This is a genomic window from Nitrospirota bacterium (genome assembly GCA_035873375.1).
Lineage (GTDB): Bacteria > Nitrospirota > Thermodesulfovibrionia > Thermodesulfovibrionales > JdFR-85 > BMS3Bbin07.
The window spans coordinates 1-57,671 of sequence record JAYWMQ010000012.1 but is presented as its reverse complement, the minus strand read 5'-3'; the positions used below and the strand labels follow the sequence as shown (position 1 = coordinate 57,671).

Here is a 57,671-nt window from a genome sequence, read left to right as displayed (position 1 = left end):
TTGCCCTTAATGTCAAGACAGATGACGGAATCCTGAATATGGATGGAATTAGTCAAGAACTGCAGAAAAGCCTTCTTTTCCAGCCGGAAGCTCGATAATAAAGGTCGCCCCTTCACCTAACGTCCCTTCAGCCCATATATTCCCATTATGCTCTTTCACTATACCGTGAGATATTGAAAGCCCCAGACCTGATCCCTTATTTACCGGCTTTGTGGTAAAAAAGGGATCAAATATCCTCATGAGTGTATCCTCTGATATCCCCATGCCATTGTCGGATATTTTTATTACAATCATCCCTCTGTCCCTGTCGTAATGAGTATGCAAAGAGATAAGCTTTTCCTCCTTGCCGGAGTTAAGCACAGCATACTCTGCATTTACAAGAATATTCATTATTACCTGCTGTATCTGTTGTGGATCAATGGACACAATCGGCAGATCATGATAATCCCTTACAATCTGGAAACCATTTGACCGAAGCCAGTAAGACCTGAGCTCAATTGCACTGTCAATGAGTTCATCCATCCGGATATATGACCTCTCAGGGGGACTCTGCCTTGAAAATGTAAGTAAATTCTCCACTATCTTCTTACACCGCTCTGCAGCAGAGTATATCTTGCCGAGCTCTTTCTTTAACCCCTCATCTTCTGTCTTCATAGTTAAAAGTTCAGAATAGCCAAGTATACCTGTAAGGGGATTATTCAACTCATGAGCCACGCCTGAAACCAGAAGCCCAAGGGATGTAAGTTTATCTGCATGGTAAAGTTGCTCTTTCAATCTCCGCATCTCTGTTATGTCTTTAAGGATATGAACAGTTGCATTCTTTCCATCAGGTAGTGTTACATGAAAACCACTGACAAGGAAAACCTTGCCATCACAGGTAATCTCCTCAGTGTAGGCCTTTCTGTTTTTGTACAGAGCCTCTATGCAGAATTTGGGAGAAAGCTTGGCCTGTAAATCAAAACAGCTCCTGCCGATAATCTTTCGCGGATGCAGACCACAGCTCTCTGCAAAGGCAATGTTACACTTTATTATCCTGAAATCATCGTCTACAACAAAGACATAATCAGAGATTGCATCAAAAGTCTCCTGCCAGAGTTTCTGACTCTTTGAGATCAGGTCGAAAAGAAAGCTGTTTTTTATGGTAGATACGCCGGCATCCAGAAAAATCTCGAGGGAGTTTATATCAGGCTCTGCAAACTCTCTCTCTGTAAAGGAGGCGAGGAAGAGCACCCCCTTTTTGTCAGTCATAATATTCACCGGCGTACAGATGAGGCTCTTCACTTCATATCGCTGTAACTTTTCACACAGGTCAGGATGTTTTTTAATGTCTCTTATAACTGTTGTCTTTTCAACCTGAAGACCAAAATCGGAGCATAACATTTCTCCATCAAATTCAATATTGCTCTGACTCATGCATCTAAGCTTATCACCGTCAATAAGTGCAAAAACTCCGGCATCTACGGAAAGAAGCTTCATCCCCCCCTTAACCAGGATATTGATGGCATGGTCAACACTGAGGTCCCGGTTTATCTCTTTAATAAGAGAATTTATCAGTAAAAGCCTTTCGTTGAACTCCATCATCTGCCTCTATATTTTTTGGATTTTATTGTCAAATCTGAATTTCTCTATACACAGCGTCACAAATTATTGCTCATGTTGTTTCATTCCCGCTCCTGTTCTCCGTAGTATTACGAAGGGTGAAAGTCGGGAATTTTTCTCCCGGAAAGGATACCCCGAATGCTTTAGGGGAGGGTTATTCTGCTTTAGTTATTCCCCACACAATTTTCTGAAGAGTTTTGATTTTATCTTATTATAACATCTTTGCTTCCCGATCTGTCAGAATTACTATATCAACACGTCTGTTTTTTGCCCTGCCCTCAGGAGTGGTATTTTCCCTGAGTGGCTTATATTTGCCATAACCGGCAACAATGAATCTCTCGGGGGGCAGACCAAATTTTTCTATAAAGAGTCTCAATACCGAAACAGCACGCATGGTTGAGATTTCCCAGTTTGACCTGTAACGGGAAGTTCTGACCGGCAGATTATCCGTATGTCCTTCTATTAACACCTTGTTTGATATCCCTTTGAGAATTAAAGACAATTCTGCCAGCACTTTTAGTGACGACTCTTTTATCTCTACAGAACCAGGGGCGAAAATGGAGCCCTCACCAAGGGAGACAATTACACCCCTTTCATCCCTCCGGACATTCAGGTCCCTGCTGAAAGAACCAACAACCCCCCTCAGCTCATACTCAATCCTTTCGGAAATCTGCGAAGGCTTGCCCAACTCGGGAATTACGGTACCGCTCTGACCCAAGGTTTCTGTTCCCAAAGCAGAATTCAGAGAATTTACGAATTTGCCAAGCTTCTGCGTATCTACAACACTTATAGCATAAAGGGTGGTAAACAGGGCAAAAAGGAGGGTTATAAAATCAGCATATGATACAACCCATCTGTCCGGACTGTCATTATCCTCAATCCTTTTTCTTCTCATAACAGGCCCTCCTCTCTTCACTTCTCAACAAAGGCAAGTAGTTTCTCCCTGAGATAATGCGGATTAATACCTGACTGGATGCCGATAACCGCTTCCACTATCATGGTCCTGAATTTAATCTCCCTCATCAGGCTGTTTTTCAGTTTTTTTGATATGGGTAAAAGCAGGAGATTAGCCACCCCCACACCATACACGGTTGCAACAAAGGCAACAGCAATCCCCTGTCCCAATTTTGCAGGCTCAGCGAGGTTCTGCATCACGTGAATCAGACCGATTACCGCACCTATAATCCCTATTGTCGGGGCAAAACCACCTGCAGTCTCAAAGACCCTTGATTGCCTCAGCCTGAAATCCTCAAAGGTTAAATTCTCTTCCTCCAGGGTTTCACGCAGTAGTCTTGGACTGATTCCATCAATTGCAAGGGAAATTGTTTTTCGGAAAAAAGGGTCATTTATATCCATAAGATGGGGTTCGATCGCAACAAGTCCCTTTTTTCTTGACAGGTGTGCAAGTGATATGATCTGATTTATACAGGCATCGTAAGCGGGGTCTTCATTTTTGAAAAAAACTTCTTTAAGTGATCCAAGTGCAAACAGAACATCCCGAAGTGTAAAACTCAGCAGAGTTGCCCCAAGTGTACCGCCAAAAACTATGAGTGCTGCTGCCGGCTGTAGAATAAATGTTATATTCCCGCCCTCCAGCAGAGTACCTCCCACAAGCGCTGAGACACCAAGTGCAATCCCTATTAAACTTGCTTTCTCCATACATTATCCGTCTTTCCTTTGTTTCCTGATAATCTCTCTCTGTCTTCTCAGGGTGTACCGGATTATCTCTTCCCTGACCTCATCTGTCATTTCTGCAAACTCGATTGCAGTATCATATGCCTTTCTTCCCTCCCTTTCAAGCACTTTCACTCTTGTAACCTCACCAAAAGCCTGGACTGCCATTGGTGGATAAGAAGGGAGGAGCATTTTGAGTTCCACAACATCTCCGAGCTCAAACTCCTCATCAATCTCAAATCTTATCCCTGATGCAGAGATATTTACAGCACTGGCCTCCTCGTTCAACGCCCCCGCCTCTTTAAGCACAAGGGTATTTAACAGAAAGTCGAGTTTATTGTTAATCTCCTGCAAGAGCGGGACAAGACCGCTATCCTGCAATCCTGTCCCGATTTCATCTACTTTCTTATCTGAAGGCGGAAAAAGAAATCCTGATGAACGCACGGATAAATTACCAACCCTTTTTATCTTTACGGGAAATGCATCATCGACCCTAAAAAAAGACCTCCTCTCCTCCTCATAAAGATCATCTGGAACTTCAAGGAAAAGCTCGTTCCCCTTTACATCCTTCACTATGGCCATTGTTTCGGTATTACCCTGACATATCAAGACTTTCTGCCCTTTCAAGCCACTTACCTCGCAATCAGAGCAAAGACGGTAGTTTACTCCATTTCCCTCTGTAACCCTGGCATTAAAACAATTGATACCATCCCTTGTCCTGATATGAACATCCCTGCCAGGCTCAATACTCATTAGCTGCCTCCCCGTCCTGTAGATGTTGACATAAAGGCCTTTACTACTACGGGGTCAAACTGGGAGCTGGAACAGCTCTTTATTTCACCTATCGCTGTCTTGTGATCCACCCCTTTTCTGTAAGGCCTCGTTGTAGTCATGGAATCATAGGTGTCGGCAACTGATAAAATTCTCGCAATGAGGGGAATCTCCTCTCCCTGAAGGCCGTCAGGATAACCATGACCATCAAATCGCTCATGATGGTGCCTTATCAACAGTCTCTCGAGAGGAAAGGAACCGAGTGGGGATACAATATTATCACCTATTACAGGGTGTTTCTTTATCTCTTCAAACTCTTCATCTGTCAGTCCTCCTGGTTTTAACAGGACGATATCTCTGACCCCAATCTTTCCAATGTCATGTAAATAGCCCGCAAATTTTATTGCATCCCTTTCCGCCTGAGTACAGTCTATCTCATCTGCAATCTCAAGAGACAGCTTCGTTACCCTTTCGGAATGCTGTTTTGTATAGGAATCCCTGGCCTCTACCGTCAAGATAAGGGTCTTCAATGTATTGATAAGATTATTGTATGTTATTTCATAAAGTGCATTGTTCTCAAGCCTGAGGCATGCCTTGTGTGTAAGAGTTAGAGCGAGATTAATTTCTTCATCGGCAAATTTATAACCATCGGTCTTATCAGTTATACTCAGGAATCCCAACACTTCATTGTTAAGTATAAGGGGAATGATAAGAAACTCCGAGTCAAGCGGATATCCACTGAAAGGATTTTTCTGGCCAACCTCAAGGACAATATGTGTCTTGTTCCTGATGGCATCCTCATATATTGACCCCTTCAAGAGAAGCTTCTCTATATGTGCTATACCTATCGTATAACGGCTTTCGATACTTCCATCTTCAAGCAGTCCGAGAGCAACCCTCTTTGCTTTCAGCAGCCTCGCAATCATGGAAACGATTCTGTTAAATATGCTCGAATTTTCCTTTATCTCATCAAGCTCTATACTGAGGGTAAAAAGCGTATTTATCTCCTGGAGTCTCTTGTAAAGTTCTGAATTAAGTGTTTCAACTACTGCATCCTTATTACCATTACCGGCAAAACTCTTAATCAGTTCTCTCTCGCGGATCACCTTGCTTAGAATATGCCTTATATCATCAAAAGTAAACGGTTTGGTAATAAAGTCAGCTGCCCCCTGCTTCATAGCCGATATTGCCGTTTCAAGATAGGAATAAGCAGTAATTACTACAACGGGTATCATTGGATTTTGCTTCCTTACTTCCTGCATGAATTCAAGGCCTCCCATCCGGGGCATTTTAATATCTGTAAAGATTATATCGTACTCATCATGCCTTACCTTCTCAATTCCCTCCAGGCCATCCATGGCAATATCCGTCTGGTAGGGACCAGCAGCCTTTACCATATCTGAAAGGACGCTCCTTATCGACTGGTCATCATCTACTATCAGAACTCGTGGCATTCACAGCTCCTAAAAGCAGTTTTTCCTTTAATATCTCAACATCACCTTCATTAATAATATCCATCTGTCTGAGTCGTGCAAGTCTCTCCAGAAAATTCATTGTTACATCAGGAGCGGCAAGCCTTTTTACAGTATTTATCATCTCCATATCCCTGTAAGTATTACGCAGATGAAGCCTGAGCTCCTCGTTCTCTTCTATCAGTTCAGCCCTCTTAAGGGCATTTTCCACTACAATAATTATCTCCTGGAGTTTAAATGGTTTCGTAATGTAGTCATATGCACCAAACTTTATAGCCTCAATCGCATTGTCAAGTGTCCCATATGCCGTCAGGATAACTACTGCCGCCTTTGGATTAAGGTTGCAGGCAGCCTTCAAGACCTCAAAACCGTCAGCACCGGGCATCCTCAGGTCGGTTATTATAAGACTATAAAGGTCCAACTTTAGTGCCCTGATTCCCTCAATGCCGTCGCAGGCTGAATGAACCGAGAAGCCTTCTCTGGAAAGAAGGCTGACAACTACATCCCTGGCTATTTCATCATCGTCAATGATTAGTATCTTAAACTCTCTCTTTTCCAACGAGGCCGGTCTCCTTAATTTTTTTCATTACCTCCATCTTTGTCTGGTCCTGAATCTCCCGCTTCTTTGCCTCTGTGGAGATGTCAACAATATCTTCTGGTTCATTTACAGGAGGGGATGTCTCATCAAGCAAAGAATCATCTGCACTCGAAAACTTTGAATAAAGCCTGAGCATATCGTTAATCTGCGATGGCAATATTGTCATCTTTACCTCCCTGCGTCCACAACTGAAAAAACTTCTCCCTAATTCTTTATATCGGCCATTTTGCAGAGAACTTTAATAGAACCTTATATCGGGAGTATCAGGCAGGCGTTGAAAGACATTTTAATTTACACAACAGATGGTTCGTAAAAGACAAATACAATATTGGAGTAATGGAGTTAAGGAGGAGGGAGGGAAGAAGTAACTTAAAAATATAGCAGTAAAAAATATAAAAAATCCATTCTCCCAAATCCAGAAAAAAAGGTACTCCATTACCCCAATTTATATTTTTCGTCTCATTCGTGGCTGATAGATATATATCGGACAATTTTCAAAAAACTTTAGAAAAAAATTCTGCGGGCTTAAATCTCCTGTAATCTCTCCCTTATTTCAGACAAACCTATTTTGCCCTCCTCAAAAAGAGGTGGCAGTTCGTATTGAATAAGGTCTGATAGAGTTACCCAGTCCCTGGTCTCAAAAGCTGAGAGCATTTCCCTGAAGATATCAAGGGAATTATCCCAGCACGCAAACGGCTCCATCGATATGTCATATCCTTTGAGCCTGAGATGCTCTACACCCTTCTTGACTTCCCGGATAAAGTCCATTAAGTGGTTAAGGTTCTTTATCCCTTCTGAAAGTGCCGTAAAAACCCTGTCGGACTGTTCGGTCCTGAGAAGATTGACACAATCCAGCAGCCTGTCCCCTATTTCAGTAACGATTTCATCGGCTTCTGTAATACCTTTCTGTATTGCATTCACCAGATCCACATCTTTTTTCATATCTTCGCTTCCCATTATCTTCTCCTTTTTATACTGAGTCAAGAATACCTCAGGTATTTTCTGATAATTCATATTCCATATCATTGATTCTAAACCCCAACTGCTTCATTTAACGCAAACGTGTTGCTTTGCAAAGTTTGAGATCAGCGATTGGAGAAATTGAATCAGCATCGATGTATGAAGACTAAGGTCATTATAGATTCTACAGGCATCTTCGGACAGAACAGCAATGTCTTCCTCCTCGAGTTCCTCTTTCTCGTATTTAAAGATAGTGGTTAAAGGTTTCAGGGCCGGACAGGTATATCCGATGGTTTCAATCTCCTGATCAAGGGGAGGAACTCCCCTCCATATTTTTTTAATTAACTCAACGTCCGGTGAAGATTTTTTTGCCTCTCTATCCATGATTGATATAATTGAAAAGGCACTATCCGAGAGTTCCTTCAGTCTTCTCAGGACATTAAGTTCGTCTTCGATCAGAGTAGAAATATTGACTGAATTCATATCATACCGGTCAGATAATTTATCCACAAAATGCCGGCAGATACTGTCGGAATTGCATGAATATTCCCGATCCAGTATTTTCAACCATGTTTGTCTGTATATATGTGCAAAAAGCAAAGCCTTTCTTAATGGCCGTCCCTTTATTAAAGGCATATAATCAATGAATCCGTCTTTCTCAAAATATGATTTATAGACCTGAACATTCTCCCATGCAGCAGAATCTTCAATTGAGGTCAAATCACCTTCTAATAACACTTCTTTTGAAAGTTCAAAGACATTGGCTGCATTTATCACCCTCTTGCAAACCATATCCTTACAGCTTGAGTTAAAACCGCATGGACTGCAAGGCAACTCAGCCCCCACCACGTAATGACCTTCACCATAAGGACCTGTTTCCCTGAAGTGTACGGATGCCAAGGAAATATTTATTGTCCTGGTTCCAACAGCCGTAGCTATATGCAAAGGGCCCGTGTCATTACTTATAAAAAGATTACATCTCTTTAATAAGGCAACAAGGTCCCCCAAGTCCGTCCTGCCGATCAAATTCAACGGCTTTGTCCCGGCAACGGCCTCAAATTCCTTCCCGTAATGCACCTCTTTAACAGAACCGGTAAGGAGGATTTTCAGACCAAAAACCTTAACCAATCTGTCTGCCAACTCCGCAAAACGGGCAACAGGCCATCTCTTGTCCTCTGCACTTGCCCCAAGCTGGAGGCCTACAAGTATATCTCCTCTATTAACTCCTCTCTCTGTCAGGATACTGTCTGCCCTTTGCTCTGCATCAGGAGGAATATCAAGATGCAGGCCCTGCCCTTTTGGAGTTACACCACCTGCCTTCAAATAGATATCACATAAATGAAACGGGTTGTAATCTCTCCCCGGCATTACATTAAAAAAATACCTTATCCATGGGTGCCTTTTAACAGTAAAGCCCTCATTGTCCATACTCAGACCTCTTACTTCTTTTGTCTTGAAAAGGGATGTTAAAACAGCGCTTGAAGGAGAATGGGTGAAGTTTATGACAAGGTCGTACCGGATATCATTAATTTTACAGAGAATATCCTCTACATAGCGGAACGTGCCGACCGGGTCTCTCCTCTTTAACCCTTGCAGAACCTTATTGATATCAAGGATAAAAACTCTATCTGCATGTGGTACATACCTGCATATTTCTAAAAAAGCAGAGTTTACAAGAAGGGTTATCCTTATTCCCGGATACCTGTCCTTAAGACCGGTCATCACAGGGGTGGTCTGAACAAGGTCTCCCATCCTGGTAAGATTAACTATAAGCACATCCTTCATAGCTCATGTCCTTTTTTTAACCGATTTTTCTGTAGATAATACAACCACAGAGACACAGAGTTACTACTTCTTAACTGCATACTGTTGTTGTATTGAATCCATCAGCAAAAAAATCTTTTCAACATCTGAAAGGGCCCCTTCGCCTGCTCTTATATCTTCCACAATGTCGTCAAGTCCTACTTTGCCCTTATCCGTGAATCGTGCCAAATATCTGCCAAGCTCTGTTTCCATTCCGGCAGCATCAATAAGTTCTTCAACAACCTCACCTTCTGAATGCCACGGCGGGAAGTCATATCCCATTGAGGAGATAAGGTCAAGCATCTCCTCCATCCTGAGTTCGTAAGTATGATCCTTCCTAACACGCTCCATAGCCTTCCTGGCTATTGCCTTCCTCTCATCGGGATTGTTGAGGTAATATCTGATTTTATACCTCAGGTCGCTCAGGTCTTCAAAACAGACTATCTCTTCTCCGACCTTGAAGAGTTCCTGTATTTCGGACCGGGCGTCAACAAGCTGAAATCCTTCACATGCTGCAATCTCAAAGGTTCTTGGATTTACAAAGTCACCATAAGGGTTAACTCCCTCATGGTATGCTGAGGAATGGAGGTTTACGTTAATCTTTGATGCACTGAATATTTTCACTATATCCTCTGTATCTATCCGTTCACCCGACCTCTGAATACATCTTCCAAGGGGGGAGTTCAGGTTCCATTCATTCCCCCATATCTTGAAGTCAAAATCGAGCAGCCCCTCAAAGAACTTTCTCCTGTTATAGTATCCTGCACCAACAAAAGAAACATCACTTCCGCATATCTTTAACTCATCTCCTGACGGCTCTGTTTTCTTATGAACATCCATAGAGGCGGCAAGGGGGAGACAGGAAAACTTCTTCACACCAATACCTTTCAAAGTCTCAAAAAACTGTCCCTTCTGAATGGTAAAAAAATAATCATAAAAAGGGGCAACCCTCTGCCAGTAATCCATCACCATAAAGTCTTCAACAAACCAGAAGGCGGTCGGGATTTTATTCTCCCTGAGTTTCTGAAGTGAAGCTTCGGTTAAAGGGGCTTGGGCAAGGGCGAAGACAAGATCGGGTTTAATCTCTAAACACCTTGCAATTACAGCCTCTGACACAAAGCTGACAAACATCTCCCTCAACCGGTACTGATGCGCCTTATCATCAGTGATACTGTCAATGGATAGAAAAACATCCTTATATCTGCTGTTGTCCACAAAATCAACCTCATTACCAAGGTTACTCAGGGCATTGGCACAGTAGCCGGCAATGGGGAGGGAACCACCATAAACAGGACCGACTACCATAATCTTCAAACCTTTTTTGATATCTTTAAAAACATTCAACCTTGAACGAATCTTCTCAAAATGTTCAGGGTTCAGGTTCACTGAAGGTTTATGTTCCAAAACAAGGAAACCTTTCTTTAACCGTGGTATTTCATCACCGGCAACAAACCTGATTCTCGAAAGAACAGGGGTTAAATCCATAAGCTCAAAGGCTGCCTTCAGAATGTCCACCCTCGGCTCAAAAACGACTATATCCGCCGGTGTGGTCTCGCAGAGTTGCAGGATGTGATACCCCAAACCAAAACCAAGGACACAGATTAGAGATGACTTCTCAATTTTTTCTCTGTGATGTTCAACCCAAGATTCTGATTCTTTTAGAGGGTTGTAACGACTGTGTAGCGTGACATTGCCTGCCTTTATAGAAGGCATGCCGTTTCTTGTGGTTAATATATGCAAGTCATTATCCCTTCGGGTCCTGATGATGACCTCTGCAAGTTCAGACTTTATTATTCTGAGAGCTTCTATGTTTTTTTCAAAAATCAAAATCAGCTTTACTCCTCATAAGCCTATTTTATAGTCCTTCTCAGCCCCAAAGCATCCTCTCTATCAGGCTCAAATATAAGTATTTTTTCAAGACTCTCTCTGGCCTTATCCACCAACCCAAGCTTGAAGCACACTTCTGCATACCTGAAAAGGACATCCGTATCAGCCGGGTGAAGAGATAGATGCTCTTCAAGCACCTTCTTTGCCTTGTCAGGATTCTCTGCTTCAATGGCAGTCTTTACAGCATCGTTCAACCTCCGAACCTCAACCCCTGCCTTCTGCACCTTTATCAGATATTGAAATACAAAGAGGTCCTTCAACTCCTCGGGGGTAAGCCCCCTCAAAGAGACCCTGCCAAAGGATATCTCTCCTGAAAAGGGGTCGCTCAGCGAATTATATGCAGGGTCAATATTGGCGGTTATCCCTGTTATCTCGAAACCTGCCTCTGCAAAGAGTCTCTCTATTTCCTTCCTGGTAAAAAATCTCAGATGGGTTTTATCAAGAATACCATGGTCTTCATACTTCCAGTGTCCTTCAACCAGCATATTTATAATGCCATGGTATCTGACATTCGGGATACTCGCCACAATAACCCCTGAATCAGAAAGGTGTTTCTTCAGTTTTTTTAATGTGGACAAGGGGGCTCTCAGATGCTCCAGTATGTCAGCCAGAATCACACAGTCAAAATATCCCTCATCAAATGGAAGATCAATTTCTTCTATATCTGCACATATGACCCCTGCCAGATTCTTTTCAGCCCTTTTGCACACATGCGGAGAAATCTCTATACCGACTACTTCACTTGCCCCCTTCTCCAAAAGCCTTCTGCCAAGGATACCCTCTCCACAACCCACATCCAGAATTCTCTTTGCTCCGCTGGGAATAAGAGTCTCCACGTCCCTTCTCTCCTGGCGAAAATAATCGTTTTTACTTATATCAGTCATGGAAAGTGTCTCTCCCCCTACCCCTTCAGCATTATCCTTTGTGCTGTCGTGCCTGTTGTCTTTAAAATTATAAATTGGGTTACCCAAAATCCTTTTCCACTCTTTAACAAAACTCTCTATCGGGAATTTGTCCATAACTGTTTCTCTTGCCCTTTCGCCAAGGGATTCTGCCAGTGACCCGTTTTTTAACAACTCCTCTATCCTGCCTCGCAGATAAGCCTCATCTGAAGATACATAGCCGTTAATACCGTCTTCAATCGGAGATGAAGGATTTGCAATGGAGACAACAGGCATCCCCGTTGCCATTGCTTCAAGCGCCGCAAGATTATATCCATCTTCGTAAGGGTGTCCGGTGGCATTCAGATAAACCCTGTGACTCCTCATAAAATCCTTGAACTCCTCCCAACTCTTCGGCACATATGAATCAGCTATATTTGGATTAAGACCAAGTACTATAGAGGGAAGCCCCTTCAGAAGTCTGTTCTGTACGGAATAACCGAGGATTATATCCCGCTCCATCAGGAAATTTCCAACCCTCAATACCTTATGTGCATCTCCCCTCCAGCTACCATATTCAGCAGTGTCAACACCTGGAAGGATTATTTCTCCTTTCATTCCCCAGTCTTCCATCTTTGCCTTCGAGATAAAGACCAGGATCAGATTTTTGGTTGAATCAATTAATTGACGGACATTTTCGAGATATGCCTCTCTATTTACGGTGTTGCCACCAAGTGCGATCTCAGTGGAGAGTTTATTATGAAAGATTAAGATTTTCGGTATTGTCCACTCGTTGACAGAGATAAGGTCATTAATATTGTGGGCAATAATCCTGGCATAAGCTCCGGCATTAAGCCCTGCCTTTGCCTCATCTTCAGATACAAGACGGCAGTTAGGAGGAACAGGACGGAACTCCTCTATCCAGCCAAACCTGCCCCCCTTCCACTTTTCAACCACATCAAAATAATAGCCTGTCCTGGCAAGAAGGTGTATATAGGATTCGTGCCAGTTAAATGTAAGTATCCCGGGTTTCACTCGCTCACTCCTCAGCTGTTATCATCCATATCTGTTTTTCATATTCTGAATTATGGTATCGAGCCTGTGCCTGTAAGTGTGTTCTTTGAGAATCCTCTCTCTGCCCCTTCGAGCGATATTTTCTCTTTCTTTCGGGTTGCGGAGATAAAACCTCACCAGTTCCGGTATCTCATCCCTGCTCCTGTAAACAACAATCTCTTTGCCGACATCAAACAGTTCCTCAATTGAGTCCTGATGGTCTGTCAATAGAAAAGCACCACACGCCGGGACATCAAAAACCCTCTGATTTACAGCATCTAACATCTGAAGGCTTGTGGCATTAAAATTTATCTTACTGGCATTGTAGAAAGCAGGCAGCTCATTATAGTAGTTCAATGGAGCTCCAAACGTGTAGCCATTACCTAAAAGCTTCTTCCAGGCCTCGTCTCCACGGATTCGGGGGTGAAAATCCTTAAGAGTCTTGATACACGAAAGGCGGTAAATCAATGTTGCCCTCCAGAGTATGGCGGCCTCAAAGTCAAGCCTTTCCTGAACCGACAGGGGATCAAGAAGACTCAGCTCTTTCTTTTCAAGAGTTGCCAGCACCGCATCAAAAGGCATCCTCGTTGAACTCAAAAGCAATGCCATCTTCTCAACAAGGGGATAAAGTCCGCCCGGGATCTTTTCCAAACTTTCCAAAGCCGGCACCACCCTGGAGTTGCCAACAAAGGAGACATCACACTGATAATGATCAGGTCTTTTCCTCTTTTTTATGGACTTGAAGACCGTTTCATCTGTGGCAAGAGGAAGGTATGTTACTGACTCAAACCCCACATCCTCCAGATCTTTTATGTACCCCCTGTCCCACAAAAAGAGAGAGACATAAGGAGATACATTCCGGTCAAAGGCCCTGACAATAAGGTTGGGACTGTCCACATACCACGATGCCACGGGCATCTCTATTGATTCCAGAAAGGATGTCAATACCCCATCCTCATCCAGACCCAAATGATTTATGGTAATGATAAAATCAGGCTTAAACTCGTAAATCTTCTTAATCAGCCCGGATACAATAACCTCACCACTCTCTTCCCTGCTTACCGGCACTTTTATAACCCTGTGGCCAACGCTCCTAAGTGCAGCTTCTATCTCACGGGTCAGAAAATAACCAAAGTCTATCAGGGCAACACTGCAAACATCTTCCCTGAATTTGGGATATCGCAGCCTGTCCCACAGCTTTACATTCATTGTATTCCGCAACACAGTAAGAATAGGGGAATAGTAATCCTGAAAAGCAGATACGGTCGAAGATAAAGAAAAGACCGACAGAGAGACCATTCCGAGTTTCATCTGTTGACTTGTAATCTTGCTAATCGCCTCGTCTACAGCAAAACCAACCACAAACTCGATTCTCCCCTCAAGGCCGGATATCATACCGTGTTGCATAGCCATTTCATAAATCTCCGGCATAGCCTCTACCACCACAATCTCAGCCTCCGGAAACCTCTGCACTAACTCTTTCAGGTGATAACCCAGCCCCAGCCCAAGGACCACCAGGATCCCACTGCCGTCAAACTGGAAGGCATCAACAATACTCCTTGCCTCGGCCTCAGGGTCATAGAGGCTATGGAGTGTCTTTATTGAACCGTCCTCACAGGTTACTCTCAGTGAGAGGTTGCCTTTTTTAGTTGTTATTACAGAAATTCTGTGAGTGTTTTCTTCTATAAGAGTTCTATAAAAATCGTACCACCTGTACGCGTTAGCCTCCAACGTGTATTTCTCCAAAACCTCCCCATGTGCACATTCGGCTATCTGTCTCCTAAGCTCCTCATTTTCTATAAGTTTCACCATTGCTTTGTACCAATTACCTTGGTCATCGTCACAAAGAACTCCTGTTTTACCATCCGTAATTGAGCTTGCATATGGCGTTATTCTGGAATAAATACCGGGGATACTGCAGATTGAGTACTCCAGAAACTTAATGTTACTTTTACATTCATTAAAACTATTATTCACAAGAGGGGCAAGAGCAATATCTATATTGAGGCTCTTCATGTAGCGGGCGAATGCCCTGTAATCCGGAATGAGATCACTAACAAACTCAACTCCCTTAAGCTGCAGAAGCTCTTTGGTAATACATCCAAAGAATCTAAACATTACCTTATCCCCATACTCCCCTATGACCTTCTTTATGGCAGGGGTAATCATGCTTATATCCTCCTGATGGGTTGGCGTCCCAATAAATGCAATTACTAACTTGTCCTTATTGACAGCAGGATTACTAACCTTGCCTCCCCATATCTCAATATCTATATAATTCGGTAATACATAAATATTCCTGTTATAGACCGAAAGCCGTTCCTTTAAGGCATTGGTTGAAACCGTCACTGCATCAGCCCCTTTTATTGCATCGATTATCTTGTTCTGGAATCCTTCAAAAACACTTCTATTAGGATTGCTTGCAGGTACTTCTATCAGAAGGTCATCTATCTCATAGATAATCTTTCTGCAAGGACTCTTGAGTTCAGCGATTGATCTATCAAGGAACGCAGTTCTCTGGATAAGGATGATATCTGCCTTGTATAAATTATCTTTCCTTACAAGAAATTTATTTCCTTCCTGCATAATAGACCGGTCCACAAATATCTTATCGCTTAACTTTCCTAATGGACTTAGGACCCTGATAGTGGGACAGACTGAATCAGGGGGATCACATACGATGTATCCCACATTAAATTTGTCTTTGCCGCTATATTTTCTTGTGTTATCATCCAATAATGTTTTAGAATGACTTGTTTTTTGTTTTGGATTTTGAGACAGTATACTTTCATCTATCTTCCGCTTCTCTTCACCTTCTTTTTTACGAAACATAATGGCATCCTTACTTATATTTTCAGTATTAAATGAATCATTCTTCATCATAGGTAACGTTCACAATCAAGTAGCGCAATTAACTGTTTTGGATAACAGAGCAAGATTTATCTTTGCCTCTTTATTATCGGGATCGAGTGCAAGTGCTTTTACAAAAAAATCCTTGGCTGCATTGTAGTCCTGTATTTGAAAGTTCAATACTCCAAGGTTGTTCAGTGCCTCGGGGTTTTCGGAGTCTATAGACATGGCTCTATTGAAAAAGCTTATTGCACTGTCGTAAAGACCAAGACTGAAATATACTTCCCCGGCCTTTACTGACAACTCAGCTGAAATATCCTCTTTTTCAAGCATTTCCAAGAGGCTCTCTATTGCTGGCGGGACAATATTTGTTTTTTGCTCTATAGGTATTAATTGTTGTAATTCCTGCCTGTAATCTCTTATAACCATTTCAATATTAGATATAAGGGCATCTTTTTTTCTTAGCTTGCTCTCAAGATTTGATATGCAAGCATCTTTCAATGAAAGGAGGGTTTCAGGATTGTTCAAAAGATCGAAACTTCCCAAGCCTTCATTGAGGTCAACAAAGTAATCTCTTTTTCCCTTCTTCCTGATTACAATAGTAAAACCGTTCCCCACCTTATCATCCACATCGGAAATCTCCACTAACTCCCATTTCATATTGAGGTTGTCAATCATCCAGTCGATCAATGCCACAATATCTTCCGTCACCCAGCAATGGTCGTGCCCGTTCGGATCACCATGAGGCTTTGCGTTATCATTATAATAATCTTCTATCAAATGCTGCAAAGGAGTACGGTTTTTACATTTGTCAAAGGTCCTTTCCTTATGAGGTACAATCATAAAGATTATCCCGCCAGTCTTTATGAGCCTGTCCCACTCGATCAGGGCTTTTATCGGATTAGGGAAATGCTCCAGCACATGAGAACTGATGATAAAGTCCTGGCTCTCATCTAAAAGAGATATGTCGTCACCACTGGCAACAATATCGACCTTCAACGCCTTGCCACAAAGATTTATCTCCTCCTTTTTGAACACTGTATCCATGGAATCAGTCATATCAACATTTAAGGTGTCCAGTCCGAAGGGATTATGAGCAGACCCGCCTATTTCCAAACCTTTGCCGATACAGTATTGGTGGGCGAGGGATGATTCGGGAAAAGCAAAAGGAAATGGCGTGGGATCCTTACCCCGGTAAAAGCCCCCCCCGACCCTCTCCGGATTAAATTCTGAGACATCTAAGATTACTTCCTTTGATTTTTCTATCTTCCCTGAAAGGGGCTCCACACTCTACCTCCGTTACCTTCAGACAATATTTGTTTACTACTGTGAAGCAAATATCCTGCCAGAAATCTTACGGTATTGATTTGAAGGCAGCGGGCATATTAGTGATTACTATTATGTTCAGTTGTTATTTGTTTAATCAGAGGCTGGCTATATAAAAACGGATATCAGGCATTTACATTTAGCTGCCTGCCTGCCTGATGAAAGGCAGCACCCTGGCAAAAGGCCTTCCTTAACTTCTGAACGGTTTCCATTTTACCAACAAGGGAATCAAGATCCTGGTGAATAATGGTCTCTATTTCTCTATCAATTGAAAGAATTTTCTTGATGGTTACGTTCATCCTGCGGGAAAATTCTTCCTTTACCCGGTCATCTTTTCCCCCTGATACGTCAAAATGACCACCTGATGATCCAGAACTGTCAATTATTTGAATTTTCTCTATAATTCTCCGGCGTTTCTCCTGCAACTCAATCAATTCATCAAACTGTTCCGCAAGAATAGCCTCTTTTTGTGTTTCAGCCAGATCGAGAATCTCTTTGCAAAGTTGAAGGATTAGTTCACTCATATCCTGAGCTCCATCCCGGCATTATTTACCGTACCTGTAGCACTTGCTTTTCCGTTTTCCATCTCCTTCCATGCACTTCTGAGAATATCGAGAACTTTTTCCGCCTCCTCAAATGCTATGGGATCGTTCTTCAGATTTGCATAGAGGAGCCTGTCGAGAATATAATCGTACAGCCTCCTGAGGTTTCCGGCTATCTCACCACCCGCCTCCATATTTAATGAACTTGACAGCTCTGCCACAACTCCAGTGGCTTTGCCGATAAAAAGTCCCTTCCCCGCAATGTCTCCTTCCTCCAGCCTCTTTCTTGCCATCCTGATAAAATTGATGCCACCATCATACAGGAGAGATATAATCCTGACATTATCCGACGTATTAACCTCTGTCCTTCTGTACTCTAAAGCCTGTTGCATTTCTACCTCCTTTTTTTTCTTTATTGGTTCCACACGTTTGTCAGATTGGTTAAAAAAGTGCTCTGGGATGTCAATCCGGAGAGGAGTGACTCCAGTGCGGAAAATTGTCTTCTCAGACTCTCCTCTGTCCTGCTCAATTTAGCCTCAAGATCAAGGATATCATCCGAAATATCTCCCACAAGCGACTCAAGACCATCTATCCTGATTGTAATGGCCCCATCAATAGAATCGGTTGCATCATCAATGTAATTATAGAGCTGGATGGCTATCCCGCTTGTGCTATCAGTAAATAGGTTTTCAACACCTCCAAGGTCTGTTGATAATTTACTGCCCAGCGTACCGGTATCCAGCGAAAGGGTACCGTCTCTGTTCGTGGATACGCCAAGCTGTGAAAGGGCTCTGAGGTCTTCCGGAAGCCCTGACGCCCTGTTTGTAATAATACTGCTCAATCTGTTTAAAATGAGCCTCGATGTTGACTCTCCAAAGAGTGGATTACCCACGTGGCTATTTGCATTATATGCGGAGTTTGCAGAGACATAAGAGACAATATCATTATAGGCATCCACAAAGGATTGAACATTCTGGCTTATGGTATCTGTATCATTCGTTACCGAGAGTGTGGCAGATCCAGCATTCTTGAGTGTGAGAGTAACACCGGTCATTGCATCGGTAACAGTATTTGAGCTTCTGGTCATGGAAATACCGTCAACGCTAAAGCTTGCATCACTGGCCGTCTTGGTCTCTGTGAAGGTTGTACTCGTAAGGTCTACTGTTGTATTAACACCGTCTATAGTTGTTCCGGCATCAATTGTAACAGTGTTTGTGCTCCCTGTATCATCCCCGGTCAACACGAGCCGGTAGGATGAACCGTCATAAAGGAGCGTAGCAGTGATGCCGGGGTTGCCGGTGTCATTGTTAATGAGGTCACGAAGTCCTTCCAGTGTAGTGCCGTCCGTAACAGTGAGGGTACTCTGCGTCCCTGCATAGGTATATTGAAAAGACTGGTCTGCACCGCTGTCGTTTACAACCGTTGTGGATGATGCCACACCACTGTGGACTTCTTTCTCACCGGATGCCAGTGCAGTTATGATTACGGAATAGTTCCCCGTAGCCGCAGAGTTACTAACTGTAGCCTCAAACACGCTTGAATCACTGACAGATGATGTCTTGACATAAAAACTGCTTTCAGACTTCAGGGTATCGGCCGCACTCATGAATGTTGAAAGTTTTGCAGAGAGTTCATTATAAACACTTATCTTATCGTTGTATCCGGCCTGTTTGTTCTGAAATCTGTACAGGGGTAGTCTTTGTATATTTAATAAATTGTTAATCAGTTGATCATAATTTATTCCTGAAGACAGGCCTACTGAAGCTATAACAGACATTACTACACCTCCTTATCAAGAAATACACCCTCAGCACTTCTCATCTTTTTAGCAAGCTCAATGAGCTCTTCAGGGGGTATCTGTCGTATAATCTCCCCACTTTTCTTATCAATAAGCTTGATTATCACCCGATGCAATTCATTGTCTACCTCCAGGCGGATTGTCCTGTCCATAAATCTATTTATTAAAGCCTCAGCCCTTTCTTTCTCTTTCAGTTTATCAGCGTCACCCTTTTTGACAGGGTTGGTTTCCTTATTTTTTTGTACATCAAGATTCATCCCGGCAGGTTTATCACTACCATCCCTGGATTGACTTGCCGGAAATATAATTTTATTGTTGTTACTGATAATCATCATCCTCTACCTTGGTGTATGTGGACGGTTTCAGGGTGAAACCGTCCACAACAGGAAAATTTACCTCAAAAGCTGTAAGGCATTCTGTGGCAAGACATTGGCCTGTGCCAGGATTGATGTTGCAGCCTGGACGAGTATCTGATTTTTCGTAAACTGTGCAGTCTCATAGGCAAAATCAGCGTCTCTTATGCGTGAATTAGCTGCTGTAAGATTCTCTGAAGCTACCCTAAGGTTGGATACAGTTGAGTCCAGCCTGTTCTGAATTGCTCCGAGTGTGCCCCTCCTTAGCGCTACAGTGCTTATAGCAGCGTCAATCTGTGTCAGGGCTGATTGTGCATTGCCGGCTGATGAGATGGTGGCAAAGGCACCCGTAATCCCGAGATTAGCGGTATCTGTAGCTGCAACACCCGAGAAGAAGTTAATTCTGTCGTTAGCAGTGTTCTGAAAACCAACCTGCAGGGTTACGCCGGTTGAACTCTGGGAGCCATCAAGAAGCTTGATCCCGTTAAACTCCGTGACATTGGATATCCTGTCGATTTCACTTATCAACTGTGAGTATTCGTTGTCCAGTGCAGACCTCTCACTGGTACCGAGTGTACCATTGGAAGACTGCTCAGCCAACTCTCTCATCCTTGTAAGGATACTACCGATCTCCGTCAGTCCGCCTTCAGCAACCTGAGAAAGGCTAACACCATCCTGAGAGTTTCTGACAGCAACGGCTATACTCCTTATCTGCGCCGTCAATTTCTCGGAAATGGAGAGACCTGCCGCATCATCTGCTGCCGAGTTAATCCTCAAACCTGATGACAGCCTCTGTACGGACTTGCTAAGTGCTGAATTGTTTACTGCAAGGTTTCTCTGTGCAACCAGGGATGCTATATTTGTGTTGATTACTAATGCCATTTTTTACCTCCGTGTAAAGTTGTTTGTGCTTTTGATAGCATCCGGCTATCATTTAAAAACTGCAGCTTCAGGTCCCATTTGCAATCTTCGATTTCGGATTGTCGATTTTTTAGTTGAAAAAAAATCATCAATCATCAATCGTCAATTATAAATCCTAATCACCTCCTTTCCGGACCTTCGCCATCTACTTCCAGTTTTCATATCGGCCACTCTCTGAAAAACTTTAGCTTTCCGGAAAAAACCTTTCCATAAGAGCCCTATATTAAACCCCGGGATTAAAAACCGACCACAAAATCATATTGCTGTCCTCAGATATCGGAAACCGGGCAGGCAGTCACGGACAGATTGAATTCCTGCTTATTTCCATGCTATGCTTACTATAAATATAGAGTCTTTTTCTCTGAAACAGACAGCCGGCTTTGTCATTTAGAGGGAGAAACACCATTAAATCAAACGGCTTAGAGGGAAAACACCGCATACTACTGATAGATTCAGATGCAGGGCAATACCACAAGGGTCTTGTTTCTTCACTGAGAGAGTGCAGTGTAATCGTTGAAACCTATCAGGATAAAATTTGTGAGTCTTTCCTCCGGAATGACATAGACCTTGTGCTTCTTGATCATTTTGGCGATAGCTCATGCACGGAACTGCTTCAATTCTTCAGATATGTCAAACCCGCTGTGCCGGTAATCATAGTAACCCGCTGCGGTTCTGAAGAGCTCGCAGTCACTGTTTTCCGGCTTGGGGTAAAAGATTATTTCAAAAAACCCCTTGTCATGTGCGAGTTGAAAAAGAGCATCAGAGCTGCATTAGGCATTAACCACGTCACCGAGGAGTTACCTCAAAGTCCCTGGAGCAGCATCCACAGGGCAATCAGATATATCAATAAAAACTACACCAGCCGCATAAAACTTTCCGAGATCGCCAAAGAGGCGGGGAAGAGCATATCATGCTTCGAGAGGACTTTCAAGAAGGAAACCGGCATCACATTCATCATGTATGTAAACAGACTGCGTATCTCCAAGGCTATAAAGATGCTCAGGGAAGACGGCCTCTCCATGAGTGACATCGCCTTTGCATGCGGCTTCACAAATCAGTTCCACTTCACAAGGACGTTCAAGAGGATAATGAAGACCTCTCCGAGGGTTTACAAGAAGTCGCTACGGAAAAAGAAGAGCCCCTTCTCTCACTTCAAGCACTTATGCAAAGAAAAACCGAAGGGCTACAGCCTTAATTGACCGCACCGGCCCCGCTATTGGAAAGGGAGCGGAATAGAGGAATTGAACGGGCTGGAGAACATCCCAATGCAAGGAATAGAAGCAGATTAATCGTAATGCTGAAGCGATCACAGGTCAGCCCACAAAAAAAGATAGCCTACCTGATTATAACCAGCCTTCGCCAAAAGCAAAATAGGTCAAAAGAAAAGCAAAAGAGGTCAAGAACTTAGACGCCGGAGACTGATACTATTAAATAAGATCGATTTAAACCTCTTGAAATTATTCATTTTTCAAAAATGACATCCCCTTGGGCAGTCGGATTTGACATAAAAAAGACCAAACAACTTCACTACTCTGGAGGAAAAGATGATACAGGTAGATATACCCGGGGCAATTGCGGCAGGACAGATCTTCGCACTTTTGAGCAAGAAGTATCTGAAGAAAGAGGAAAATATCTTTACCAACAGGCTGACTGGCCCGATCAGCCTGTATTTTGCACTCTTTTTTGCTCCTGTTGGAATGTTCCTGCTCATCGGATGGCCGGCCTGGGAATCCATGTACTGGTGGAAATGGATCGAGAAACCTGCCTTCAATCCACCGGTGGCGTTCTTTTACATAGCATTCAATATCTCCATGATCCTGCTCGGCACCGGAAGTTATTTCACAGGACACGCCCTCTACCGGCGAGGCAAAGAGGGAACCGTCAAGCTGTTATCCGTGCTGAGCGTTATTGCAACCCTGCTACCCTTCATACTTTGGCCCTTAACGTGGTACCATATCGGAACGTATAATGAGTTCCATGCAGTCCCGAATGAAACAACCACCCTCTTCAACACCCCTTCGTTCTTCTGGTCATGGCTTGCCGTAATGGGGTATTTCGTCGTCACGTCCGTGATATTCGGTATCTGGATAAAGAGGTTTTCCGGCAAGATAGCGGAATAACTCCTAAACAGGCTGTTAATCTGCTAACCATAGAGCAACATCAAGGAGGGATAGGGATGCTGTTAATCGATATACCCGTAGGAATCGTTGCAGGCCAGGTCATTGCCGATGCATCGAGAGATGCCGTTACGAGAGGAGATACGGTAACGGTCTCCAGGATCAGGGCCATAGCGATAACATTCGCCTACCTGATAACCACGCCGGTGATAATATACTTTTTCCTCGGCTGGCCTGCGTGGGAAACAAATTACTTCTGGAAATGGGTAGATAATGTCCAGGGAACACCTTACCTGGCACTTTCGGCATTCATGTTAATCGCAATGTCCTTCATACCGACCATTGCCGGTTTTGAGTCAGGACGTCTCCTGATAGAGAGGGGCAGGACATCGTTGCTGAGGGCGTCATATATATCTTTTTTAATACTTATTCTCTTGATAGTCTACCTAACCCGCGATATTACTTTTAACATTGCCACCACTTATGAGAATTACAGGAATGCCGACTTTGTCTCTTTCCTGGACAACCCGTTCTTCATATACTGGCTCGTCCTTACCGTATTTTTCTGGGGATCTCTGGCAGGATGCTATTTATATGTTCGCAACATAAGTACCGACTGAAGTACCGACTGAAAACAATTACCGCGTCCGGCAAAAGGCTTCACCACGTCACGCCGGCGGAGAGAGACCGGGAGGACATTATGAGCGTTACGACTTTAAAAGACATCAGGTTACGTGAGTATACCTTAGAGAACCTGGATCTCCTCAGAACCTTGAGAGAGAATCTCCTTAAAACCAGGCCGGAGGTCTGCATTGAAAGGGCAAGGTACACCACCCGCTACCTCAGAGACATGTCTTCCCCGGATGAACCCATGGAGACGAGGTATGCAAAGGCAGTAGCCTATTTCCTGTCAAACAGGAAACCGGTCTTCTTCGATGATAACCTGCTTGCAGGGAGCACAACATCAAAGCCCTTCGGTGCACCTGTCTACCAGGAGCTTACGGGGATGACCATCTGGCCGGAGCTCGACACCATAAGCACAAGGGGGAAAAACCCCCTGATCCTCTCCAGGGAAGATGCCGGGGAGCTGAACTTCGATATATTCCCCTACTGGATGGAACGCAATATCCTTGAATACACGAGAAAGAAATTCAACAACCCCGACTGCATGAGACTCTTCGAGCGTATAGTCTTCTTCCTTGCAAGCAAGGCAGGCACCCTCTCTCATACAGTCCCCGACTACAAAAAGGTCCTCGGCAAGGGAATCGAGGGAATCATCGAGGAGGCCGGGACAGGGGAGGTGGAAGTCAGGGACAAGGGAGTAAATACACCCGGCGACAGGCAGAGTCTTGCGTTCTACCAGGCAGTACAGACGGTCATGAAGGGAGTCCTCGATTACGCCGGGAACCTGAGCAAAAAGGCGGCTGAACTCGCGAGGGTTGAAAAAGACCCGTCACGGAGGGAGAACCTTCTGAAGATGAGCGGGATATGCGCCAGGGTACCTGCAAAACCGGCGAGTACCTTCCGGGAGGCTGTCAACTCCCTGTGGATCTGCCAAGTGGCCGTACATGCTGAAAACATAAACATGGCGATAAGCCCGGGAAGGCTTGATCAGGTGCTCTACAAGTATTATCGTAACGATATAGACAACGGCATACTCACCGTCAAGGAGGCCATGGAACTCATCGGCTGCCTCTGGCTCAAGCTCAATGACAACACCAACCTCGTACCCGAGACCTCGGAAGAACTCTTCGGTGGTGCGGGAACAGTCCCGGCAGTCACTGTCGGGGGTGTTGACGAAAACGGGGAGGATGCCGTCAACGACCTCACTTATGTCATGCTGCGGGTCACGGAACTCCTGAAACTGAGGGACCCGAGCCTGAACGCGAGGTACCATTACGAAAAGAACACGGAAGAGTATCGTGACAGGGTAGCCGAGGTGATCGTCAACACAAGGTCCGTTCCTGCCTTCCATAATGATATCGTGGATATAAAAGTCCTCGAAAACCAGGGCACATCAACAGAGCACGCAAGGGATTACGCTATAATCGGCTGCGTGGAGCTCGCCTCAGCAGGAAGGAGCTATGACGCATCAAGCTCGATCATATTCAACCTCGTCTCCACCCTGGAGCTCACCCTGTACAACGGCAAGAGGCCTGCAACGGGCGATGAACAGATAGGCCCGAAGACCGGGGACCCGGCCGGGTTTGCAAGTTTTGACGAGTTCCGGGAGGCCTTTGAGTCTCAATTGAAATGGCTCATAGGAGAGGCGATAAAGCTGAACGAGTATTTCGGCCGTGTCCACCAGGAGATACTCCCCACCCCGCTGCTGTCGGCGTTCTTTGAAGGTCCCATAAAAAAAGGCAAGGACCTTATCCATGGGGGTGCAACCTACAACTCCTCAGGCGCCACACACATCGGGTTTGCGGACACCGTGGACTCCCTCAGCGCCATAGAGAAGGCGGTCTTCATCGACAGAAAATGCACCTTTGCCGAACTGCTGCAGGCGCTCAGGGACAACTTCGAAGGAAACGAAAAGCTTCACGCTTACCTTGTATACAAAACACCAAAATACGGCACCAACGATCCCATCGCCGTCAAAAACTCGCAGAACCTGATCCGCTTCCTGTACAACTTCTACCAGGGGCATACAAACTACAGGGGCGGCAAATACAGGCCGGGCTACTGGACGATGACCAACCATGCAGGACAGGGGAAACTGTCGGGAGCCCTTCCTAACGGTCGAAAGGCTTACAAGGTCTTTGCGAGCGGCATTACTCCAGTCTCACAGGCGGCAGGTGACCTCTCGGCCTGTCTCAAGGCCGTGGGCGGACTCGACGGTCTCTGCATCCCGAGCGGCGAGGCCCTGAACCTGAAATACCCGAGAGTAAAAAACAACGGTGACATAAAAACCTTTGCACAGGCCGTCGAGTCCTACTTCCGTTACGGAGGCCTCCATGTACAGTTCAATATAATGTCTTACGAAGACCTTATTGACGCCAAGAATAATCCTGAAAAATATCCTGAGCTCCTGGTGAGGGTCTCGGGATACTCGGCATACTTTAAAGACCTTAACGAGGCCATGAAGGACGAGATCATCACAAGGACTGCCTACGACCTGGGCACCGGAAAGGCCGTCCCGTTTCCAGAAGAATACCGCTCGATGCTTGCATTCGAATGAAGAGACCGACAAGGAGGCAAAAATGTTTGAGAAGATACTGAACTGGTTGCTGCTTCGGCCTCTCAGGGCAAAAAGGCTCGGAAAGAGGTTTCTACAGTGTCTCGAATCTGAAGCAGCCGAAGAATTTCTTGAGATGCTCCTGAAATTCATGAGCCTTGCCTTTTTCCTGGACAGGGATTTCAGGCGGAACATAAAGGATTTTAACGGCCGCTACCTCTTCAGGAGCCGTGACAATAGTATAACAGTGGCCGTAGCATTCAAGGACAACAGGATGAAGGTCTGCGAGAAGGAACTGAAGGATACGGATGTCACCGTGGTCTTCAGAAACGGAAGGGCCCTTATGGGCTATCTCCTCTCACCGAAACCCGACATACTCGGCTCGCTCCTGAGACAGGATGTGACCTTCAACGGTAATCTCAACTACGTATACAAATTCGCTTACATGGCCAAACGGCTCCAGCTGATAGCCACAGGGGAAGTATAATATGCCCTTGATATCCGATATACGCCACTTTGCTCTCGACGACGGTCCCGGCATCAGGAGCACCGTCTTCATGAAAGGGTGTCCATTATCGTGTGCATGGTGCCACAACCCCGAGTCGATCTCGCCTGCAGCCGAGATCGCTTTCTACAAAGACCGCTGCATAGGTTGCGGCAGCTGCAGAGAGGTCTGCCCCGAAGGGGCGATCTCGATGAGACCGGAGGATGAACGGGTAATCAGGGACAAATGCACGGCCTGCGGGACATGCTGCACTGAGTGCCCTTCAACGGCACTCAGTGCAATCGGCTCCTGTTATCATGTCGATCTCCTTGTAGAGACGCTCCTGAAGGAACGCATCTTCTATGAGACCTCCGGCGGCGGTGTTACATTCTCCGGCGGCGAACCAACACTATCCATGGATTACGTCGGAGCGGTGATGCAGAGGCTGAAGGAGGAAGGAGTACATGTAGCAATTCAGACATCGGGGATGTTCAATCTTGAGGAGTTCAATGAGAAGCTCCTCCCCTGTATCGACCTGATATTCTTTGACCTGAAACTTCTTGATGAAGACAGGCACAGGAAATTTACCGGCAGGGACAACGGCCTGATACTCGAAAACTTCAAATACCTCGCAAGGAACGCTCCCGTCCCTGTTGTTCCCCGGATTCCGCTCATCCCCGGGACAACGGCAACCAGGGAGAACCTTGCCGATATAGCCGGGTTCCTAAAAAAGACCGGCTGCCTCACTGCCACTTTACTGCCATACAACCCCGGTGGCATTACGAAGACAAGGGTCATTGGGAAGACTCCCCACCCTGCCCTGCCAAGCCGTATGACCGGCATCGAGGAAGAAGAGGAATTAAAGGCCTTCTTCCAGGGCAGACTGGCCGGTAACGGCGGGGAACCTGGGTCTTAGGTAACCCTGAAACCGGACAGCAGGCTTTAACTTCATCCCCCGGGGGCCGTCACATCCATGCATCCGGCACCCCTCCCACGCATTGGGTGACTCGTCAGAAAACGGGAACACCTTCCCTGATAGCCATTTCCGCCCCCCTTCCCTGTTTCGCGACGAGAGAGGAAGAAGTTGCACCCAGGCCCGCGCAAAAAGAAAATAAATCAAAAGAAAGAGAAAAAAGGTCAAGACATCGGATACTGAAGCTGCTATCCTCTAAACAGGGAAGGGGGGAAGACTGCCGACGGAACAATAGAGGGATCCACAGTTTTTATAAGAGATCCACTACCTCATGCCGTAAAGGCTTCTCAACCCAACAGAAAAATATCAGAAGCAAACATTCCTTATTTTAGCGGAGGTGATCATGGTTAGGAGTCTGAGGTATCTATTTTTGTCTTTAACGTGTGTGGGCATATTGTTTACAGGAGCAGATTTCACTCTGGCCGCAACCAAGACGCCGATTGTTACAGGGCTGAGTGCGGCAGTGGGGGCTGCCATTGATGAAACGAACAACCATCTCTATTTTGTCGAGAATAATACTCCGGACCTGAAACGCATACTCCTTACCCCCGAATGTGAAAACAACATTGCCCTCTCATGCGTCGTTGAAATTGTAGCCACCGGGTTTTCTCATGCAGAAGACGTCGAGCTTGACATTGACCACGGCTACGCTTATGTCACGACGAGGGACAATCCAGGCACAGGAGGATTATGGAGAGTTGATATCGCCACAGGGACAAAAAACCTTGTTACCTATAACCTGGGAGCACCGCAGCAGCTCGTTCTCGACATTCCGAACAATCATGCCTACGTGGTCGGCTATGACGACGGAAGATTGAGGCGTATTGATCTTATGACGGGAGCCAAGACACCGGTTTACAAGAACCTGGAAAACCCGGTGGGACTTGCCATAACAGGAGACCGGGCATACGCCTATGTTACCGAACAACGCGCACCTGCACGTATATCCAAGATTGATCTCACTCTGGGCCTCAAGGTGGAAGATGTAGTGACCAACGGGGTGGCCGGTACCAGCCTGGTCGCTCCATTCTTCCTGGCCTGGACGGATTCAGGTCAAAACTCCCTCTACGTCGCTGAAAGGGAGCCGGCAAACAGGATATCGAGACTCGACCTGCCGGGAACCCCTGTCCTTTTCAATATAACAGCCGGACTCGCAATGCCCTGGCGGCCCACTGGCCTGGCTGTCAAGGGAACAGGCACTCCCCTCTTTGCCACAGCGGAAAACGAGATAATAAAGATCGATCTGATTGAGCTTACCGGGCCCATATTCATGGCCGTCGGACACGTGCCTGTATCGAGCATCATCAACGGCTATGCCGATACCGTATCCACCCTCCCGGGATATTTCTATAAGGTGAGACATTCCCCCTTTGGAGGCACGCTGAATATCTTCGGCAACTTCACCCGGTTTCTTGCGCTCGGGGCCAAATACTATGCCGTTGAAATGACCAGGGACGGAACTACCTCTTATCTGGGTCATAGCTGGACAGTGAGCAGGTGGGACAGCACAGTAATGAAGTACAAACCCTTTAATGTCGCTCCAGCCGTTGACGGCTACAAATACGAGATACCGGTAGAGGGTGACGGCCTGTATCATTCTGAATTATGGGGGTATCCTTACTGGATGATGAGGTGGCCGAGCGGTGAAAACGGTACCTACTCCTTCCGTGTGAAAATATATAATGCCGGAGGTGTGGACATAACATCCTCGCTGGCTTCGCTGCCGGTGCCCAACGAGCTGACCCTGATTGTCGACAACACACCTCCTGATGTCAAGATCGTCGGGATCTGGCAGAAAGGCTCGCCGGACAAGTTGATAAAACCCTGCGACATCGTCACCGAGGGCAATAACGAGTATTACTTCAAGATAACGGCCTATGACCCAAACAACCATCTCCTTTTCTATTGGCTCAGGGCCCTCTGGGGAGATAATAAACATGAGTTTATAGACGGATACCGTGATTTTTACAGTAACCACATTGCTCCGCTTCCCCCTCATGCATGGAGCGGAGTCCTGAACTATATCCCCAAAGACTCCATCGGAAAACCTGTAATGTGGAGTGCAAAGTGTAACTGTGCCCACACCTTTGAGCTCAGGGCAGGAAAAAGAACAATCAACGGGTACGACTATATTCTCCGGCGGAATTATTACAAGTCCGTAACCATCAGCAACACAACAACAACCTGCGGCTTGGCAGAATGCGGTTTTACCTGTCCATAGGGGTGAAAAGACAAAGGAGGAGACAATATGCTGAATAGAAAATCGATCATTAAAAGTATCAGCACGATAGTTGCAGTAACCGCCTTGATGATTAATACCCTGGCATGGGCAGACCCCTTACATAGTGTGATGCTGACCGTGCCTGACCATCCGGAAGAGGCCCTGAACTGGTGCGGCCCTGCCACAGGGCAGATGCTCATGGAGGGATACCCCTCGGGGAGTTGCACGGTACTGCAGGAAGACGTATGGGGCGCAATCCAGGGAAACAAGGTTGAAACAATGTGGGATACAGACCCGGAAGGGTTGAAAGGGGCAATGAATTCCCTCTGTACACCAACGGGAAGCTGGTATGTTTACAACAGGAACACACCCCAAAAACTGATGTTCTGGGTTGCTTACTGGATGACAAGAAACAGTTATCCCGTAGCAGTATTGAAGGACACGTTGTCCCACAACAGCTATACTTCACACACGGAACACTGGATCGCCGTCAGGGGGGTTATAACCGACGTTGATCCCACCTCCCCGGGAACCACTTCCGTCAACCTGCAATATGTCTGGTTCAATGACCCCGCAGTTGATCTCGGGGATCCGTCAATCGAGAGATTCGTCTCCGGGAGCACATGGTACAGCGAGTTCCTTCCCGTCTCCAAGACGGGAAGCAGTTTTCAGGGCAAGTATGTGGCCGTCATAGAGCCCCCCACTGTCAGCGGGGTCGCACTTGCCCCTCCCGAGATACTCGTCGGCAGGATCATCCCTCCTGACAAGGCCCTTGCTTCCGCAGTCAGGTGGATCAAGGGGGAAAAGATATACAAATTAAAAGAATACAGGATTTTGAAGAAGGCAAGGCCGCTGAAACCGTTACTTGTCAATAAGGCACACGGTGGTTATTACATCATCCCCTATTCGACAGACAGTATAAACGCTTCAGCAGCCGTGATCGTAAACGCTTATACAGGGGGGTTTCAGGAAGTCGGGGTTTTCAAGCCTGTAAGATACCTGCCGAAGGAGGAAGCCATCAAGATCGCTCTCGTGCAAATAGAAGGCAATGCAGGCAGGCTCAAACCCGAGGCCGAACTCGTCTTCCCTCGGGGCGATGTGGTAACCAGCCGTTACTTCCCTCTCTGGAAGGTCACGGCGGCCGGGAAGGTGATAGGAGTGAGCCAGAAAAAACACGTATATACCCGTATGCCGAGAATGGAGTTTTCTATCCCCCTCCCGTCTGTAAAAGCAGAAGGCCTGGCTTGGGATGGAAAGAGGCTTTGGGTTGTTGACAAGGCAAGCAAAAAGATTCGTGGCCTGGATCCGCTCTCAGGAGCAGTAGTCAGTACCTTCAAGGTTGACATCAAAAAACCGAAAGGCCTGACCTTTGATGGAGAACGGTTATGGATAGCCGATGAAGAAACGATGAAGATCACCGCTATTGATCCTCAGAGCGGACAGGTCGTCAGAAGCATACCCATAAGGATACCCAGGGGAAAGGGGTTCAAATCCCTTGAAGGTATTGCCTGGGATGGGAAATACCTCTGGACGGCCATTTATGCCGGGTTCTCGAGTTCCTTCAACCAGGTCGATCCTGAGGACGGTAAAATCATCAAGAGTATTTATGCTGATTGTAATCCCCGAGGTCTTGCTTCGGACGGCGAGTATTTATGGAGTATCTGCTACAACGGTAAAGACTTCCCCCCAAAGATCGACAGGCGGAACATTGAAGGCAGGGAACACGAAATGCTTCGCTCCAGGAAGTTCATAGCAGATATCGAGGGGAAGAAACCCGCGGCACTTGCGTATGACGGTCAATACCTCTGGTATACAGATAGACAGGCAGGGAGAGTTTTCAGGCTCTATCCAGGTAACTTGAAGAAGAAATAGGCCTCTTTTATAACCTTATGAAAAGGGAGGATTGTCATGTATGTTTTAAGAAGGGTCACGCTTTGCATGCTCAGTCTGTTTATTGTTCTTTCTTTCGGCTGTGCCCAGAAATATGCCGTCCTTATCAGCACAAACGTGGTCACGGCGGACAACGTGTCATACAACTCCGAGTGGTGGTACGACCTTTACCTGCAATACAACATGTTGAGAGATAACGGGTTTAAGGATGACAAGATTTACGTCCTCTACGGAGATGGAACCGATTTCAATACGGTACACGCAGACTACAACGCCACAACCCAGTATGGACATGCCATTACGGATATGGCCGTGAACAAGGCAAATATTCAGTCTGTCTTCAATACGCTCGGCACCAAGGTAAAGAGCAGGGACTATCTCTATGTCTGGTGGATGGGGCACGGAGGCGGCTATGGCCCGGATTCATGCGACCTCACGATGTATATCAGCAATACCGGAGAGACGGTTACAGACACGGAACTGACAACATACATGGGCAGCGTGCCGAACTACAAGAAGCGTACAGTCGACGTAATGACCTGCCATTCAGGGGGAATGCTCGACAACATGGCTTCATCCGGCAACAACACGGTCACCCTCACCTCTTCCACCTGTGTGGAAAACTCCTACTCCATCTCTACTACGTGTAACGGACGCCCTCATGCGGAATTTCACTACACCCTACCTAATGCCCTGGACGAAAAAGACCCCTGTGGAACCCCCGTTGGGTCAGACTACGATGGGAACGGTTATGTGTCATTGTCCGAGGCAGACCAGTATAATTCGGCTACCATGACTACATCGACTCCCCAGATGAAAGATCCGGACGGGATAGCGCCAACCACTTATATTAAAAAACAATCACCTTAGAAAGGAATGGGGAGGCAGTTCCGAACTCCGGAAATCATCTCTAAAGCCGGGCTAACAGGTATACGGACCAGAGCGAGTTCAATTCCACCCCGGTGCCTGGCAAAGGCACCGGGGTGGAACCCGGCTGTTGCAGGCAGCAAACCCGTCTTCAGTCTGACAGAACAGATTCCCTGAAGTGTAAGGGCAAGGGTTGTATGCAACAATGCACATAGTTTTCCTTCCCTGAATTAGGTCCACCAATGTCAATTTTCCGTCAACCCACTTTCTGACCATCCAAGTCATTTTCTTGACAACAGCCCCCTATACCCTTGATTTATAAGAAGATTTAAAACAGGCATGTTCCTTGAATACTCAAGCAGCCAATGATTGTTGTTATAGTCACCGGGCAAAGGTCAAATAAGCTAATTACCAATGCCCAATCAAAAAAGGAGGCCTGAATGGCAGAAGAAAAAGATGAGAGACAGGAAGAGGAATCCGGAGGGAAAAAGCCGGAGAAAAAGGGCAAATTAAAGCTGATTGTAATAGCCGTTGTAGCCATTGTTTTGCTTGGTGGCGGCGGTTTTTTTGCCTATTCAATGTTCCTGGGCAAGAAGACCGAAACAAAGGCAGTGCCGATAAAAGGAGATACGCTTAATGAAGAACAGCCTGCGCTCTTCCCACTTTCACCTTTTGTTGTCAACCTCGCCGACCGGGGAAGGTTTCTGAAGGTCACAATAAAACTCGAGATGACGGACATAAAATATGAGGAACTGATAAAGGAAAGAACACCACATCTGCGGGACACTGTCATTACCCTCCTCAGCAGCAAGACAGCAGAATCCATATCTACGCCTGAAGGTAAGTTCCAGCTCAAGGACGAGCTCCTGATGAGGGCAAATGCTGCGGTTGGCAGGGACGTCTTTAAAAACATCTATTTTACCGACTTCGTGATGCAATGAGTGATATACTCTCCCAGGATGAAGTTGACGCACTGTTAACGGGCGTAAAGGAAGGCAAGGTCGAAACCAGACCACAGGATCCCCCCGGCGGGATTCGCACTTATGACCTGACGAACCAGGAAAGGATTATCCGTGGCAGGATGCCGGGACTTGAGATGGTCAACGAGAGGTTTGCAGGTCTTTTCAGGGTCTCCCTCTCAAACTTCCTCGGCAAATTCATAGACGTCACAGTCCAGGGCATATCCATCATAAAGTTTGAAGAATTTATGAAGATAATTTCTCTGCCTTCAAGCATAAACATGTTCAAAATCCGTCCACTCAAGGGCCACGCCTTAATGGTCCTTGAAGCACCGCTTATCTTTGCCCTCGTAGAATATTTTTTCGGTGGCAATAGTGCAAGTCCTGTAAAAACAGATGGACGGAGTTTTACCCCTGTTGAGCAGCGACTCATTAATAAAGTATTGGCAATAGCGCTTGGCGATCTTCAAAACGCTTTGGCTGAGCTTGTTGAGGTTAAGACAGAATTCGCAGGCTCTGAAACAAACCCTCAGTTCGTAACCCTGATACCCAAAACCGAGACACTCATCAAGGTGGAATTTCACGTGGAGATGGAGCACCTGACAGGAAAGATATACCTCGGAATTCCCTACTCACTTGTTGAACCGATCAAGGAAAAACTTTATTCCGGAATTACCGCCAATACTATAGACGTGGATAAAGGCTGGATTAAAAGATTAGTTGAATCACTCAATGAATCCTTCGTAAATATAACTGTTGAACTTGACAGGGCGGAGTTAAAACTCGAGGATGTTTTGAACCTGCAGACAGGCGATATAATAACCCTCGGCAAGTCAGTGGCTGATGAACTGGTCGTCAAGGTTGAAGGGGTACCCAAGTTTTACTGTACGCCGGGACATCACAGGGGAAGCCAGGCAGTCAAGATTACAAGGGCAATTGAAATGAATTATGAAAGGAGCAACTAAAATGGATGAAAAGACAACCGAGACTCAACAACCCGGCAGCAAGGAGCCGGAAGAGGCAAAATTCGATGAACTGAAGACAGATGAGAGCAGGGATAAGACAGTAAGGGATATAAATTTTCTGCTTGATGTACCACTTGAGATAACCGTCGAACTCGGAAAAACGAGAATGCTCATTCAGGAATTGGTTCAACTCGGTCAGGGCTCTGTTATCGAGCTTGAGAAACTGGCAGGAGAACCGATGGAGATACTCGTCAACAACAAACTGATTGCAAGGGGCGAGGTTGTTGTGGTTAACGAAAAGTTCGGCGTAAGGCTTACCGACACTATAAGTCCAATGGAAAGGATCAGACAACTGAAATGATGGAAGAGACCATAAAGATAGCGCTTTCACTTGCATTCATTGTCGGCCTCATACTTGTTGTGGCAGGGTTTATGAAAAAAAGAGCGGGCACAGGATCGGAAATTCTCAAAACCCTCGGATACCTGAACCTTGGACCCAGAAAGGGTATAGCAATAATCAAGGCAGGTGAAGAGATACTCCTTGTCGGGATTACAACCAATGACCTGAAACTCCTGAAGACAATCCCGGAAATTGCCCTTGAAAACGAACTCAAAACACTCAAGAACAATATCCAGCAGATAAAAAGTTTCAAGGAACTGCTTATCAGAAAATGAACCATTCTACAGACTACATAAGCAAAGATGAAAACAAATCACTACGCCTTTATCCGGAGATTAAAAAGGCCTGCCCTGTTAAACTGGTCAGGGTTAAATTGGACAGATTGTTTAACCCAACAAATGTCAGGAAATGTTTTCAGAGAAAAGATATAAAGATTGCAGCTTTCACTCTCTGCTTTGTAATCATATCTTCAACAACCTTTCCTGCAACCGCTAACGCCTTTGAGCTCGGCAAGATTGACAATCCCATGATGAATCTCTTTATCATCCTGAGCCTCCTTTCATTCATCCCGGCAGTGCTGGTAATGTTTACGTCCTTCACAAGGATAGTGGTGGTTCTCTCCTTCCTGAGGCATGCCATAGGAGGCCAGCAGATACCACCAAATCCTGTCATCATAGGTCTTTCCCTCTTCCTTACACTCTTTGTCATGTCACCTGTTGTAGAGAAAATTCAGGCAGATGCCGTAAACCCCTACGTTAAGGAAGAGATAACCTTTGTTGATGCTCTCAAAAGGGCCGAGCCCTCGATCAAGGGGTTCATGCTGAAGCAGACCAGAGAAAAAGACCTCGGGCTGTTTATGGACATTGCCGGTATAAAAAAAGCGGAAAAGCCGGAAGACCTGTCTCTGAGGATCGTAATTCCCGCCTTTGCAATCAGCGAACTAAGGACCGCTTTTGAGATAGGCTTTCTGATTTATCTGCCCTTCCTGGTTATAGACATGGTGGTTGCAAGTGTTCTGCTTTCGCTGGGGATGATGATGTTGCCGCCTGTAATCATATCCCTGCCGTTCAAGCTCCTCCTCTTTGTGCTTGTTGACGGATGGAATCTCCTGATAGGTTCACTCGTAAGGAGTTTCCAATGACTATAGACATGGTGAGGGATATCTCCGGGGAGGTTATTAAAACAGTCCTTATCGTTTCAGGGCCTGCACTGCTTGTAAGCCTCCTTGTAGGCCTCCTGATCAGTTTTTTCCAGGCAATCACACAGATACAGGAATTCACCCTGACCTTTGTACCCAAAATACTGGCGGTCTTTCTCTGTCTCTTTATACTCCTTCCCTGGACTGCCCAGGTGCTGGTGGATTTCACCCGCCGGTTGATAATTAATATACCGTATTACATTAAGTGACGGATTACAAGGAGATTCCGTGAAAGGCACCGAGATACTGACTAACGACATAACGACCTTCCTCCTTGTCCTTCTGAGACTGGGGATAGTGATGACCTTCCTGCCCTTTTTTGGCAGCAAGAATCTGCCTCCCCATTTCAGGATCGGCCTTATCATTGCCCTATCTTTACTGCTGACCCCTATAGTGCAGACCGTCATTCAACCCGGAGAAAACTTACAACCCTCCTTGGAGCACTTTATCGGAGACGAAGCAGACATGAAAAATCAAAAGAATCTCTGGGCTGAGGCGGACATTCCCCTCATGGTGATAAAGGAAACCATCTTCTCCTTTGTCCTTGCCCTGACCGTGAGATTCATCTTTTATGCTGTTGATACCGCCGGCCAGATTATAGCCACTACAATGGGGCTCTCCATGGCAACTGTCTTTAATCCGGAGATCGGTCAGTCAACAGAAATTGCCAGGCTCTACGGCATCGTGGCCTTTCTGCTCTTCCTGAGTCTTGATGCCCATCACTACTTTATTTATGCCTTTATAAAGAGCTTTGAACATGTAGCAGTCGGGGGAGCGGATATAAAGAGCATGGTAAGTGCAGGGATAGCACTCAGCAGCAGGATTTTCACACTGGCAATAAAACTTTCAGCACCTGTCATAGCCGTGGTGATGATCACCAACATATTGCTTGGCATGCTCTCCAAACTCATACCTCAGTTTAATATATTCTTTGTTGGATACCCCATATATATCACTTTGGGATATATTGTAATGCTCCTTGGGTTACCGCTGATGATCTATCTTCTCAGCGGTTATTTCATTGGGATAAAGGGTGATCTCACCGGTATAATCCTTTCGGGAGGAACCAGGTAAATGGCTGATGACCAGGAAAAAACAGAACAGGGAACTCCTCAAAAACGGCAGAAGGCCAGGGAAGAGGGCCGTGTTGCCCGCAGCAGGGAACTCAGTTCAATGCTCTCTATGGGAGGGGTTGTCCTCATCATGATTTTTATGGGACATTCCACCATACAGAACATCATGGTCATTACGAGAGAGGGGCTTACCTTCCCACACCTTAATGGTCCTCTGGATGTAATGAAGGATTTATCCGTCAAAGGCGTCCTGATACTGCTGCCTTTTATGGCGATAGCCGTTCTAATGGCAATAGCCGGCAATACCATACAGGGTGGATTTGTCATCAAACCCCTAAAGCTGGAAGTGGAGAAGATAAACCCGATAGAGGGAATAAAGAGAATGTTCTCAAGACATGCTGCAATGGAATTCCTGAAGGGTATTGTCAAATTTATTACAGGTGCGTTGCTACTCTACGTCATACTCAAAAAAAGCATGCCCCTGCTCCTGAACCTGATGGCTATGGATGTACAGACTCTTTCGGTATCCATGTCGGGAATGCTCTTCTATACAATAAAACTCGGCTTTGTCTGCTTCTTTATCATATCCTTTCTTGATTATATCAACGAGAGATGGAAACATGAGCGCTCACTCAGAATGAGCAAGGAGGAAGTGAAAGAGGAGTATAAATCAACAGAAGGTGATCCGCATATAAAGGCCAGGATAAGGTCCATACAGAAAGAGATGGCAAGAAAAAGGATGATGCAGGAGGTACCGAAAGCTACTGTAATAATAACAAACCCGACTCATTTAGCTATTGCACTGAAGTATGAACGGGCTGCCATGGGAGCACCAAAGGTCATTGCCAAGGGTGCAGGGTTCATGGCGGAAAGGATCAAGGATATTGCCGGCAAATCCGGCATTCCCATTGTGGAGGACAAACCCATAGCCCAGGCCCTCTACAAGCTGGACGTGGACACGGAAATACCCGAGATACTATACAGGGCAGTTGCCAGGATACTTTCCTATATCTATAAACTCAGGGGAGCGGTGGCATAAAAATGTCACCGGCAAGGAATTACGGATTACAAGGAAATCAAGCCGGCATGGAAATATTAACCGGCAACCTGGAGGAAAATGGATGGACAGACTAAACTTTCTAAAAAATCGCAGTGACATGGCCCTGGCGCTAAGCATGGTGGTAGTCCTGGGAATAATGCTTTTACCGGTACCCGCCTTTGCCCTTGATATATTCCTGTCCATCTCCGTATCCATTGCAATCGTGATACTCCTCACATCTGTCTATATTAAGAAACCCCTTGATTTCTCGGTCTTTCCGTCTCTCCTCCTTATGGTCACCCTCTACAGGCTGTCTCTTAATATTGCAACAACAAGGATAATACTCCTCAAGGGAAATGAAGGCGCTGAAGCTGCAGGGCGGGTAATAAAATCCTTTGGTAATTTTGTTGTTGGCGGTAATTATGCCGTAGGGCTTATTGTATTTCTGATTCTTGTAATTATCAACTTTATAGTTATTACAAAGGGGGCAGGCAGGATTGCCGAGGTGGCGGCAAGATTTACCCTCGATGCCATGCCCGGCAAACAGATGGCAATAGATGCCGACCTGAATGCCGGTCTCATAGACGAACAATCAGCAAAAAAGAGACGCGAGACCATCTCTCATGAAGCGGATTTTTACGGGGCCATGGATGGTGCGAGTAAGTTTGTAAGGGGTGATGCCATTGCAGGACTCGTTATAACAATAATAAACATTCTGGGCGGACTCATGATAGGGGTCTTTCAGAAGGGCATGCCCATTGCTGATGCTGCAAGAACATATATGCTCCTTACCATAGGTGACGGACTTGTATCACAGATACCCGCATTGCTCGTATCCACATCTGCAGGCATAGTCGTAAGCCGTGCAGGAAGCGATACAGACCTTGGAGAAGAGGTCAAAAGACAAATATTCGTTAATCCCAAGGCCCTGTCAACTGCATCCGGGGTACTCTTCATCCTCGCCCTTGTTCCAGGGTTGCCTCATATCCCGTTCCTCATTATATCCATCACCTCCGGATCGATCGCATATATGGTATCCAGAAAACCTGCCACAGTACAGGAGGAGGCCACGGAAACCGAGGTCCCCTCAGAGCCGTCAATTGAATCATATCTTGAACTTGATCCCCTCAGCCTTGAGATCGGCTACGGATTGATACCCCTTGTTGAAGAACCGGGGGGGCAGATGCTTGGAAAGATCAAGGCAATGCGCAGACAGATTGCACAGGAACTTGGTTTTATAGTCCCACCTGTTCATATAAAGGACAATCTGCAACTCAGACCCCATGAATACAGTTTCCAGATAAAAGGGATTGAGATTACAAAAGGAGAGGTGCTTTTAGGAAAATGGCTTGCAGTGGCCGGGGACGAGGGACAGGAGAAGGTTGAGGGTATCCCGACAAAAGAGCCTGCCTTTGGTCTGCCCGCCTGCTGGATTGATGAGAGTGAAATAGAATCCGCCCAAACCAGGGGACATACGGTTGTCGACCCTTCCACTGTCATCGTCACCCACCTGACGGAACTGCTCAGAAGACATGGATGGGAGGTGCTTACCAGAATGGAGACCCAGGATATTCTTGACAATGTCTCCAGGAACTATCCGCGAATAGTTGAAGAACTTGTTCCAAACATACTCCCGTTAGGCACAGTACAGAGAGTGCTTCAGAACCTCCTTAAAGAACGCATACCCATCAAGGATATGATCACCATACTTGAAACCCTTCTTGATCACGGTCAAAGAGTAAAAGACCCTGATACACTTACAGAACTCGTCAGACAGTCCCTCTCCAGGGTTATAAGCAAACAGTATATGCTCCCTGACGGCACCCTGCCTGTCTTCACCCTTGACCCACGATATGAGCGGGAAATTATCCAGTCCATGGAAGAGAGCACAAGCCTGTCGCCTCAATTAATGCAAAGACTCCTGCAGGGGATTGAAAAGACATTGAAGGGTGACAAGCTCAAAAACATCCAGCCGGCCCTGGTCTGTTCTCCCCAGATACGCAGACATTTAAGAAACATTGCCGACAGGCTCATGCCCTCTCTGGTCATCCTGTCAAGCAATGAAATTTCATCAAACACAAAACTCTATTCACTGGGAATGGTGAGCTATGAAGATTAAAAAATTCCATGCGAAGACTTTTTCCGTGGTACTGAAGATGGTAAAAAAAGAATTGGGCCCTGATGCAGTAATTCTCTCATCAGAGCAACTTAGAGAGAATATGGTCGAGGTAGTAGCAGCAGTGGACTATGAGGGGATAAGCATCTCTGAACCGTCCTGTGTTGCTGAAAAGTCAACAGACCTCTCGGAACTCAAAAGCGAGGTCGAACGGCTGAAAGAGGCCCTCGTCCAGATGAAGAAAAGCGGATACGAGATGAAGCTTCCGGATAAAAAACTCAAAATACTAAAACTACTCTTAAAAAGGTCCATTAAGGAAGAATTCGCCCTGATGCTGTGTGAGAAGGCAGGAAACCCTGAGTCCCTTCTGAATGTTCTGACGGAGGAGATAAAGACCATGAATGCATTGTCTGCAAAGAAAGCAGTGATGCTTATAGGCCCCACCGGCGTTGGAAAGACCAGCACACTGGCCAAACTTGCCTCCCAGGCAATACGCTCAGGCAAGAGGATTGCCATCATAACACTTGATACATACCGCATTGGTGCAGTTGAACAGCTCAGGTTTTTTGCAAGGATTCTTGGAGTCCCCCTGGAGGTGGTATCTGATATCTCCGACCTGAAAGACAGGGTGATTAAACATACCGGCCGCGACCTGATATTTATTGATACAACAGGGAGAAACCCCAGGGATGAAAAATATATTGACGAGATCCGGAAGATTCATACCCTTGGTCTTCCAATAGAGACACATCTGATCATGAGCACAAGCAGTGATGATGTCTTTATGATTGATGCATATAAATATTACAGGCAGCTCAGTATCGATTGTCTCGGATTCACAAAGGTCGACGAGGCGGTTAATGCCGGCTCCATCTACAATCTGTCCGTCCTGTATCAAAAACCTGTTGCCTATATTACCACCGGACAGCGTATACCAATGGATATTGAGTTTCCCGACAACAATACGCTCGCAAGGCTCATACTGGAAAAAGGAGTGGAAAAATGAAACAGCTAAAGAACCAGCCGAAACAGATAAGCACCATAGCAGTTACAAGTGGCAAAGGCGGAGTCGGCAAGACAAACATAGTGGCAAACCTCGCCATATCACTTCAGAGACAGGGGAAGAAGGTTCTTATCTTTGATGCAGACCTTGGATTGAGCAACATCGACATCCTTTTCGGCATGGCGCCAAGATACAATATTCATCACCTTCTGAAAGGTGAACGGTCCCTTAGCGAGGTCATTGTAAAGGGTCCTGAGGGAGTCATGATACTGCCTGCAAGTTCCGGAATAGAAGAACTCACCAGCATAAACGAATTTGAAAGGTTACGATTGCTCGATGAATTTGATTCCTTTGATGAGGATATCGACGTCCTCCTGATTGATACCAGTGGAGGAATATCATCCAATGTAACCTTCTTTTGTATGGCTGCACAGGATATAGTGGTTGTTATAACCCCTGAGCCGACCTCTCTTACAGACGCCTATGCACTGATTAAACTCCTTTACACCAGATATCAGGAAAGGGAGTTCAGAATACTCGTCAACTGTGCCGGAAGTTCTTCCGAGGCGCTCGATGTTTTTAAGAGACTGCACATTGTAACAGAGAGGTTCCTGAACATAGCGCTCGATTATCTTGGATTCATTCCCCAGGATAGTGCTATCCCGAGGGCCGTCAGGTCCCAGCAGACAGTTGTAACCTCTGAGCCCGAAAGTCTCTCGGCACAAGGCTTCAAAGAACTCGCGTTTAAACTCGGCAACGATGCCAAAACCAGGCTTAAAGGAAGTATCCAGTTCTTTCTGGGAAATCTTTTCGGGGTCGGTAATGATACAGGGATATAGGGCCATCACTACAGAGGAAGAAAAAGAGGCAGTCCTGAAGGACATGCTTCCGTACATAAAATATACTGCTTACAGGCTTGCATGGAGACTGTCACCACAACTTACAATTGATGATCTCCTGAGTGTAGGCGTGATAGGACTGCTTGATGCAATTGAAAGGTACGACCCGTCAAGACACACAAATATAAAGACCTATGCTGAATACAGGATAAAAGGGGCAATGCTTGATGAACTTAGGTCTGCTGAATGGGCACCAAAACAGCTCCAGAAAAAGATAAACGACCTAAAATCAGCATACCGCCGTCTGGAACAGAAACTTGACCGTCCGCCTTCCGAAGAAGAGGTTGCAGAGGAACTTGGAATAGCCCCCGATGAACTCTTCAAGCTGCTTCAGGATGCAAACGGGTCGGTTACAATAAGTCTTGAAGATATCGAATACAGGGTCGGACAAGGCGGGGACGGTGACTACAATATATATGAACATATCCAGGACAAAAACGCAGATGATCCTCTCACACTCCTTGAGAAGTCTGATTTCAAAGACCATCTGGTGAAGGCCATGGACAGGTTGCCGGAACGCGAAAAGATCATCCTCTCACTCTATTACTGGGAGGAGATTACCTTTAAAGAGATCGGAAAGGTACTGAGCATCTCTGAATCAAGGGTGTCCCAACTCCACAGTCAGGCCCTTATACGGATGAAGGCCTATATTGAAAAAATAACCGGTGATTAAAGTTTTCATTAAATATGGCCGATAAGATGAATAAAGGCAAGTTTGACCCTAAATATCCAAGCTTATGAATGACCTTATCCCAAACCCGGCCTGCTTCAAACAATAAACCCCAAAACCGGAGCTGGAGGTATATACAGATGTGTGATATAATGTCTTATATGATTAAAGTCTTTATTATAGAAGATCATGCCATTGTCAGGAATGGACTGAAAGACCTCTTCAACTCAGTTGAAGGTTACAGGGTTATCGGTGAGGCGGAAAACGGTGTTGATGCAATAAAGGTAATAAAAGAAAAGTCCCCGCATGTCATCATCCTTGACATGAACCTCCCTTTAATGCACGGAGCAGACGTTATCAAGGAACTCAGACCTCTGGTTCCCAGCTCCAAGATAATCATCCTTACAGGGATTATGGACGTTAACAGAATAGCCGATGCCATAAGAAGGGGTGCATCCGGGGTTATTATGAAACCAACTCCTTTCTCGGAACTAAGAGAAGCTATCGTTGCTATATTAAAGGGTGGTCTCTATTTTTCACCTTCAATCTCAAAACAGGTAATTAAAAAACTCTCCTCAAAAGAAGCGTAAAATTCCAAGGCTCTGCTGCTTTACAGCGACTAAAGTTTTTTTTCTTTTGGACGATAAGGTATTACGTATCAGTATTCAGAGGTTAATTCTTAATTCCCTTGAATCCTGAAAGCCTGCTCAGCAACTAATAATAATGACGAGTATGAATATTACCAGTCTAACAGACCTGCCGACCCTTCCCGTAATCCTCAGGCGTCTTTTTGAGGTACTTCAGGATGAGCAATCTACCTTTGTTGATATTGCAAATGTCATAAAACATGACCAAACCCTGACGGAAAAGATCCTCAGGGTGGCAAACTCTCCCTATTTTGGTCATGCCGGCAAGGTCAACTCCCTTGAACAGGCGATTATGTTCCTGGGGTATGATCTTGTAAAAGGAATCTGCCTTGGAACCTCTGTCTTTAAATTTTTAGGCAGAAACGAACGTGAAAGGCTTGGAAAACTCTGGCAACACTCTTACGAGGTCGGCATAATAGCTGCAAATATTTCCGACCATGTATGCAATATTGAACGGGGAATCTGTTTTGTCTCAGGACTGCTCCACGATATCGGAAGGGTTATTTTTCTAACTCTGCACAGAGAAAAATATATATCAATGCTGTCTTCAGATAATATCTCCCTGAAGGAAAGAGAGGTCTTCGGGATTGACCATCCAGCAGCAGCAGGAAATTTTCTCGAAAATGCCCTGCTGCCTGAGGAGATTGTATGCTCGGTCAGATACCACCACAAGCCCTCAATGTGTGCTAACTACAGGGAGACCTCATCTGTCATATCTCTTGCTGAGGCACTATCAAGGAGCTTCTTCCCTAAAATCGAAGACGATGGCATATGGACTGAAGAACACGACGCCATTGTTCTGGAGCTTTCACTTGACGAAGGCAAGATAAAAAAAGTCAGGGAAAAGGCCGGAGAAGAAGCCGCCACAATGCAGGAACTCTTTACTCTATGATACCAACCCCTTGGATTTATTACCCGAATCCAGTGATAAATGGTTGTTGAAAGCAATATAACAGACTCTTCCTTCACTTGCTTGAGGCTTTTTATAGCCGGCTTTGGGTATTACCCTTATTTTTATATACTCAAGTATCGACAAATCATGTTAGAATTATTGCAGGTCCAATCGATATGTTACAGTCACAACTACAAAACCTTGATCCATGATACCACAAATCATTCATAAGCTTAAGACCGTAAGCCTGTGGCATATTGTCTGGATATCAATGCTTCTGACAGAAATACTGACAGCGCTAACAAATGTCATTACGGGTCTGATAATATACAGAGAACTTCGTCTCAGTCTACTCATGACAGGCGCTATTGATGCTCTTGTACTTTCTCTAATCGTTGCGGCCATTGTTGTCTTTCTTGTCAAACACCTTCGGGAGACAGAAAGGGCACTGACAAAGAAAAAAGTTTATTTTGACAACATAATGCGCTCGTTTACAGACATGGCCATGGCTGCCACAGATCTCGACTTTCGTATCGTATACTATAATCCAGTGGCTGAAAAGTTCTTTGGTTACAAGGCAGATGAGGTCATTGGGCGGACTGTCATGGAGATGCATACAAGAGAAAAGGTAGATTCATCCTATTTTGGTCATGCCATGGAAATGGTCAGAAAAGAAGGTGAATACAGATATACACTGAAACAGAAAACGGAAAACGGCATCAGGATACTTGAATCAAGAGTCTCCGGCATACTGGACGAAAAAGGCGAACTTGCAGGATTTGTATTAACATCAAATGATGTCACCGAGCGTGAACGGACAAGGGAAAAACTCAAAGTCCGTGCAAACCAGCAGGCAGTCGTGGCTGAACTGGGTCAGCGCGCACTTTCCGGCATAGGGCCTTCCACACTGATGGAAGAATCCGTTTCCTTTGTTGCCCGGACCCTCGATGTGGAGTATTGCAAGGTACTGGAGCTCCTTCCGGATGGCAACGAATTCCTGTTACGGGCTGGTGTGGGCTGGAAAGAAGGGCTTACAGGCCATACAACAGTGGGAACAGAGAGAGACTCACAGGCTGGATATACCCTTGTCTCCAGCAAGCCGGTCGTTGTTGAAGACCTCAGGACCGAAAGCCGGTTCAGAGGGCCACAGTTGCTCACTGACCACGGTGTAGTCAGCGGCATAAGCGTTATCATTCATGGAAAGGAGCGGCCTTTTGGCATCCTCGGTGCACATACAACCAGTTTTCGCAAATTCACTAAAGATGATATTCACTTCCTCCAGGCTGTGTCCAACGTACTCGCTACAGCAATTGAGCGCTCCCGTGCAGAAGAAGCAATTGCTGCTGAAAAAGAACGCCTTGCCGTAACCCTGCAGTCAATTGGCGATGGCGTCATAACTACCGACACAGACGGAAATATTGTTCTGATAAACAAGATAGCCGAAGAGCTCACAGGCTGGACACAGAAATATGCCGTTAAAAGACCACTGACCGAGGTCTTCCACATAATCAATGAAAAGACCAGAGAACCCGTAGAGAACCCCGCAGTGAAGGTACTGAAAACCCGAAGTATCGTTGGTTTTGCAGACAATACAGTCCTTAAAGCCAGAGACGGCACAGAGCGGATTATAGCGGACAGCGCTGCGCCCATCTGTGACAGGAAGGGTGAAGTTATCGGTGTGGTTCTTGTGCTCCGCGATATTACAGAAAAACAGAAGATGGAAGAAGAGATTTTAAAAACACAGAAACTCGAATCATTAGGTGTACTTGCCGGAGGTATCGCCCATGATTTCAACAACTTGTTGACTGCAATTCTGGGCAATATTTCCATTGCAAAAACCTATATAAAACCAGAAGACAAAATATTCGAAAGATTGACTGAGGCTGAAAAGGCATCTTTGCGGGCCAGGGGCCTGACCAGACAGTTGCTGACCTTTGCCAAGGGTGGAGAGGTTGTAAAGAAAACAGCTTCGGTGGTAGAGATAATAAAAGATTCAGTATGTTTTGCATTAAGGGGGTCTAATGTTATTTGCAAGGTCTCCATTGCAGAAGACCTCCGGCCGGTTGAGATAGATGAAGCACAGTTCAGTCAGGTAATCGACAATCTCATCATTAATGCGCAGCAAGCCATGCCGGAGGGCGGAACTGTTGAGGTGAGTGCTGAAAATATAACCGTCAGACCAGAAGACTTACTGCCTCTGAAGAAGGGGAATTTTATAAAATTATCGATAAAAGACCAGGGCACCGGCATCCTCAAAAAACACATTCAAAAGATATTTGACCCTTACTTTACCACTAAGGAGAAGGGAAGCGGTCTTGGACTTGCAACTACCTATTCCATTATAAAAAAACACGATGGATATATCACCGTGGAATCTGAGCCAGGGGCCGGAACAACCTTCCACATCTATCTTCCTGCTTCCTTGAAACAGAGTCCGGCAGGGACGGAGTCGAATGAAAAACCCCTTACCGGAAGCGGGAAGATTCTCATAATGGATGACGAAGCGATCGTGAGAGATGTGGCAGGTAAAATGCTGAGCCTTGTCGGATATGAAGTCGAGTTTACAGCAAACGGCACCGAGATGCTCGATGTTTGCAAAAAAGCAAAGGAATCCGGATATCCCTTTGATGCAGTCATAATGGACCTGACCGTTCCAGGTGACATGGGAGGAAAAGAAGCCATCAAGAGACTGCTTGAGATATGCCCTGAGGTTAAGGCAATTGTTTCAAGTGGTTATTCCAATGACCCGATAATGGCTGACTACAAGAAGTACGGTTTTTATGGTGTTGTGGCAAAACCCTATAGACTGCAGCAACTCAGCCAGGTATTGCATGAAGTACTTTTTGAAGAGAGTTGAATAACCCGCAATAAGGGTGTTTAGAGAGGAGAAAACGATGGAATACAGGGTTGGAAGTATCGGCAGGGTAATAGTTATACGTTTTACCGACGGAGAGGACCTTCTTAACGGCCTGACAGAAGTCGCCAAAAAAGAGGATATCAGATCAGCAGTTTTCCAGATTGTGGGAGGGCTTAAGAAAGGCGGTTTTGTTGTTGGTCCTGAAGAGGAGAAGATGCCGCCAAAACCGGTATGGAGAGAGCTCAGGGAAAGTCACGAGGCCTTTGGATTCGGGACCATCTTTTGGGATGAAGAAAAACCCAGGATACACTTCCATGGGGCATATGCCAAAAAAGACACCGTTAAATCCGGCTGCCTCAGGAGAGACTCGGAGGTATTTCTGATCCTTGAAGTCGTTATATTTGAGCTGAACGGGATCGACGCCAGGAGGATCCCGGATGCGGAGACAGGGCTTTCATTGCTCGGTTTTGTCAATTAGAGTCTGTGTATAAATGTCTTTTTGTCGTCATGCCCCGAAAACGTTCGGGGCATCCGGAAAGCATTGAAAACACTGGATTCCGGCTTAAAAACTGCCGGAATGACAGATAGAGAGACTGACTTTGTACACAGACTCTATTTATGGTATCAAATGGTGCCTCTGAAGTTTCTTCGGCACATACCATTCTGGAAGGTTGTAGGATATGCCTATGGGTGAAGGTTTTATCCCCCTGAACCTCTTATGTACTATCGGAAGTGCGTCAGGCACGTAGAGAAAGATATAGGGGACCTCTTCTGCAAGTATCTCCTGTATCTTGTAGTAGGCCCTCTTCCTCTTCTCAATATCAAAAGTCCTCCTCCCCTCCTCCAACAGCCTGTCCACCTCTTTGTTTTTATAAGATACAAAATTAAACTCCTTCTCACCCGTCTTGCTTGAATGCCAGATATCATATTGGTCAGGGTCAAGGCCTATCGACCAGCCGAGTATTACTGCCTCAAAACTCCTCTTGTCAATAAACTCATTAATAAAAGTGCTCCACTCGAGTATCCTTATGTTCACCTTGACACCGATCTGCTTAAGCCTCCACTGGATAATGGTTGCAGTCCGCTCCCTGAGGCTGTTGCCCATATTTGTCAGGATTGTAAATTCAAAAGGGGTGCCGTCCTTATCAAGGATGCCGTCACCATCCGTGTCCTCCCAGCCGGCCTCCCTGAGTATTGCTTTTGCCTTCTCAGGGTTATATTCATACCTCCTGACTGCAGGATTGTATGGCCAGGTCTCAGGGACATAGGGGCCTGTTGCCACAGAGCCGAGGCCGAAAAGCACCACATCGATAATCTCTTCCTTATCTATGGCATAGGCAAGTGCCCTCCTCACGTTGATATCCCTGAAAAAGGGGTGTTTGAGATTAAATCCAAGGTATGTATAGGCAAAGACAGGATAACGGAATTTCTGAAAGTTTTTCCTGTAAAACGGGGTATCAGTCTGTTTTCTGTACTGTATGGGTGTAAGGCTCATCAGGTCGACCCCTCCGGCCCTGAGCTCCATAAACATCGTTGCCTGGTCAGGGATTATCCTGTATATGTAGTAATCGAGGTAGGGTCTTCCCTCAAAATAATCCTTGTTCGCTGCAAGCACGAGTTTCTGTCCCGAATCCCATCGCTGCAGTTTAAAGGGCCCCAGGCCAACAGGGTTTCTTCCAAAAGCTGTCTTTGTTATATCTTTTCCTTCAAGGAGATGCCGTGGCAGTACAGGGAGGTTTCCCCACGTACTGAGCGCAGGTGCAAAGCGCTCTCCGTAAGTGACCCTGAAGGTATACCTGTCCAGGACCTCGGCCTTCCTGACCTGAAGGAAATCCTCCTTGTAGGCCGTCGGCGTCTTTTCGTCAATGATGGTCCTGTAGCCGAACATCACATCATCGGCAGTAAACTCCACTCCGTCAGCCCACTTCACACCCTTCCTGAGGTAAAACGTGATGGTCAGGCCGTCATCGGATATCTTCCAGGACTCTGCAAGGTCACCTATTATTGTAAGGTCCGTGTCATATTTTACCAGGCCGTTGAATATAAGGCCGGCAATCTCATGAGAGGCACTGTCACCGGCAAGCATGGGAATAAGTATGCTCGGCTCCCCGATAGAGCCCACAACAAGGGCGTCTCCATAGGATGGCACTTCCCCTCCGGTTGTCTCAGCAGCAAATACCACAGTCAGCCACAGGAGAGCGGCAGCAATACATGTTAATACAGTTATAAATAATCTCGTTCTATGCATATTCGATATTAACCCGGCAATTATTCAGAGAGACATATTCGTCAAAATCAACCACTTAAGAACTTGTTGTGTAAACTCTTGTTTTGTCACCCTGAACTTGTTTCAGGGTCTCATAAGTCATTGATTTTTAGAGATTCTGAAATAAATTCAGAATGACATATATCGTTTTTTTTCTGTTTGTGCAACAAATTTTTAACCAGCTAAAAAACTCTGTATTTATTTGACGGTTTATTATATAACTAAAAACTCCAGTACAGCCACTATCATCACCGCACCGGCTGCAGGCAGGGTCTTTTTATAGATACCCCACATATCAGCCTTAAAATACTCCTTTGTAAGAATAAGACATACATGCACAGGCGAAAGCAGTACCCCGGCAAACCCGGAGGCAAAGGCAAGGGTGAAGGCATGGGGATCACTGCCAGTCAGGCTCATTATCAAGGGAAACGTGCTGCCTACAAATCCGACTGTAACCCCTGTCAGCACACCTGTCAGAAACGGCAGGAGGAAGAGTATGGGCATCATGGGAATATTATTGTCATGAAAAAAACTGCTGATATTGCCCACGGCACCGGATACCTCAAGCGCTTCCTTAAAGAACATCACCCCGATAATAAGCACCACAACATCCCTCGAAAAACCATACCTGAATGCCTCAACCGCTTTTTTTGGTGAATACCTGAAATAAATCATTAAGATCAAGACCAGGATTACAAGGGCTACATGGAGCTCCATGTGCCATATTATCACGAGCCCGAGGAGGATTACAATCGGCAGAAAGCTCCAGAGCCCTTTACGGGAAACATTTTTCAGCACTTCATAACTACCTGTTATCCCCCTGAGTCCCCATAGGCCGATCAGGAACATCGTTATTGCATAGGAGAGGTTGAGCATTATAAAGGTCCTCACCTCAATGGAGGTCAGGACAGAGGCAAGTATGATTCCCGGATAAAGCGGCAGTATAAACTCCCATGGGTGTCTGAACCAGTAGTTGGCAAAGGCCTTTTCTTCCGGGGTAATGGAGAGGTCCTTAGTTGCCTCATCCACCATGGGCGCAGAAAAATATGCCCCGCCGACAGACGGGAGCATCCCGATCAGAAGCGGCATGGATATGACCACTGCCTTCTTGTTGCGGAAAAGTCCCTTCATCGACTCCATCATCTTTGCAAGGATGGCCTTATCCCTGAGGATAAACTCAAAAATCCTGATAAAGGTGAGGGCAATAAGGAGCCTTATTGTAATGCCTGCAGTGAGTGCATTTTTAACAACCAGAAACAGGCTTGACGGATTCATGAGATAGAGCACGGCAAGTGCACCTGAACCTGTCAGCAACACATATCCAACGTTCCACTTCCGCCTGAGCAGAAAGAGGATGAGCGCAAATGCCATTGCCAAACGGACCAGGTCAAACATGGGATTTAATTATACCAGAAAGCATTGTATCCATTTTCAGTGTATTCATTTTCAGAACAAAAACTTTATACAACCACAGAGACACAGAGACACCGAGAAGTCAATATTTTATCAGGCATTTAAAAACTCGTTTTATAAACTCTGTGCCCCTGTGTCTCTGTGGTTGCATTATCCCCAAAAACCCGAAAAACCTTTTTATTAAACCGGAAAATAAATACAGAGTTTTTAGCTGGTTAAAAGTTTGTTGCACAAACAGAAAAAAAACGATATATGTCATTCTGAATTTATTTCAGAATCTCTAAGAATCAAAGACTTATGAGACCCTGAAACAAGTTCAGGGTGACAAAACAAGAGTTTACACAACAAGTTCTTAAGTGGTTGATTTTGACGAATATGTCTCTCTGAATAGTTGCCGGGTTAATATAACTTCCTATAGCTGAACAAATCCTGTAGAATAGTATTTAAGGAAGGGGGCATAAATTCAGGCATAAATCAAGGAGGAGTACATGGGTTACTATGTGATTCTGAGTACCCTGACAGACGAGGGCAGGAAAACCCTCAAGGAAAAGCCCGAAAGAGTCCTGGAAGTAAATAAGGAACTGGAAGCCATGGGAGTAAAGGTTAAGGAACAGTTTGCCGTGCTTGGAGCTTACGACTTTGTAAATATCGTAGAAGCACCGGATAATGAAACCATAATGAAGATGTCTGCGGAGATAGGTTCAAGGGGTACAGTTCAGCTTCACAGTATGGCTGCCATTCCTGTAGAGGAACTGATAAGGAAAATGAAGTAATAAACTGCCCCCTTCCTTTACCCTTGTGCCTTCCCGAATGCTTTCGGGGTAATTATTTCTCTACAGAAACATCGAAGAACCTTTTAATTTGACATTTCATGGGCAAATATAGTTAAATAGTTTAGAACATACTTGACGAGCTGAGCCTTTGCCTCAGCTATCAATTCGGTAAAGGAGGTTTCCCATGCCTGAGATAAAAGCTGATCAGGTACTTGACACAAAGGGATTGAACTGTCCCATGCCTGTACTCAAGACAAAAAAGGCACTCGACGGCATCCAGGCCGGACAGGTTCTCGAAGTTGTAGCCACTGATCCGGGATCAAAGTCGGATATCCCGGCACTGCTCAACAGACTTGGTCACGAACTCGTGGATACCAGGGAAGAAGGTAACGTAATATCCTTTTTTATAAGGAAAAAATAACCGTACCTGTTCACCGCAGAGACCGCGTCCTCTGCGGTGAAATATAACCTTAGCCTCCCCGGCCCCCCAGGAAAAGCGACAAAAAGTGACGGAATGGTTGACTTAACTCCCTGTAAATGTTATATTTTTGTATGCTTCGATTCTCGATTTATCTAACCGTAATTATCTTATTCTTTCCTCAATCAGCATTTTCAGAAATTTATAAATATGTTGATGCTAAGGGGAATGACCATTTCACAAATACGCCCGTACAAAAAGATGCAGAGTTAATAATTAAAGAGAAAAAAGAGCCCGTCACTCCTTCAGCTAATAATACCACTACTTACAGCAGTGATAATTCCCTTGAAAGCTACAAGGTGCTTGCAGAAAAAACTGCAAAGAGATACGCACTTGATCCCGAACTCGTGAAGGCGGTGATAGAGATTGAATCCGGATGGAATCCACGTGCTGTATCAAGTCGCGGCGCAATAGGTCTGATGCAGCTTATGCCTGATACTGCCATGGACATGGGTGTCAGAAACCCTTATGACCCTGAGCAAAATATAGAAGGCGGGGTAAAGTATCTTAAACGTCTTGTCGACAGGTTTGGCGATGTCAAGCTCGCTCTCGCCGCATACAATGCAGGCCCCTCGGTAGTAAAACGTTACGGTTCCATCCCCCCCTACACCGAAACCCTGCTATACGTACAGGACATCCTCTTTCAATTTAACAGTGGTAACGGAAGACCGTTAAAGAGGAGTCAACAGAACAACAGGAAACGGAATGAGCGCATTTATAAGGTTGTCTTAAAAAATGGCCATACACTTTATACAAATACACCGGTATATCTGAAAGGACTCTCGTCATTTTAGGTTTCAATGGTTTATAATTCCCCTACATTATGGAAGACGAACAGAAGAAGATTACAGAAGAGATTTTAAGGCTTAAAGAAGAGCGACGGGCCATCATCCTTTCTCACAACTACCAGAGAGACGAGGTACAGGAGATTGCAGACTTTACCGGCGACTCTCTTGAGCTCTCCCGCAAGGCAGCAGGTGTTGACTGCGATGTAATAGTCTTCTGCGGGGTAAACTTCATGGCTGAAAGCGCCTCCATCCTCTCACCGGACAAGACCGTGCTCCTGCCGGAACTGGAGGCAAATTGCCCGATGGCGGACATGGTCAGGGTCAGTGGTGAAAGAAAGATCTGGAAGACTTTTCCAGGCTATGATGAACAGCCGACATTTGTTTTTCCACATGACTTCACGCTGAGAGATATAAAGGCGCAGTATCCGGGGGTGCCGATTGTAACTTACGTAAACACCACAGCAGAGGTAAAGGCGGAGAGTGATATCTGCTGCACATCAGCCAATGTCGTAAAGGTAATAGAATCCCTTCCTGACAAAGAGGTAATATGCATACCTGACAGAAACCTCTCTGCATGGGCTGCAAAAAACACAAACAAAAAGATAATCGCCTGGGACGGGTTCTGCCATGTCCACGACAGGGTGGGTGTGGATGATGTTAAAAAGGCAAGAAAACAATACCCAAATGCCCTGTTAATGGCCCATCCGGAGTGCCGCCTCGAAGTACTCGAACTTGCCGACCATGTAACGAGCACATCAGGAATGCTCAGGTTCGCAAAATCCTCGGATGCAAGGGAGTTTATAGTCGGCACAGAGATAGGCCTGATGTACAGGCTCAGAAAGGAAAACCCAGACAAGACTTTTTACCCCCTCAGGAAGGACATGATCTGTCCGAATATGAAAAAGACCCGCCTGTCAAGCATCCTCCGGGCCTTGAAAGAACTGACTCATATTATAAAGGTACCAGAGGACATACGGGTAAGGGCAAAAAAGGCGCTTGACCGGATGTTAGAGATCAAATGAACCGGTATCCTTCCGTAATCTGGATTTACGAATAATGGGCCTCACTGGAAACTTTCATATCCTGACCCTTGGCTGTCCCAAAAACAGGGTCGATTCTGAAACCCTCCACTCTTTGCTGACCAGTAAGGGGATTAACCATGTCAGTGATGCAGGAGATGCCGACACTGTTATCATCAACACCTGCGGATTTATCCAGGATGCAAAAAAGGAGTCGATAGAGGAGATACTCGATATTGTCTCGGGAAAGAGTAACGGACAAAAGGTTGTAGTCTTCGGCTGCCTTGCCCAGAGGTACATGGAAGAGTTGAAGAGGGAGCTGCCGGAGGTGGATGCTTTCTTCGGAGTCAATAGCCACGAAAAAATTCTCGGTTTCCTCGAAACAGAAACATCCGCAACTCGCAACTCGCAACCCGCAACCCGAGATTCGCAACCCGAACCCCGCAACCCCGGCTCCTATGCCTATCTGAAGATTGCTGATGGCTGTAACAGGGGTTGTAGCTTCTGCGCCATCCCCGGAATAAGGGGACGCTTCATCAGCCTCTCTCCGGACAGCATAGTGCAAAGGGCTGAGGAATTAATTAATTCCGGCACAAGGGAACTTATACTTGTTGCACAGGACATAACCTCCTATGGCCGGGAGTTCAGGGGATATGGTCTGTGTGAGCTCATTGAAGAGATTACTTCCCTGCCGGGTGACTTCTGGCTGCGGCTCCTCTACATGTATCCCACGGCCATAGATGAAAGATTGATAGAGACCATATCAGGAAACGAGAAGGTCTGCAAATACCTCGATATCCCTTTACAACATACTGAAGACAGGGTCCTGGGGTTAATGAAGAGAAATGGCTCCAGGAGCGCATATACTGCACTTATCAACAATATCAGAAAAAAGATCCCGGATGTCACCCTCAGGACATCCTTCATTCTGGGGTTCCCCTCAGAGAGTGATGAAGAGTTCACGGCACTCCTGAACTTTATAAGGGAGATGGAATTTGAAAGGCTGGGAGCCTTCACCTATTCAAGGGAGGACGGGACACCGTCCTATAATTTGGGGGACACTATACCTGAAAAGGAAAAAGAACGCCGGTACCATGAACTCATGATGTTGCAGGCCGGAATCTCTCTTGAGAAAAACCGGTCAATGCTGAACAGGGTTCTCAGGGTGCTTGTTGATGAGGTCGCTGACGGCATAGCACTCTGCCGCTATCAGGGGCAGGCGCCCGAGATTGACGGTATGGTAATCGTAAAGTCAGTTGACAGCACGGTCAGAGTGGGTGATTTTATAAATGTAAAGATTACAGAGGCCTATGATTACGACCTGAAAGGTGAATTGGTATGACTATCCGACAGCTCAGCTTACACCTGTTTCTCTTTATTCTTACCTTTCTCTCCACCCTTGCAGCAGGTGCCTTGCAGCAGGGAATAAACATCATTGCAGAACCTTACAGGATAATAGAAGGTTTTCCCTTCTCTGTCTCGCTTATGGCCATCCTCCTTACACACGAGCTCTCCCACTACTTTGCATCCAGAAAACATCATACCGTTGCAACATTGCCCTACTTTATCCCTGCCCCATCCATAATCGGCACTTTTGGGGCCTTTATAAAGATGAAATCACCCATAATCACCAGAAAGGCCCTTATAGACATAGGCGCATCAGGCCCGATTGCAGGATTTATCGTTGCCTTCATTGTCACCATCTATGGATTGTATAACTCACAGTTTGTATCTATCTATTCCGGGCAGATAGGAATTGTCCTCGGAGACTCCATCCTCTTCACACTCCTGTCAAGGTTGATCCTTGGAGTACCCCCTGAAGGAAAAGATATTCTCCTGAACCCCGTGGCATTTGCCGGCTGGATCGGTTTTTTCGTAACCTCAATGAATCTCCTCCCCATCGGTCAACTCGATGGTGGGCATATTGCATACGCCCTTTTGGGGGACAAAAGACACAGGAGATTATCCTTCACACTTACGACCCTGCTTGCCGTAGCAGGTTTATCAGGAATATACCTGAGTTCCGGCCTCCCTTACTCCCCTTTAATCGCCGGGCTCAAAAACCTGCTCTGGGAAGGATGGGCGATATGGGCACTCCTGCTCTTCATACTCGGTCTGAATCATCCACCTGTTATTTACTGGGAAGACCCGCTTGAGCCGAGCAGGAAGTATATAGGCTGGATTGCCCTGATTATCTTTATCCTGACATTCATACCTGTACCTTTCAGGGTGGTATAGTGTTTTGAAAAAGCTTGGAATCCGCAAAAAAATCCGTGTTTGGAGGAATTCGAAATAACCGGAAGGTTGCGCTCTGTTATGAATCTTAAGTTCATCGATTTTTCAGATATCTACTACGGAAGTATTACAAAGAAAGTGAAGCCCCGGAAAAGAAAGGGAAAGTTTATTCAGTTACGTAATAATAAGACTGAATACCTAATCCTGGCACCAATAAGCCTCTCACCTTTTCATGCCAATATCCTTGAAAGATTTTGCCTGACAAACGGGATATACGGAAGATATACAAACAGCAAAATGGAAAAGTTCGAGATAGAAGACTTTGAGTGGGAGGTGGTCGGCGGAGGGCACTGGGAGATGGATGACGACAAGAAAATCCTTGTACTGAGCGGGGCGTCATATGTTTATGGACGATTTGCCCCGTCCAGGTTGCGTGAAAAGATCAGAGCAGTTGATGCACTGAAAGGCTACAGGATTACGATCAAGTAATTCACATCCGTGTCCATCCCTTTATTCCGGACACGCTCCTTTTCAATTATCCAATATTATACGTATTACGTATTTCCTGATATTACAGCATAAATGCGAAAAAAAATAGTTTTTCTTCATAAAATAACAATCAGAGAGTGCATATGTTTCTAAAATGTGATATAGTATAAGAAATTTGGGGAAGAAATAAGTAATTCGTATATTAATTGTTATGCACACCAAATATTGTGGATCTAATGTGTTTTGTCAGTATAAGGAGTTCTAGGTAGTATGAATGACCAAAGAGGTAAACACGATAGCCAAATACTTCACTCAGGAGAAGAAGTACATCTCACGAAATCACCGGGAGGAAAATGGAGTATAAAGTCATACGATTGGTCATTCCCCAAAGGTTTGGTGTTAGCAACTAAAACTGTTTATGCACAGGATGTAGGCTGGAAAGAGTATAAGTTTGACAGTGTAGAAGACGCATATTCATTCGTATCGAATCAAATTAAACTTGGTAAAGCTCCATGCGCTAAATCGCCAAATTAATTAAATATTTCAAACAGTTAAAGGTGTGAGATGGCTTTAGTTAAATATGAGTGTCAAAATTGTAATGAAATTTCTGAATTTGAAACTAATGGAGCACGAATGTTTCTGCTAAATGACAATACTCCACGCCCAGCTACATATGTTGTTAACTGCGGCCATTGTGGCCACACCAATACAGTTACGCCAAAACCCGAAGAAAATGACTGATACACAAGAAATAGTAAAGGGGAAGAAACCCACTTACGAAGAGCTTTTTTATCGTGAGTGGGGCTATGAGACAATTAAAAATAACATTGAGACTGTTAACAAAGTACTACAACAATTTATAACCCTGAATGTAGCGCTTCTGGGTGGCAATATTGTGTTTCTATCTCCTTCAAATATTGATGCACCATACAGACTCGTATCAATATCCTTGTTTTTTGTAGGACTAGTCTTAGCTTTTTTAGGTGTCTTGCCATATGAAAGCAATGTAGTTGTCAATATCCCAGAAGAGATCAAAGATCACAAAATGTCAGCATTGTCTCAAAAACGTCGATTTTTATGGGCCTGTTGCATTGTTATGGGGGGCGGACTTTTTATTGCCGCAATAGGAGTAATTTTGGTTCCTCGCTGATTCATGTGGGTAAACGGAAATCAAGTTTTCCCCCAATGAGGTAAATTATGGTAATAAGATTACGTGTTGTGCGGTAGCCTCGCGCCTTTGCCTTGGCTGCCTGGATCAGGCTGTTAATACCTTC

General features: G+C 45.5%; 53 protein-coding genes and 1 pseudogene. 33 read left to right on the top strand and 21 right to left on the bottom strand.

Annotated elements, in window-relative coordinates; all coding sequences use genetic code 11:
* Positions 1 to 48 precede the first annotated feature (48 nt).
* From VST71_03440 to VST71_03355, 18 genes are all read right to left on the bottom strand, one after another.
* Entirely contained in the window at positions 49 to 1,581 is a 1,533-nt protein-coding gene (locus VST71_03440) for an ATP-binding protein (GenBank protein ID MEC4684771.1), read from the bottom strand.
* Positions 1,582 to 1,810: 229 nt separating this feature from the next.
* Positions 1,811 to 2,494: an OmpA family protein gene (locus VST71_03435; GenBank protein ID MEC4684770.1), complete on the bottom strand. Its 684-nt coding sequence runs from the start codon at positions 2,492 to 2,494 to the stop codon at positions 1,811 to 1,813.
* Between the two features lie 17 nt (positions 2,495 to 2,511).
* A complete protein-coding gene (locus VST71_03430; protein ID MEC4684769.1) occupies positions 2,512 to 3,258 on the bottom strand; it encodes a flagellar motor protein in 747 nt (248 codons plus the stop codon).
* A 3-nt stretch (positions 3,259 to 3,261) separates the two neighbouring features.
* Positions 3,262 to 4,026 carry a PilZ domain-containing protein gene (locus VST71_03425; GenBank protein ID MEC4684768.1) on the bottom strand — a complete coding sequence of 255 codons (765 nt, stop codon included), beginning with the start codon at positions 4,024 to 4,026 and terminating at the stop codon, positions 3,262 to 3,264.
* Entirely contained in the window at positions 4,026 to 5,498 is a 1,473-nt protein-coding gene (locus VST71_03420; GenBank protein MEC4684767.1) for an HD domain-containing phosphohydrolase, read from the bottom strand. The genes VST71_03425 and VST71_03420 overlap by 1 nt, the downstream gene beginning before the upstream one ends.
* A complete protein-coding gene (locus tag VST71_03415) occupies positions 5,473 to 6,075 on the bottom strand; it encodes a response regulator (GenBank protein ID MEC4684766.1) in 603 nt (200 codons plus the stop codon). Before VST71_03415 ends, VST71_03420 begins: the two co-directional genes overlap by 26 nt.
* The gene (locus tag VST71_03410; protein ID MEC4684765.1) at positions 6,056 to 6,280 is read right to left on the bottom strand and encodes a hypothetical protein; all 225 of its coding nucleotides are present in this window, start codon (positions 6,278 to 6,280) and stop codon (positions 6,056 to 6,058) included. The genes VST71_03415 and VST71_03410 overlap by 20 nt, the downstream gene beginning before the upstream one ends.
* 359 nt (positions 6,281 to 6,639) lie before the next feature.
* On the bottom strand, positions 6,640 to 7,071 hold the full coding sequence (locus tag VST71_03405; protein ID MEC4684764.1) for a hypothetical protein: 432 nt from the start codon (positions 7,069 to 7,071) through the stop codon (positions 6,640 to 6,642).
* A 90-nt stretch (positions 7,072 to 7,161) separates the two neighbouring features.
* Positions 7,162 to 8,859: a glycosyltransferase family 9 protein gene (locus VST71_03400; GenBank protein MEC4684763.1), complete on the bottom strand. Its 1,698-nt coding sequence runs from the start codon at positions 8,857 to 8,859 to the stop codon at positions 7,162 to 7,164.
* Between the two features lie 63 nt (positions 8,860 to 8,922).
* Positions 8,923 to 10,704, bottom strand: coding sequence for a glycosyltransferase (locus tag VST71_03395; protein MEC4684762.1), 1,782 nt, complete (start codon positions 10,702 to 10,704; stop codon positions 8,923 to 8,925).
* Positions 10,705 to 10,727: 23 nt separating this feature from the next.
* The gene (locus VST71_03390) at positions 10,728 to 12,680 is read right to left on the bottom strand and encodes a methyltransferase domain-containing protein (protein MEC4684761.1); all 1,953 of its coding nucleotides are present in this window, start codon (positions 12,678 to 12,680) and stop codon (positions 10,728 to 10,730) included.
* A 21-nt stretch (positions 12,681 to 12,701) separates the two neighbouring features.
* A complete protein-coding gene (locus VST71_03385; GenBank protein MEC4684760.1) occupies positions 12,702 to 15,530 on the bottom strand; it encodes a glycosyltransferase in 2,829 nt (942 codons plus the stop codon).
* 66 nt (positions 15,531 to 15,596) lie between these two features.
* On the bottom strand, positions 15,597 to 16,835 hold the full coding sequence (locus tag VST71_03380; protein ID MEC4684759.1) for a tetratricopeptide repeat protein: 1,239 nt from the start codon (positions 16,833 to 16,835) through the stop codon (positions 15,597 to 15,599).
* 164 nt (positions 16,836 to 16,999) lie between these two features.
* Positions 17,000 to 17,398 carry a flagellar protein FliT gene (locus VST71_03375; GenBank protein ID MEC4684758.1) on the bottom strand — a complete coding sequence of 133 codons (399 nt, stop codon included), beginning with the start codon at positions 17,396 to 17,398 and terminating at the stop codon, positions 17,000 to 17,002.
* Positions 17,395 to 17,808, bottom strand: coding sequence for a flagellar export chaperone FliS (gene fliS, locus VST71_03370; GenBank protein MEC4684757.1), 414 nt, complete (start codon positions 17,806 to 17,808; stop codon positions 17,395 to 17,397). Before fliS ends, VST71_03375 begins: the two co-directional genes overlap by 4 nt.
* Before the next feature lie 20 nt (positions 17,809 to 17,828).
* The gene (gene fliD, locus VST71_03365) at positions 17,829 to 19,193 is read right to left on the bottom strand and encodes a flagellar filament capping protein FliD (GenBank protein MEC4684756.1); all 1,365 of its coding nucleotides are present in this window, start codon (positions 19,191 to 19,193) and stop codon (positions 17,829 to 17,831) included.
* Positions 19,194 to 19,195: 2 nt separating this feature from the next.
* Positions 19,196 to 19,549 (bottom strand): flagellar protein FlaG, encoded by a 354-nt coding sequence (locus VST71_03360; protein MEC4684755.1) that lies wholly within the window; start codon positions 19,547 to 19,549, stop codon positions 19,196 to 19,198.
* Between the two features lie 57 nt (positions 19,550 to 19,606).
* Positions 19,607 to 20,449: a flagellin gene (locus VST71_03355; GenBank protein MEC4684754.1), complete on the bottom strand. Its 843-nt coding sequence runs from the start codon at positions 20,447 to 20,449 to the stop codon at positions 19,607 to 19,609.
* Positions 20,450 to 20,868: 419 nt separating this feature from the next.
* On the opposite strand from VST71_03355, the gene VST71_03350 reads away from it, so the two are divergent.
* The 25 genes and pseudogenes from VST71_03350 to VST71_03230 all read left to right on the top strand — a co-directional run bounded on the left by VST71_03350 (position 20,869) and on the right by VST71_03230 (position 47,414).
* Positions 20,869 to 21,687 carry a helix-turn-helix domain-containing protein gene (locus tag VST71_03350; protein ID MEC4684753.1) on the top strand — a complete coding sequence of 273 codons (819 nt, stop codon included), beginning with the start codon at positions 20,869 to 20,871 and terminating at the stop codon, positions 21,685 to 21,687.
* A 345-nt stretch (positions 21,688 to 22,032) separates the two neighbouring features.
* The gene (locus tag VST71_03345) at positions 22,033 to 22,608 is read left to right on the top strand and encodes a hypothetical protein (protein MEC4684752.1); all 576 of its coding nucleotides are present in this window, start codon (positions 22,033 to 22,035) and stop codon (positions 22,606 to 22,608) included.
* A 56-nt stretch (positions 22,609 to 22,664) separates the two neighbouring features.
* The gene (locus VST71_03340; protein ID MEC4684751.1) at positions 22,665 to 23,225 is read left to right on the top strand and encodes a hypothetical protein; all 561 of its coding nucleotides are present in this window, start codon (positions 22,665 to 22,667) and stop codon (positions 23,223 to 23,225) included.
* Positions 23,226 to 23,305: 80 nt separating this feature from the next.
* Positions 23,306 to 25,786 (top strand): pyruvate formate lyase family protein, encoded by a 2,481-nt coding sequence (locus tag VST71_03335; GenBank protein ID MEC4684750.1) that lies wholly within the window; start codon positions 23,306 to 23,308, stop codon positions 25,784 to 25,786.
* A gap of 22 nt (positions 25,787 to 25,808) precedes the next feature.
* Positions 25,809 to 26,270, top strand: coding sequence for a hypothetical protein (locus tag VST71_03330; GenBank protein ID MEC4684749.1), 462 nt, complete (start codon positions 25,809 to 25,811; stop codon positions 26,268 to 26,270).
* Between the two features lies 1 nt (position 26,271).
* Positions 26,272 to 27,183: a glycyl-radical enzyme activating protein gene (locus tag VST71_03325; GenBank protein MEC4684748.1), complete on the top strand. Its 912-nt coding sequence runs from the start codon at positions 26,272 to 26,274 to the stop codon at positions 27,181 to 27,183.
* Between the two features lie 400 nt (positions 27,184 to 27,583).
* Positions 27,584 to 29,461 (top strand): hypothetical protein, encoded by a 1,878-nt coding sequence (locus VST71_03320; GenBank protein MEC4684747.1) that lies wholly within the window; start codon positions 27,584 to 27,586, stop codon positions 29,459 to 29,461.
* Between the two features lie 27 nt (positions 29,462 to 29,488).
* Positions 29,489 to 31,333: a glutaminyl-peptide cyclotransferase gene (locus tag VST71_03315; protein MEC4684746.1), complete on the top strand. Its 1,845-nt coding sequence runs from the start codon at positions 29,489 to 29,491 to the stop codon at positions 31,331 to 31,333.
* A gap of 36 nt (positions 31,334 to 31,369) precedes the next feature.
* Positions 31,370 to 32,221, top strand: coding sequence for a C13 family peptidase (locus VST71_03310; GenBank protein ID MEC4684745.1), 852 nt, complete (start codon positions 31,370 to 31,372; stop codon positions 32,219 to 32,221).
* 437 nt (positions 32,222 to 32,658) lie between these two features.
* Positions 32,659 to 33,159, top strand: coding sequence for a flagellar basal body-associated protein FliL (locus tag VST71_03305; GenBank protein MEC4684744.1), 501 nt, complete (start codon positions 32,659 to 32,661; stop codon positions 33,157 to 33,159).
* Positions 33,156 to 34,142, top strand: a complete 987-nt coding sequence (gene fliM, locus VST71_03300) for a flagellar motor switch protein FliM (GenBank protein ID MEC4684743.1) — start codon at positions 33,156 to 33,158, stop codon at positions 34,140 to 34,142. The genes VST71_03305 and fliM overlap by 4 nt, the downstream gene beginning before the upstream one ends.
* Positions 34,143 to 34,245: 103 nt before the next feature.
* A pseudogene (gene fliN, locus VST71_03295) lies at positions 34,246 to 34,503 on the top strand (flagellar motor switch protein FliN).
* Positions 34,500 to 34,817 (top strand): flagellar biosynthetic protein FliO, encoded by a 318-nt coding sequence (locus VST71_03290; GenBank protein ID MEC4684742.1) that lies wholly within the window; start codon positions 34,500 to 34,502, stop codon positions 34,815 to 34,817. The pseudogene fliN and the gene VST71_03290 overlap by 4 nt, the downstream one beginning before the upstream one ends.
* Complete coding sequence (gene fliP, locus VST71_03285) at positions 34,814 to 35,683, top strand: flagellar type III secretion system pore protein FliP (protein ID MEC4684741.1); 870 nt, start codon at positions 34,814 to 34,816, stop codon at positions 35,681 to 35,683. The genes VST71_03290 and fliP overlap by 4 nt, the downstream gene beginning before the upstream one ends.
* Complete coding sequence (fliQ, locus tag VST71_03280; protein MEC4684740.1) at positions 35,680 to 35,949, top strand: flagellar biosynthesis protein FliQ; 270 nt, start codon at positions 35,680 to 35,682, stop codon at positions 35,947 to 35,949. Before fliP ends, fliQ begins: the two co-directional genes overlap by 4 nt.
* Before the next feature lie 19 nt (positions 35,950 to 35,968).
* Positions 35,969 to 36,814 carry a flagellar biosynthetic protein FliR gene (locus tag VST71_03275; protein ID MEC4684739.1) on the top strand — a complete coding sequence of 282 codons (846 nt, stop codon included), beginning with the start codon at positions 35,969 to 35,971 and terminating at the stop codon, positions 36,812 to 36,814.
* Positions 36,815 to 37,852 (top strand): flagellar biosynthesis protein FlhB, encoded by a 1,038-nt coding sequence (flhB, locus tag VST71_03270; GenBank protein ID MEC4684738.1) that lies wholly within the window; start codon positions 36,815 to 36,817, stop codon positions 37,850 to 37,852. It begins immediately after the preceding gene.
* An 82-nt stretch (positions 37,853 to 37,934) separates the two neighbouring features.
* Positions 37,935 to 39,971, top strand: a complete 2,037-nt coding sequence (flhA, locus tag VST71_03265; GenBank protein MEC4684737.1) for a flagellar biosynthesis protein FlhA — start codon at positions 37,935 to 37,937, stop codon at positions 39,969 to 39,971.
* Entirely contained in the window at positions 39,961 to 40,974 is a 1,014-nt protein-coding gene (locus tag VST71_03260; GenBank protein ID MEC4684736.1) for an ATP-binding protein, read from the top strand. The genes flhA and VST71_03260 overlap by 11 nt, the downstream gene beginning before the upstream one ends.
* Positions 40,971 to 41,810: a MinD/ParA family protein gene (locus VST71_03255; protein ID MEC4684735.1), complete on the top strand. Its 840-nt coding sequence runs from the start codon at positions 40,971 to 40,973 to the stop codon at positions 41,808 to 41,810. Before VST71_03260 ends, VST71_03255 begins: the two co-directional genes overlap by 4 nt.
* Positions 41,794 to 42,543 carry a FliA/WhiG family RNA polymerase sigma factor gene (locus VST71_03250; protein ID MEC4684734.1) on the top strand — a complete coding sequence of 250 codons (750 nt, stop codon included), beginning with the start codon at positions 41,794 to 41,796 and terminating at the stop codon, positions 42,541 to 42,543. The genes VST71_03255 and VST71_03250 overlap by 17 nt, the downstream gene beginning before the upstream one ends.
* Before the next feature lie 137 nt (positions 42,544 to 42,680).
* A complete protein-coding gene (locus VST71_03245) occupies positions 42,681 to 43,130 on the top strand; it encodes a response regulator transcription factor (GenBank protein MEC4684733.1) in 450 nt (149 codons plus the stop codon).
* Positions 43,131 to 43,272: 142 nt separating this feature from the next.
* Positions 43,273 to 44,079 carry an HDOD domain-containing protein gene (locus VST71_03240; protein ID MEC4684732.1) on the top strand — a complete coding sequence of 269 codons (807 nt, stop codon included), beginning with the start codon at positions 43,273 to 43,275 and terminating at the stop codon, positions 44,077 to 44,079.
* Positions 44,080 to 44,350: 271 nt separating this feature from the next.
* Positions 44,351 to 46,936, top strand: coding sequence for a PAS domain S-box protein (locus tag VST71_03235; GenBank protein ID MEC4684731.1), 2,586 nt, complete (start codon positions 44,351 to 44,353; stop codon positions 46,934 to 46,936).
* Positions 46,937 to 46,973: 37 nt separating this feature from the next.
* On the top strand, positions 46,974 to 47,414 hold the full coding sequence (locus VST71_03230) for a PPC domain-containing DNA-binding protein (GenBank protein ID MEC4684730.1): 441 nt from the start codon (positions 46,974 to 46,976) through the stop codon (positions 47,412 to 47,414).
* A gap of 138 nt (positions 47,415 to 47,552) precedes the next feature.
* Here the strand turns inward: VST71_03230 and VST71_03225 are convergent, their stop codons facing one another.
* Positions 47,553 to 49,085 (bottom strand): peptide-binding protein, encoded by a 1,533-nt coding sequence (locus VST71_03225; GenBank protein ID MEC4684729.1) that lies wholly within the window; start codon positions 49,083 to 49,085, stop codon positions 47,553 to 47,555.
* A 330-nt stretch (positions 49,086 to 49,415) separates the two neighbouring features.
* A complete protein-coding gene (locus VST71_03220; protein ID MEC4684728.1) occupies positions 49,416 to 50,597 on the bottom strand; it encodes a DUF401 family protein in 1,182 nt (393 codons plus the stop codon).
* 506 nt (positions 50,598 to 51,103) lie between these two features.
* Here VST71_03220 and VST71_03215 point away from each other — a divergent pair.
* From VST71_03215 to VST71_03180, 8 genes are all read left to right on the top strand, one after another.
* Positions 51,104 to 51,388 carry a GYD domain-containing protein gene (locus VST71_03215; GenBank protein MEC4684727.1) on the top strand — a complete coding sequence of 95 codons (285 nt, stop codon included), beginning with the start codon at positions 51,104 to 51,106 and terminating at the stop codon, positions 51,386 to 51,388.
* 184 nt (positions 51,389 to 51,572) lie between these two features.
* Entirely contained in the window at positions 51,573 to 51,809 is a 237-nt protein-coding gene (locus tag VST71_03210; protein MEC4684726.1) for a sulfurtransferase TusA family protein, read from the top strand.
* Positions 51,810 to 51,940: 131 nt separating this feature from the next.
* Positions 51,941 to 52,660 (top strand): lytic transglycosylase domain-containing protein, encoded by a 720-nt coding sequence (locus VST71_03205; GenBank protein ID MEC4684725.1) that lies wholly within the window; start codon positions 51,941 to 51,943, stop codon positions 52,658 to 52,660.
* 29 nt (positions 52,661 to 52,689) lie between these two features.
* A complete protein-coding gene (nadA, locus tag VST71_03200; protein ID MEC4684724.1) occupies positions 52,690 to 53,676 on the top strand; it encodes a quinolinate synthase in 987 nt (328 codons plus the stop codon).
* Between the two features lie 34 nt (positions 53,677 to 53,710).
* On the top strand, positions 53,711 to 55,015 hold the full coding sequence (gene rimO, locus VST71_03195; protein MEC4684723.1) for a 30S ribosomal protein S12 methylthiotransferase RimO: 1,305 nt from the start codon (positions 53,711 to 53,713) through the stop codon (positions 55,013 to 55,015).
* The gene (locus tag VST71_03190; GenBank protein ID MEC4684722.1) at positions 55,012 to 55,911 is read left to right on the top strand and encodes a site-2 protease family protein; all 900 of its coding nucleotides are present in this window, start codon (positions 55,012 to 55,014) and stop codon (positions 55,909 to 55,911) included. The genes rimO and VST71_03190 overlap by 4 nt, the downstream gene beginning before the upstream one ends.
* Before the next feature lie 78 nt (positions 55,912 to 55,989).
* Positions 55,990 to 56,397 carry a hypothetical protein gene (locus tag VST71_03185; GenBank protein ID MEC4684721.1) on the top strand — a complete coding sequence of 136 codons (408 nt, stop codon included), beginning with the start codon at positions 55,990 to 55,992 and terminating at the stop codon, positions 56,395 to 56,397.
* Between the two features lie 646 nt (positions 56,398 to 57,043).
* Positions 57,044 to 57,547 carry a hypothetical protein gene (locus VST71_03180; protein ID MEC4684720.1) on the top strand — a complete coding sequence of 168 codons (504 nt, stop codon included), beginning with the start codon at positions 57,044 to 57,046 and terminating at the stop codon, positions 57,545 to 57,547.
* Position 57,548: 1 nt separating this feature from the next.
* Here VST71_03180 and VST71_03175 read toward each other — a convergent pair.
* Positions 57,549 to 57,671 (bottom strand): transposase (locus tag VST71_03175; protein MEC4684719.1); only part of this gene is annotated, 123 nt, incomplete at its 5' end.

What these genes read in the sequence shown, in the direction of transcription:
- VST71_03440 (MEC4684771.1), bottom strand. Translation starts at nt 1,581, where the DNA reads ATGATGGAGTTCAACGAAAGGCTTTTACTGATAAATTCTCTTATTAAA.
- VST71_03435 (MEC4684770.1), bottom strand. Translation starts at nt 2,494, where the DNA reads ATGAGAAGAAAAAGGATTGAGGATAATGACAGTCCGGACAGATGGGTT.
- VST71_03430 (MEC4684769.1), bottom strand. Translation starts at nt 3,258, where the DNA reads ATGGAGAAAGCAAGTTTAATAGGGATTGCACTTGGTGTCTCAGCGCTT.
- VST71_03425 (MEC4684768.1), bottom strand. Translation starts at nt 4,026, where the DNA reads ATGAGTATTGAGCCTGGCAGGGATGTTCATATCAGGACAAGGGATGGT.
- VST71_03420 (MEC4684767.1), bottom strand. Translation starts at nt 5,498, where the DNA reads ATGCCACGAGTTCTGATAGTAGATGATGACCAGTCGATAAGGAGCGTC.
- VST71_03410 (MEC4684765.1), bottom strand. Translation starts at nt 6,280, where the DNA reads ATGACAATATTGCCATCGCAGATTAACGATATGCTCAGGCTTTATTCA.
- VST71_03405 (MEC4684764.1), bottom strand. Translation starts at nt 7,071, where the DNA reads ATGGGAAGCGAAGATATGAAAAAAGATGTGGATCTGGTGAATGCAATA.
- VST71_03400 (MEC4684763.1), bottom strand. Translation starts at nt 8,859, where the DNA reads ATGAAGGATGTGCTTATAGTTAATCTTACCAGGATGGGAGACCTTGTT.
- VST71_03385 (MEC4684760.1), bottom strand. Translation starts at nt 15,530, where the DNA reads ATGTTTCGTAAAAAAGAAGGTGAAGAGAAGCGGAAGATAGATGAAAGT.
- VST71_03375 (MEC4684758.1), bottom strand. Translation starts at nt 17,398, where the DNA reads ATGAGTGAACTAATCCTTCAACTTTGCAAAGAGATTCTCGATCTGGCT.
- fliS (MEC4684757.1), bottom strand. Translation starts at nt 17,808, where the DNA reads ATGCAACAGGCTTTAGAGTACAGAAGGACAGAGGTTAATACGTCGGAT.
- fliD (MEC4684756.1), bottom strand. Translation starts at nt 19,193, where the DNA reads ATGTCTGTTATAGCTTCAGTAGGCCTGTCTTCAGGAATAAATTATGAT.
- VST71_03360 (MEC4684755.1), bottom strand. Translation starts at nt 19,549, where the DNA reads ATGATGATTATCAGTAACAACAATAAAATTATATTTCCGGCAAGTCAA.
- VST71_03355 (MEC4684754.1), bottom strand. Translation starts at nt 20,449, where the DNA reads ATGGCATTAGTAATCAACACAAATATAGCATCCCTGGTTGCACAGAGA.
- VST71_03345 (MEC4684752.1), top strand. Translation starts at nt 22,033, where the DNA reads ATGATACAGGTAGATATACCCGGGGCAATTGCGGCAGGACAGATCTTC.
- VST71_03340 (MEC4684751.1), top strand. Translation starts at nt 22,665, where the DNA reads ATGCTGTTAATCGATATACCCGTAGGAATCGTTGCAGGCCAGGTCATT.
- VST71_03335 (MEC4684750.1), top strand. Translation starts at nt 23,306, where the DNA reads ATGAGCGTTACGACTTTAAAAGACATCAGGTTACGTGAGTATACCTTA.
- VST71_03330 (MEC4684749.1), top strand. Translation starts at nt 25,809, where the DNA reads ATGTTTGAGAAGATACTGAACTGGTTGCTGCTTCGGCCTCTCAGGGCA.
- VST71_03325 (MEC4684748.1), top strand. Translation starts at nt 26,272, where the DNA reads ATGCCCTTGATATCCGATATACGCCACTTTGCTCTCGACGACGGTCCC.
- VST71_03320 (MEC4684747.1), top strand. Translation starts at nt 27,584, where the DNA reads ATGGTTAGGAGTCTGAGGTATCTATTTTTGTCTTTAACGTGTGTGGGC.
- VST71_03315 (MEC4684746.1), top strand. Translation starts at nt 29,489, where the DNA reads ATGCTGAATAGAAAATCGATCATTAAAAGTATCAGCACGATAGTTGCA.
- VST71_03310 (MEC4684745.1), top strand. Translation starts at nt 31,370, where the DNA reads ATGTATGTTTTAAGAAGGGTCACGCTTTGCATGCTCAGTCTGTTTATT.
- VST71_03305 (MEC4684744.1), top strand. Translation starts at nt 32,659, where the DNA reads ATGGCAGAAGAAAAAGATGAGAGACAGGAAGAGGAATCCGGAGGGAAA.
- fliM (MEC4684743.1), top strand. Translation starts at nt 33,156, where the DNA reads ATGAGTGATATACTCTCCCAGGATGAAGTTGACGCACTGTTAACGGGC.
- VST71_03290 (MEC4684742.1), top strand. Translation starts at nt 34,500, where the DNA reads ATGATGGAAGAGACCATAAAGATAGCGCTTTCACTTGCATTCATTGTC.
- fliP (MEC4684741.1), top strand. Translation starts at nt 34,814, where the DNA reads ATGAACCATTCTACAGACTACATAAGCAAAGATGAAAACAAATCACTA.
- fliQ (MEC4684740.1), top strand. Translation starts at nt 35,680, where the DNA reads ATGACTATAGACATGGTGAGGGATATCTCCGGGGAGGTTATTAAAACA.
- flhB (MEC4684738.1), top strand. Translation starts at nt 36,815, where the DNA reads ATGGCTGATGACCAGGAAAAAACAGAACAGGGAACTCCTCAAAAACGG.
- flhA (MEC4684737.1), top strand. Translation starts at nt 37,935, where the DNA reads ATGGACAGACTAAACTTTCTAAAAAATCGCAGTGACATGGCCCTGGCG.
- VST71_03260 (MEC4684736.1), top strand. Translation starts at nt 39,961, where the DNA reads ATGAAGATTAAAAAATTCCATGCGAAGACTTTTTCCGTGGTACTGAAG.
- VST71_03255 (MEC4684735.1), top strand. Translation starts at nt 40,971, where the DNA reads ATGAAACAGCTAAAGAACCAGCCGAAACAGATAAGCACCATAGCAGTT.
- VST71_03250 (MEC4684734.1), top strand. Translation starts at nt 41,794, where the DNA reads ATGATACAGGGATATAGGGCCATCACTACAGAGGAAGAAAAAGAGGCA.
- VST71_03245 (MEC4684733.1), top strand. Translation starts at nt 42,681, where the DNA reads ATGTGTGATATAATGTCTTATATGATTAAAGTCTTTATTATAGAAGAT.
- VST71_03240 (MEC4684732.1), top strand. Translation starts at nt 43,273, where the DNA reads ATGAATATTACCAGTCTAACAGACCTGCCGACCCTTCCCGTAATCCTC.
- VST71_03235 (MEC4684731.1), top strand. Translation starts at nt 44,351, where the DNA reads ATGCTTCTGACAGAAATACTGACAGCGCTAACAAATGTCATTACGGGT.
- VST71_03230 (MEC4684730.1), top strand. Translation starts at nt 46,974, where the DNA reads ATGGAATACAGGGTTGGAAGTATCGGCAGGGTAATAGTTATACGTTTT.
- VST71_03220 (MEC4684728.1), bottom strand. Translation starts at nt 50,597, where the DNA reads ATGTTTGACCTGGTCCGTTTGGCAATGGCATTTGCGCTCATCCTCTTT.
- VST71_03215 (MEC4684727.1), top strand. Translation starts at nt 51,104, where the DNA reads ATGGGTTACTATGTGATTCTGAGTACCCTGACAGACGAGGGCAGGAAA.
- VST71_03210 (MEC4684726.1), top strand. Translation starts at nt 51,573, where the DNA reads ATGCCTGAGATAAAAGCTGATCAGGTACTTGACACAAAGGGATTGAAC.
- VST71_03205 (MEC4684725.1), top strand. Translation starts at nt 51,941, where the DNA reads ATGCTTCGATTCTCGATTTATCTAACCGTAATTATCTTATTCTTTCCT.
- nadA (MEC4684724.1), top strand. Translation starts at nt 52,690, where the DNA reads ATGGAAGACGAACAGAAGAAGATTACAGAAGAGATTTTAAGGCTTAAA.
- rimO (MEC4684723.1), top strand. Translation starts at nt 53,711, where the DNA reads ATGGGCCTCACTGGAAACTTTCATATCCTGACCCTTGGCTGTCCCAAA.
- VST71_03190 (MEC4684722.1), top strand. Translation starts at nt 55,012, where the DNA reads ATGACTATCCGACAGCTCAGCTTACACCTGTTTCTCTTTATTCTTACC.
- VST71_03185 (MEC4684721.1), top strand. Translation starts at nt 55,990, where the DNA reads ATGAATCTTAAGTTCATCGATTTTTCAGATATCTACTACGGAAGTATT.
- VST71_03180 (MEC4684720.1), top strand. Translation starts at nt 57,044, where the DNA reads ATGACAATACTCCACGCCCAGCTACATATGTTGTTAACTGCGGCCATT.